Raw genomic sequence first — 57,671 nt, 5'->3', positions numbered from 1 at the left:
TTCGTGAAGGACTACCCCTTAAAGCCAGGGATCATCAGAACTATTTGGACTGGGCAGTAAAGGCGTTTCGTATTTCTACTAACCACGTTAAAGACACAACACAAATCCATACGCATATGTGCTATGCCGAATTCAATGACATGATTGATTCAATCTCTGCCATGGATGCAGATGTCATCTCGATTGAAACTTCCCGCAGCCATGGGGAATTAATCGTAAGCTTCGAAGAGCAGGCGTATGATAAAGGCATCGGTCTGGGTGTGTATGATATTCACAGTCCCCGGATACCAACCGTTGAGGAAATGACCTCTAATATTGACCGAGCGCTTCTCGCACTCAAGCCGGAGCAGTTCTGGATTAATCCGGATTGCGGACTTAAGACTCGCGGCTGGGAGGAGACGGAGGGGGCACTCCGTAATATGGTGGAGGCCGCTGCTATAGCAAGAGAAAAGAAAAAGGCGGTTCGTATTTAGTACTTGATAATAGTTCTCACTCTTGATAAGATGGATAAAGATTAGAAGGATTCTTCTTAAAAACAAGTCTTTTGCCATGAGGGTTCACCTCCCTGCAGTGAATGGACAGCATAAATAAATAACCGTTGAACAAGGTGGAGCTTGTTCAATCGAGAATACCCTCATTCATTATGAATCGAGGGTATTTTTCATGTGAGCCAGTGCAACCTTCCAACTACTGGGAACGTCTAATAATCAATGGCCGGAATTAATATAAATAACAGAGATATTCCGGCAGTGTGGAATGGTATTTATTCATGTTGGCTAGTTATTCCAGCTAAGGAGGAAAAGTAATGAAAAAGTGGGGTCTGTATTGTATTTGGTTATTAGTACTGATGATTACATTGACGGGGTGCGGTTCTGGCAACAATAATTCTGCCAATAGTGCATCAAATTCTGCTGCTGCGCCAATGGAAGATTCCAAAGCATCTACGGAAGCAACCGCAGATCAAGCGTCCTCATCCGAAGAAGCTCCTGTAAGTGCTGCTAAAGAAGATTCAGACGGGGGCAGCAGCCAAGATTCAAATACCTCTACGACTACTGCAATTGAGGTAAATGATACAAGTGTAGGCTTTACCGGAAATGACGTAGTCGCAGGGTTGAATAAGAAATTGATTTACCGCGCAAATCTTACAATGGAAGTCAAAGATTATGCTAAGGCGCAAAGTGAAGTGCGAAATATGATCACTTTAGCGCAAGGCTATATTATCGGCTTTACGGAGAATATGTCCAAGGCTGAGCAGGGAGGTACCTTCATTCTAAAGGTTCCAGCTTCCGGCTTCTCCTCCTTTCTGAACAATCTGGAGAAGGTTAAGAACGAATCTCTACAAAGAAATATTGAGGGCCAAGACGTATCGGAAGAGTATGTGGATCTGGGGTCTCGTCTTAAAGCAAAACAGCTTATGGAAGCCCAATATATCGAATTTATGAAAAAAGCTACGAAATCTAACGATCTGGTCGCATTTGCGAATGAACTTGGCTCCATTCAGGAGTCCATCGAACAAATTAAAGGCAGAATGCGTTATATTGATCAGAATGTGTCCTTCTCAACCGTAGAATTACGCCTGTATCAAACAGATGAGGTTATCGCGCTGCAGAAAGAGAAAGAGCAAGGGCCTCTACTCGATCGGGCCTCCGATGCGCTTAACGGCAGTTTGAAAGTCATCTCCACTATGTTTCAGTGGCTTGTAATTATATTGGCGGCAGCCCTGCCGATCTTACTTGCTGGAATTGTAATATTAGCTATAGTGCTCTGGTATCGTAAAACTGGACGAAACCGTCAGCGTCCTTTGAAGGAGCAGAACCGGAACGTTTCTGTGACTAATCGAGTTCAAGCGAAGGAGCAGCCAGATGCAGATGATAAACTGTAAGGGTTAATCGGCTGAACACCAAAATCAGTGCTTGTTAGGTGACGAGAAGGACAGAAATCCGTTACGCCCAATAGAACGTTTTGGCGAACACCTACAAACCACACCCGAGAAACTACTTTCTACTCTCATACACAAACTTCTTGATCCTACCGAAAACTCGGAGGTAGTCAGAGGAATAGATGTATTTTATACACTTATTTCTAGCATTTGGCGCTGTGATGTATGGATAGATGTACTTTGTGCAACTAAAAACACGAATAGGTCGGATAAACCCCGGAATACCCAAAAATAAGTGTATAAAGTGCAATTAAACATCCTAAAGTGTGCTAAGGGAGAAAGATAAGTGTACATTGTGCAACTATATATATATGGAAACCCATGTAGGTAGACGATTTACCTTATTTGTCGGTGATACACTCTATTTCGCCGAAGGACTGGTCTGCAACCCGGATTCGGCTACCTGTAAGGCGTAGTCGCCTCAAACCCGGTGAACCATCAGGCGAAGTTAGATCGAAATCGTTCCCGGCACAGTGATGTAGACGGAATGTCAAGCTCTGATTTCGAGAAAGAGCCGGTTAATCCTCTGAATTAATACTATCGGTAACTAAAAAGGGAATCTAGCAGTCTAATTTAAGACTGCTGGATTCCCTTAATTTATGGGTCTAATCTTTAAACCTACTGGAAGAGAGTACGATACTCTCCATACCCTGCGGTCTCCAGTTCTTCCTTGGAGACAAAACGAAGTGCGGCGGAGTTGATGCAGTAGCGAAGACCATTCTCATCTGGGCCATCATTGAATACATGGCCAAGATGGGAATCCGCTACTTTACTGCGTACCTCCGTGCGGATCATCAAATGGCTGGTGTCGTTTTTTTCTTTGACGGAATAATCACGGATCGGCCGGGTAAAGCTTGGCCAGCCACAGCCGGAATCATATTTATCCAATGAACTGAACAGCGGCTCGCCTGATACAATATCTACATAGATGCCATCCCCGTGATGATCCCAGAAATCGTTACGGAAAGGGGATTCCGTGGCATTGTTCTGTGTGACTTCATATTGCAGCGGAGTGAGTCGCTTTTTCAAGCTTTCCTTGTCTTCTTGATGTGACCAGTGGCTCTCAATAAAGGAATCCCGGCCGGAGCCTTTACGGTATCGTTTGTAATGACCCGGATTTTTATGATGATATCCTTGGTGATATTCCTCTGCACGATAAAACGTTGTCGCCGGCAGAATTGGAGTTACGATTGGTTTATCGAAGCGGCCGCTCTCCTGCAGTTCCGCCTTAGAAGCCAGTGCCTGCTGTTCCTGCTCTTCACTATGTGTGAAAATTGCTGTTCCATAAGAAGTCCCGCGGTCATAGAACTGACCCCCCTCATCCGTAGGATCAATTTGCTGCCAGAAGAGCTCCAACAACTTCTTGTAAGGGAATATTTCACGGTTGAAGGTAATTTGTACCGCCTCCACATGCCCTGTGGTTTCAGAGCATACCTCTTCGTAGGTAGGATTTACTGTATGTCCACCCGTATAACCGGAGACTACCTCTATAATGCCGGGAAGCTCCTCAAACGGGGATACCATGCACCAAAAACATCCACCCGCGAATGTTGCTTTTTCGGTCCGGATTTCTCGTTTATCCGTATGATTATCAATCATTGATATCCCTCCGATAACAAAATGCAATTAAATAGATCACAATTTAATTATAATTCAAATAAATCCAGTACGCAAAACTATCCAGGAAAGTCCGAGAACGGAAATATAGATCACTATAGCAGCTACAGCACTCAGCGGATGTTGAAAAAGATTGTCTCCCAGAAAAGAAAATAACGCGATACCCGGAATTTTGCCTATAGCTGTAGCAAGAAGAAAGCTTCCGAAGGGCAGGCCGGCTGCACCGGCATAAATGTTAACCGCTGCCTGAGGGATTATCGGTATTAGCCGTGCTAATACGACGGAAGCGAAAGGCCGCTTCTCCACAGCTGTAGTAAACTTATCAAGAGCCGGTGTGGAGGTGAGATACCTCTTTGCACTTCCCTTAAATAAATATTTAACACAAACGAACATTAGAGCCGCGGCAAATGTTGTGGCCCCCCAGCAAAGTGCGGCGCCGCCAACACTGCCATATACATATCCAAACAAGCCTATGACTACTTTATATGGGACGACTGGAAACAGAGCCAGCAAAGTAGCTGCCAAAAAAGTTAAGACCAAGCTTTGATCCTGTCTCATCCAGTCAAGTATGGATTCTCTGTAAATAAACGCGGCGCCCATCCCCGACACATACAGGATAGCTAGCAACCATTTTCTCATCTTAATATTGCCCCTTAGGAGTATTTCACTTCATCATACTGAAAAAAAGCGAACAATAGAAGCAAAGATCATTTCTCGACAATGCTTCGACAAGGTATAATATCGAGAAGAGTGAAGACGTGATACATAATCACAGGCTACGAGGTGATGGTTATAATGAAGGATCAACAACGAAAAAGAATTGCCCTGATTGGACTTGGAGACATTGCCCGAAAGGTATACCTGCCGCTGCTGTCGCGTCACAATGAAGCGGAGGTAGTGGGTGTGCTTAGCCATTCACCTGCAACGGTTCAGGGTACAGTGAACTCCTACCGCTTTCCCAAGGGTACCACTAATTTGGACGAGCTGTTGTCCTGGGATTTAGATGCAGTGTTTGTGCATAGCCCAACGCCTACCCATTTTGACATTGTTTCGAAATGCCTGAATCATGGCGTTGCTGTTTATGTTGATAAACCATTGTCCTATCAACTGGACGAATCTAAACGTTTAGCGGAGCTTGCGCAGGAAAAAGAACTTCTTCTGGCAGTTGGATTCAACCGACGTTTTGCCCCTATGTATGCAGCTGCCAAAGCTTGGCTGGAGAAAAACGGCGGAATTAGCCATTGCAGCGCAATTAAACACCGTACCAAGCTGCAAAAGGGTAGCAGTCATGAGACGGTGCATGATGACTTGATCCACATGCTCGATTTGCTCTTATGGTTGTGTGGTGGAGATTACGAGTTGCTTCGGGGCAATCTACGGAGCAATGAAGAGGGACGTCTGCTGCAAGCGTCTGGCATGCTAGGCTGGGAGAATGGTGCCATTGGGATGTACAGCATGATTCGTGAGGCTGGAGCCGATCTGGAGAAGCTGGAGCTGCATGGAAACGGAAGATCAGTTGAGGTAGTCGATATGGAACGCGCTGTATTGTATGAGCAGGGTGCTCTTCCGCGTAATCAGGGCTTTGGCAGCTGGGATACCATTCTAGAGCGAAGAGGATTCAGCGGCGTAGTGGACCATTTTCTAAAAAACATACATACACCGGAGCAATGCGGGATTTCCGCAGCTGAAGTACTGCCTAGTCATATACTTGCTGCGGAGCTTACGGACTGAAGGAGGGGAGACAACATGGACGATTACCATAAATCAATGGAAGAAAAGATTGTAGAAAGCTACAAACGGGATGAGGAAATGATGATTCTTGTTTTTGCGCAGTGGTGCGTAAATAATAGTCTGGATCCGGAAGCATTATATCTACAAGCTTATCCGCAGCAGGCCGGTAACGAGCCACTTCGCAAAGCGTTGGAATTGACGGTTTCCGAGGAAGAGGCAGGATTTATTTCTGATGATACTGTTCTCGGTGTACTTTCGCTTTACAACAATGATGACTTAGCTTATGTGGTTACAGAAGCTATTTCACAGAGGGTCTCGGCACAGGAAAAAGGGGATTGACAGCAAGGATATAATAGATAAGTAGATGAACTTTTTTTTGGTAAACGATGTTCAATAGGTTTAAAATGTGTTAAAATTATATATACTAACTAAATGTAAGTTTTCACTTAGTGAGAGGTGAGAAAAATGGAAGAACATCATGTGAGCACGATGTGTCCCAGATTTGAAACGGCCTTCTCCTTTTTAGGCAAACGATGGAATGGCCTTATTATTCAGACGTTGATGAGCGGACCGAAGCGGTTTAAAGACATTTCCGGTCTAATCCCCACGATGAGTGATAAGATGCTGTCTGAGCGGATGAAGGATTTGGAAAGTGAAGGTATTCTAGTTCGTCATGTGTATCCTGAGACACCGGTACGCATTGAATATGAATTGACAGACAAAGGCCGCGCACTGGAACCTGTTATGAAGCAAATTCAATCCTGGGCAGAATCCTGGGTGAAGTAATTCTCATCAGCAGCAGCTGCAGGTAAACCTCTTCCCCTTCAAGGGAAGAGGCTTTTTTAATATAAGAAAGTATAAGTTTTTAGGGCTCTATCTCAAAATTAGGGGTTGACCTAGAGTCTTGTCGAACCAAAAAGAGAGAACCCGTGCGTAAACCGGACAGAGAAAACCTTATTGGAGCAAAACCGGACGATTTGGAATTTTTACGGACACCAGGGACGCTACCTGAGCAGTTTTCTTTCCAAAAGAGGCTGTTTTTGATTGAATAGCGTCTCCTGAGTCCGCTTGGGATTCGCATGACCTTTTGAGACTTAAATAGCGGCTATACAGTTCGCATAGAGGTGTAGGGTATTTCGTCAACCACTAATTTTGGTTTAGAACCGTTTTTAGTATACTTTCTTATATTTCTACGAGAAACGGATACCTGAAAGCGATACGGAGTATCGCTGCTTCGGAAGCATAGGCTCCCGTTGAGGGCGGTGAAGCTGTTTCTTTTTGAATTTTATTAATTAAAAACTTGCACTTCATCGGCTGGTATGTAATATAATAGAAAAAACCGTCACTCTGCCCGCAGTGGAAGCGCTTACTAATTTGGGTTTTGCCAAGCAAAACTTTCAGGAGGCGAGGAAGATGAGAACGACCCTGTTTTCCCGGGAGATTAAGTATGGAAAAAAGGATGCTGCCGAGTTGGAGGAGGCTTCCGTCAAAGTCCAGTTAATTTACGACAAGGCGCTGCATATGCTTCACAGCCATCTTCCGGATTTTTTATGGGATGCCTGGATTGGAGTTCCTTACGAGTTCATTTCATCCCTATACAAAGGTGATAACGATAGCGGGACTGTATTTCAGAAATGGATACAAGGTCCGTCTGGCTGGAAATGTATCGGCTGTGAGCGGCATTGCTTGGAATCAAACGACTTCTATCAGGATAATGACAAACTACTTAATCAGCGTGCATACAAATTTCATAACGGTAGAAGACAAAGTATGATGCTGCAGGCCACCATATGGTCCATCTTTGAGAAAACGTTGTTGTTTCATCCTTTCCTGGGTGGAGAAACCTTGTTTGATGGTGAAGAATTGGAGACGATTGCATCTTATTTTGTACCCACTTATATTAGCGATGTACGCTTTAGAGAGCTTTCCAAACCGTTTAAAGAGTATAACGGCAACAATATACGCGTGTATCAGGAATGGATCTCCGCTCCACATCTGGTTCTTCAGTGGGAGGGCGGCTTGACTGAAGGAAGATGGATGACAGGTGTATATGTGAACCAAGCCCAATTTTCTGGTTTGGGTCCTTATTTAAAAGATTCTGAGGGTAAGCGGACATATATGGAAGCCTTTGTTCAATAAAGAGATTTAATTTCAGTGATTATAATCACAAGGGGGTATTCCTTTCAGGGGTAAGGTGGAGAGGTAGAAGAAAACCTGATCCAACAACCTAAGGAGGAACCTTAATGGCTACCAAATTACCTTTTTTTAATAATGAAGCAATGGTGAGAGATATCGTACTGCAGTTTCCTAAATCTGCTGATTATTTCAAAGCGAACAAGATTGACTTCTGCTGTGGCGGTGCCAAACCACTAGGCGAAGCAGTTAGTGAGCGCGGATTGGACCCGGAAGCTGTAATTGGCGATTTGTATAAATTGCTGGAAGAATATCCGGTACTTGAAGAAGACATGGTATGGAACTCGGCACCTTCTGATGAGCTTATATCCCATATTGTGAACAAGCATCACCGTTTCCTGCGTGAAGAGTTACCCTTGATCGGGCAAAATGTAACCAAGGTGTTCCGTGTTCATGGTGAGGATTCCCCCCACTTGGCAGAACTGTATACGCTGTTTAACACACTCAAAGAAGAACTCTTTCAACATACAGCCAAAGAAGAAGAGAGTGAATTTCCGAAGATTCTTAGCTATATAGCCAATCCTAATGAAGCAGCGCTGGCAGAACTTCGTGAGGCTCTTCATGATCTAGAAGATGAGCATGATGCAGCGGGGGATATTTTGAAGCAGATGCGTCTAATTACCAATGACTTCACTCCACCGGGCCACGCTTGCACAACCTATCGTTTAACCTATGCACGGCTTGAAGAGTTGGAAGGCATGACTTTTGAACATGTTCATTTAGAAAATAATATATTGTTCCCTAGATACCAATAATTACAGCAATTTAATAGGAGTCCCTGCTAACAGGGGCTCTCTTTTTTGATCCTACGACCGTTTTTTTCAGGTGCCCGCAAGGATTATTTGAGAAGGAGGCTTGCTTGCGTTATCCTTATAGTAGATATTATTCTTTAGACGGGATAAGGCGGTGCGGGTAAATGTCCACGAAGCTTTTGTGGCGCGGATTGCTAGGGTTAATTATTATGATGTCAGCAGGCGGATGCTCAACGATCTTAGACACTAAAGTGGAAGGCAGCTATACAGAGGCAACTGTTAACGGTCCTCTTCTATCCTTCTATGTGGGCGACAGTGAGTTCAACGGAAGTGGAAACAAACAGCTCAGCGGTGCCTACAAGAAAGGCATTACTCTGCGGGAGTTGCTAAGGAATAGCGGGATCGTTGTATTTGCTGAGGATGGGAAGAGTATACTTTCGGTAAGTGATGTCTCCCTAGATCCGCAGTTGAAGTGGGAACTTAAGGTTGGCGATGAACCACTCGGCTATGAGGATTGGGATCATGCTGTAGATCGAACGGATCATATTAAATTAATAGCTATGCCTAAGGGCAATATGGAGTCCGTTGAATCTGTAATTTTGTTTTTAAATGGGGCAAGCGATCACCCGGAGATGACACAATCGTATGTATTACGATTTATAGCGGATTCCTCTGTTAGGAGTTTATTGAAGAACAGCGGCTTGGTGCAGCTCTCCGAAAATAATAAGAATATCCTAATGGTTAATGAATATTCACCTCTATCGGATGAAGTCTGGAGGGTCAAGGTTAATGGCAAGCTGCTAATGGAGAACGGTTTGGATATGAAGCTTCGTCCTCAGGATGAAGTGGAGATTGTTCTAAATTTACGATAATCATTAAAATAATAAATGCCAGATTTCCGAAATTACTGGGGAATCTGGCTATTTGTGTTTTAGAAAATATATAGTATTTTTTGTCACGAAATGATGTGAAAACATTCACAACTATTGTGATTGTAATCACAATGACCCTTCAAATTTTAAACGATAATACCAATATAAGAGTTTACACAGAAGCTTTAAGGAGGCACTTTATAATGGCAGATAAGAGAGAACAGTTAGTATTGGTCGGCAACGGTATGGCAGGTATTGGCACCATTGAGCAGATTTTAAAGCTTGGCGGTACTTATGATATAACCGTCTTCGGAAGTGAGCCACACCCTAACTATAACCGGATCATGCTGTCATACGTTCTTGAAGGTAGTAAAACAGTGGATGATATTATTTTGAATGATTTAAATTGGTATAAGGACAACAACATTACCTTACACACTGGAATGACTGTAACTCACATTGATGAAACCCATAAACAGGTTATAACAGATTCTGGTATGGCGGTTTCTTACGATAAAGTAATTATTGCAACGGGCTCTAACTCCTTTATCCTACCTGTTCCTGGATGTGATAAAGAAGGCGTTGTAGGCTTCCGTGATATCGCAGATTGTGATGCTATGCTGGAAGCGGCCAAGCTGTATAAGAAGGCTGCTGTTATAGGCGGCGGGTTGCTTGGTCTTGAAGCTGCCAAAGGTCTCGTTAACCTGGGAATGGACGTAACGGTTGTTCATTTGATGGAAGATTTGATGGAGCGTCAGCTTGATCGCAACGCATCCTCGATGCTGCAGTCAGAACTTACGCGTCAAGGTGTGAAGTTTGCAATGGGCAAACAAACAGTTGAATTGACAGGGACTCAGCGGGTAAACGGATTGCGTTTCAGTGATGGAAGTGAGCTTGAAGCCGATTTTGTTGTGATGGCTGTTGGAATTAAGCCGAATATAGCGGTAGCTAAAGACAGTAATATTACAGTCAATCGTGGGATTGTTGTTAATGATTATCTGCAAACCTCGATGGACAATGTGTATTCCGTTGGTGAATGTACGGAACACCGCGGAGTATGTTACGGATTGGTTGCTCCGCTTTTTGAGCAGGGAATAGTATTAGCTAAACATCTATGCGGAGTGGACACGAAGCCGTATGAAGGCTCTGTGATGTCCACGAAATTAAAAATATCAGGTGTCGATGTATTCTCAGCCGGTGAGTTCATGGAAACCTCTGAACATACGGTGATCTCGGCCAAGGATGATTGGAAGAAAACGTACAAGAAAGTATTGCTCAAAAATAACATCATCGTCGGAGCGGTCTTGTTCGGGGATGTAACCGAATCAGCCAGTCTGCAAAAGCTTGTTAAGCAAGGATCGGAAATGACGGATGAAATCTATGCAGAAGTTATGGGTACCGGCTGCTGTGGTGGCGGTGAAGCCAAGAAAGGGATGTCCGTAGAAGCCATGTCAGATGAAGAAATCGTCTGCGGCTGCAACGGTGTAACCAAAAAGGCAATTGTAGATGCTGTAACCGAGAATGGTTTTACAACAGTGGACGAAATTAAAGCCTGCACCGGAGCTACACGCTCTTGCGGGGGTTGTAAACCGGTTGTAGAACAAATTCTTCAATTCGTACTTGGTGACAGCTTTCAGCAAGGTGCGAAACAGGGGATTTGCAGTTGTACTTCATTAAGCCGTGATGAGATCGTGGCTGAGATTACAGCAAAAGGATTAAAAACAACCAAAGAAGTGATGAACGTACTGGGCTGGAAACAAGAGGAAGGTTGCTCTAAATGCCGCCCGGCGGTCAACTACTATCTGGGCATGATTTACCCGGACACTCATGAAGATGAGAAGGAATCACGTTTTGTGAATGAGCGCATGGGCGCTAATATTCAGAAAGACGGCACCTTTACGGTTGTACCGCGGATGTATGGCGGTGTAACAACACCTGAAGACTTGATGAAGATTGCTGAAGTATCTCTGAAGTATGATGTAAAGGTTGTTAAGGTTACCGGGGGTCAACGTCTGGATCTGATCGGCGTGAAGAAAGAGGATGTTCCGAAAGTATGGGAAGAGCTGGATATGCCATCTGGTTATGCTTATGCCAAATCCCTTCGTACGGTTAAGACTTGTGTAGGGTCGCAGTTCTGCCGCTTCGGTACTCAAGATTCGATGGGTATGGGTGCTCTTATGGAGCGCAAATATGAGCGTCTTGATTTCCCTGCTAAATTTAAAATGGCTGTTAACGGCTGTCCTCGTAACTGTGCAGAATCTTGCACGAAGGATATCGGTATCGTCGGCAATGACGGCGGTTGGGAAGTATTTATCGGAGGTAACGGCGGAATCAAACCGCGGATCGCGGACTCCTTCTGCAAAGTGAAAACGGATGATGAACTCGTTGAAGTATGCTCCGCTGTGATGCAATACTACCGCGAAACCGGGAATTACCTGGAAAGAACCTCTGAGTGGGTGGAGCGTATGGGGCTGGAGAGCATTCAGACGGCCATTTTGGAAAATGAAGCGAACCGTAAAGAATTGGCTGCGCGGATTGATTTTGCATTAGCTCAGGTTACTGATCCTTGGAAAAAAATGCTGAATGATGAGAATACACGCACGGCATTGTTTGAGGATACCCGAGTTTAACTGAAAGCTACCCAAAAGGAGAGAAAACGATGGAATTGACAAAGCAAAAGTATGCGGTAGGCACTGTGCAGGACTTTCTGATGCAGATCGGGCGTGTAGTGATTGCCGGTAATGTAGAGCTGGCCATATTTCGCACCTCAGACGGAGCTGTCTATGCGTTAGAGAATTCTAGTCCGCACCCTAAAGGCGGCCCTCTGGCAGAGGGAATGGTCTCCGGATACTACTTGTACGATCCGCTGTATGATTGGAAAATTGATCTTCGGACAGGTGAAGTCCAAGCTCCGGATCACGGAAAAGTAGTAACTTACCCTGTTACAATAGATGGGGAATTGGTGACGGTTAGCATATAATTATATAAAGAGATGACGGGGTGGAATATGTTTACTCAAAGTGTAGAGAACATCGTAGAAGCAGCAGTCAGTAAACGGGACAAAATGAACGAAAGCTGGTCCAGGTATTTCCTTGCGGCTCTGCTTGCAGGGGCTTATGTAGGCATTGGTATTATTCTTATCTTCTCATTAGGGGCACCACTGGCAGCTGCCAAATCACCTTTTCAACCGCTTGTAATGGGTACATCCTTCGGTATCGCACTGACCCTTGTAATCTTTGCAGGCTCGGAGCTGTTTACTGGAAATAACATGTTCTTTACCGTAAGTACGCTTTCGGGGAGAACAAGTATCTCGGATACTCTTAAGAACTGGGTCCTTGTGTTCATCGGTAACGTTGGAGGTGCTGTGATTCTTGCCCTTTTAATTCGGGGTACCGGATTGTTCAGTGCGGCGCCACCAGAGCACTTAATCTTTGCAGCATCCGCTAAAAAAATGAGCCTTCCATTCTCGGAGCTGTTCTTCCGCGGCATTCTCTGTAACTGGCTGGTATGCTTGGCGATTTGGATGTCCTCCCGTGCTAAGAGTGAAGCAGCCAAGCTCATATTGATCTGGTGGTGTCTGTTCGCCTTTATCGCCAGCGGATATGAGCATAGCGTAGCTAATATGACACTTCTTAGTGTAGCTCTTGTGCTCCCGAATCATCCAGAAACCATTACGTTTGCAGGGTGGCTGCACAATATGATCCCTGTAACATTAGGTAATATGATTGGCGGCGCAGTGTTCGTGGGTATGGCTTACTGGCTGATCTCACCCGTGCGTGGTATTCAGAAACCTTTAATTTCAGCAAACCATCAAAACAAAAACAAGGTGCTGTCCCATAAGTAGGTATTTTTGACGAATGAGATAACTTTTTGTACTTCAAAGCCTTAAATGCTAAAAAGCGAGCCAGTCTCCGGGTTATTGGAGACTGGCTCGCTTTCGTTTTTGATCTGTAGTGGATTGCTTGAATTAGGCTCTAGATACCGGGTATACGCATGTGATCTTCCTTCATTAGCATGAAGGTGTCATCTGAATCGGACGCGATTGGCATTCGCTTTGGAACGGTTTCCGCTGAAAGTAGCGGAGAGGACGGAACGATTGTGGAAAAGCGGTAGCGTTCGCCCGAAAGTTTTCCAAAGGAAAACTAGCATCGAAAGCATAAGCTGTGTCCGGATTTTCACCGCTAAGGGGAATAATTAAAATCTGGACACAACAGCGATTGTAGCAACGGTCCGTTCGCGGAGCGTCATCGCAAGCACAACCGTCTATCCGACGGATATGAACATAGAAAAGAAGACGCCAGTATCCGGACGCCTTTGACCACTCTATTTTATGAATCGAACAATAACTGGGCCATATATGTTTCAATGAGGAGAATAGAGGGTAATGTTAAAAGGAAATTAAATACGGCAAATTTCGTTCGGACACAATTCGCAATGGCAAATATCTTGAAGCATGCCTAGGTCCTTAATAACAATCATACCGTTCTCATATTCAACCGCATCTTTCTTACGAAGATCGCTAAGCATCCGGTTAACGCTCTCACGGGTAGCCCCGATCATATTGGATAAGTCGGTATGCGTTATTTTTTTGTTAATCAGTATGTTCTCGCCGCTCTTCTCACCATACGTATTGCCCAATCGGATCAATGTAGAGCAGAGAGCTCCCGGCTTACCATACATCATCAAATCACGGAATTTGGTTTGTGTCAGACGGTGGTGGATACCCATCCATTTCATGAAGTCAATGGCAAAGTCGCAATGCTGGCAGATCAGAATCTCCAGATCTTTTTGCTCGATAACACCAACTTCGCTTTCCTCGATTACTTCCGCAGTGAAGCTGTGCTTCGTACTGAAGAACGGGTCAGCTTGGCCTACCATATCGCCGGATTGATACATATACAGAATTAATTCTTTACCTTCGTCTGTTGATTTGGTTAATTTCACACGTCCACGTTTGATATAAAACAATTTATCCGAAAAGTCGCCTTCCCAGAACAGGTGTGAACCTTCCGGTACCATGCGCTCTTTCATTGTGACTAGAAGTCTGTTAAAGTTCTGTTCGGAGAAACAGTTTGTATTTCCGCGGGCTTCGATAACATTATAATGTTCCTTCATAATCGACATCCCCTTTATTCCCTCATTTTTTAGTAAATTTTAAATTAATTATACCTTGGAATTCCTCTTAATGGGTAAAAAATTTGCGTAAAAAGTGTCGAATTTTTAACATTGTGATTATTTTCACTTCAAAGGTGTGAGATTTAATATGATTTCTCGTAAATTAGGTGTAGAGAGAGTTTATCTTCATACATTAACAGCTGGAGACCAACATTCACAGAGAATGGTTTCCAGCTTCTTTTTTTATGTTCAGTTATTGCAACTCCGTATAAATAGACATAAACGGATGATTTCAGCACATTGGCTACTTCTAGCTCTAGAGCTATCCTTGGGAGTGAGCAGAACCCAAGACGAAGGAGAAATCATACATGGCTAAAGTAGCGGACAAATATTTAAAAGTAGATCCGTGGGCAATTATTGAAGAGGGCTTTGATCCGGAACGGAACCGAACCTCAGAATCTATTTTTTCACTTGGAAATGAGTATATGGGTGTACGGGGATATGCTGAAGAAGGGTATAGCGGTGATATGCTGCTCGGCAGTTATTTCAATGGTCTTAATGAACAATTGGATATCGGCAAACATTATAAAGGCATTATTACTTCGCTTCGTTACATGGTGAATTCTGTAGATTGGCTATACACGCGAATTTCATTAGAGGGGGAAACGTTGGATCTGGCCCGCAGTAAGATTTCGGATTATACCCGGCGGCTTGATTTCCAGAAGGGGACGTATCAGAGGGAACTGGTCTGGCATCTAGAAAGTGGTAAAAGCCTTCATGTTACCTTTACTCGACTGGTCAGTATGACCATGACCCATTTAGGTCTACAGCAGGTAACGTTCAAGCCGCTTAACTTCTCAGGAAATATCGAAGTGTGCTCCGGTCTGGATTTTGGAATTATTCACGAGGAGCGGGGCGAGAATATGTGGAATGGCCTCCGCAGCAGTGAATCCGATGAAGTAACAGCCATTATGGCAAGCACAGTGAACACAGGAAACAAGCTGTTCTCCGCCTTCACCCTGCAAGCTCCTCAGACATTGAATACCACTCGGGTAGAAAGGGATAAATTTATCGGACAAAGCTTCAGCATGGAGCTGACCCAAGGCGAGTCGACACACTTTACTAAACTTGCTGTCAATTGTTCCGATACGGATTCCTCCAAGTCGGCAGACGAGCTGTGGCAGGAAGGGATGAAGTTGGCCTCAACAACCGGGAAGCTGGAGGCATCCGTTGTTTTTGCGGATCAGGCATCCTATTGGAGGAGCATATGGGAGACCAGCGATATTCACATCGAAGGAGATCCTGAGAACCAGCAGGGCATCCGTTTTTGTATCTTTCAGCTCTATCAGACCTACCACGGAGATCATCCGGGTTTCAACATTAGCGCTAAAGGGCTGACAGGTGAAGTGTACCGCGGTTTGGCCTTTTGGGATACGGAATCCTATTGCCTTCCCTTCTATATGTTCAACAATCCCAAAGCGGCGAAAAGCCTATTAGAGTTCCGGTACAAAACTCTTTCCCAAGCTATGCAGCGTGCGATAGAGGTGGATTGCGAAGGTGCTTGTTATCCTATCGCTACTATAGATGGAACCGAAAGCTGTGATCTATGGCAGCACTCCAACTTACAGCTGCACGTAGGCACGGCTGTCTCCTACGGAATATGGCACTATGTTAACATCACTGGAGATCGGGACTTCTTGTTCAGTAAAGGTGTGGAAATGTTGATCCAGATCAGCCGTTTCTATGCTACACGCGGTCAATGGGGTCAACGGAGCGGGGAGTACGGCTACTACGGTGTTATGGGCCCGGATGAGTTCCAATTGATGGTTAATAACAATTGCTATATCAATCTGATGGCCAAAAAGTCATTTGAATATACGCTGGATAGTATTCGGGAGATGAAGCTAGCAGCACCAGAAGCCTTTGCCGAGCTTACAACTAAAACCGGCCTAGAAGAACAAGAATTGGAAGACTGGAGTGATAAAGCAGCACGAATGCGCATACCGCAGGATCCGGAAAGCGGTGTATATGAAGAACATGATGGATTTTTTGATATGCCGCATATGGACATTCACTCTATTCCGGTTACGGAATTCCCGCTGTACTCGAATTGGTCCTATGACCGATTGTATCGTTACGACATGATCAAGCAACCGGATGTATTAATGTTCATGTTCTTATACAGCGGACAGTTCTCTAAGGAATCCAAGCTTGCCAACTATGAATATTACGAGCCGAGATGCATCCATGAGTCCTCTTTATCGCCTTCTATTCATTCGATACTGGCAGCGGAAATCGGCAAGCCTGATGAAGCTTATAAGTTCTTTGAGTTCGCAACCCGGCTGGATCTGGATAATTACAACCGCAACACGCGTGAAGGCCTTCATACCACATCGATTGCAGCCGCTTGGATGAATATTGTGTATGGCTTTGGAGGCATGCGCTCGGACGGTTCAGTACTTTCGTTCCAGCCCTCTCTGCCGGAGCAATGGACATCTTACAGCTTCCAAGTCCTATACGAGGGAGTATTACTGCAAGTGGAAGTAGCTCAGAACCAAGTATGTCTTAAAGCTGTATCAGGCGGAAGTACAGAAGTCTTAGTATATGGACAAAAGGTTCTTGTTAATGCTGCCGGAGCGGAACTTGTATTGGGTGAGGGGATGGCAGTCTATTGAACTGGACAGTGGAGGAGTCGGGGTTCGATCTTGCACGTGTAACGACGAACGGTAACAAGTTTATGATCGGGAACGGATATATGGGCTATCGCGGCACACTTGAGGAATTTGGTAAGGAGGAGCTGGTTGCCGTCACCTTGGCAGGTTTGTATGACAAAGCCGGTCAACAGTGGCGTGAGCCTGTCAATGCCCCAAATGGGTTATTCACAACCTTACTATGCGATGGAGAACCTCTGACTGTGATTGAACAGGAGGTGGTGTCGCACAGACAGGAGCTTGATATACGCAGTGCCATTCACCGCCGGGAGACGGTTTACAAAAGGCTTGACGGAGGCACAGTTACGTATACGGCAGATCGTTTTGCCAGCATGGATAATCTTCATCTATTGGTGAGCAAATTAACTTTGTGTGCAACCCGTGATTGTGCCGTAGTTATTCGAACAGGAATTGACGATGACGTCTGGGATATTAACGGGCCCCATCTGAATGACCAGCAGGGAAATTTAATGGATAATGTTCTGATATCCACAGCTATAACGGGGGAACTTAAGGTTCCGGTGGCTGTAGCGGAACTGGCCGTGTTCGGTTTTGGGGAACAGAGCTTCGATGTGTCTTCTCTCCTTCGTCATCTCACTTTTAATGCACAGGCGGGAGTCACTTATACTTGGTATAAGTATGTGTCCGTTTTTAGCGGTTTGGACGGTACAGAGCCTCCCGTTAATGAGGCGATAACAACGGTTAACGCTGCTGTAAATATAGGTTATGAAGTCCTACTCGGGGCCCACCAACGGAAATGGGAAGACAAGTGGTCTCGATCCGATGTCATTATTGAAGGGGATCAGGAAGCCCAGTTCGCTTTAAGATACAGTATTTATCAGTTGTTGATTATAGCCCCTACTCATTCGGAAAAGGTGTCCATTCCGGCAAGGGGATTGTCCGGGCAAGTCTATAAGGGTGCAGTGTTCTGGGATACGGAGATGTTCATACTTCCTTTTTTCCTGCACAGTGACCCTGCTACTGCCCGGAATTTGATGATGTACCGGGTTCATACCTTGGAAGGTGCAAAGCGTAAAGCTGCCGAATATGGATTTTTGGGTGCTTTTTACGCTTGGGAAAGCCAGGATACAGGTGATGATGCCTGCACCTTGTTTAATGTTAATGATGTCTTCACCGGACGACCCATGCGTACTTACTTTCGTGACAAACAGGTTCATATCAGCGCCGATGTGGTGCATGGTATATGGCAGTATGTACAATTCACAGGTGACTACAGTCTTTTGACGGACGGCGGGGCAGAAGTGATATGGGAATGTGCTAGATTCTTTTATTCCTATGCGTATTACAATCCTGTAAAAGGCCGCTATGAGATCTTGGATGTGACCGGGCCTGACGAATACCATGAGCGGGTGAATAATAATGCCTTTACGAACGCTTTGGTAAAAGAAACGCTCGAGATTGCTTTACAAGCAGCCGATTATCTCAGAACAAATCACCTGTCAGCGTTTGAAACTTTGAATGATACCTTCAAAGAGGGACCATTCCTGCCGGAATTTCAGGAGATGCTGGAGCATTTCTATGTTCCGCAGCCTAACGCTGAGAGCCTTGTGATTGAGCAGTTTGACCGCTATTTTACTCTGGAAGAGGTTGATCTGACTAATCTGAAATCTCGCGTCCTGAACAAACATGAGTATTGGGGCGGCGGGAATGGACTCGCTACGACCACAACGATTCTGAAGCAAGCTGACGTCGTGCTCATGCTGAACCTCTTCAAACATTCCTTCACGCAAGAAGTTAAAAAAGCGAATTGGGAATTTTATGAGCCTCGTACCGAGCATGGCTCCAGCCTTAGTCCATGTATATATGCATTGGTTGCCGCAGATATTGGGGCTCCCGATTGGGGCTACCCTTATTTTATGCGAACAGCCACGGTGGACTTAACAGGGGAGTCCAAGCAGTATGTAGGCGACCTATATATCGGAGGCACTCATCCGGCGGCGAATGGAGGGGCTTGGATGGCCGCTGTTCTGGGTTTTGCAGGACTGTATTTTAATGGGGAGGATGTTCACCTGAATCCCTCAATGCCTAAGCAATGGGAGTCCGTGGAGTTGCCTGTTGTTCTGCGGGGTGGAACCTACCGTCTACATGTCGGGCGTGATGAGATCACTATTCAGGCTTCCGCTGATAATCAGTCAGCCTTAAATTTTGTTGTATCTGGCGGACAAGGAGAAGTATGTCATCCAGGCGCACAGTTGCAGATCCGATATTCATAAACAGAGAGGAAATAAACATAATGTTGGAACATATGAAAGGCGCTATCTTCGATCTGGACGGTGTCATCGTGGATACCGCGAAATACCACTTTCTAGCTTGGCGCTCACTTGCTGAGGAACTTGGCTTCGAGTTTACAGAAGAGCACAATGAACGGCTAAAGGGCGTGAGCCGGATGAGGTCGCTGGATATTTTGCTGGAGATCGGTGGTGTTGAAATCTCCGAAGAGCAGAAGATTGCGATGGCAGAGAAGAAAAATCGTCGGTATATAGAATACATTTCGACACTTGACGAGTCAGAGCTACTGCCTGGTGTAAGAAAATACTTAACCGATCTTAGGGAGAATGGGATAGGTATAGCACTTGGGTCTGCGAGTAAAAATGCAGAATTCATACTTGATAAACTTAACATTACAGATTTATTTGATGTTGTTATTGATGGAAATAAGGTGTCTCTAGCCAAGCCGGATCCTGAGGTATTTCTTATGGCCTGTGCAGGGCTGAAGCTGCAACCGGAAGACTGTGTTGTGTTCGAGGATGCTGAAGCCGGTGTTCAAGCAGGAAAAGCTGCCGGAATGAAGGTTGTCGGCATTGGAAGTTCTGAGGTTCTAAAAGAGGCGGACAACGTTATTGCTGGGTTGCATGTATTGGGGTGAATTTGAATAACTATTTACTTCAGGTGACGGCCGTTAGGCCGTTGCCTTTTTTAAATATATGAAAGTATAAGTTTAAAGTATACTTTTCTTATATTTCTTCTTGTATGAATTGTTTTGTAGCCGAGTTAGGTGAATCTCTTGAAATACGGATTTCTTATGATGTAAGATTGCTTTGATCTACCAATTCTGCAGACTATCTATTGAAGGGAAGTTTGAGAGATGATGAAGAACATGCTGCTATTATGGCCCGAGGGGGCTCCGGGTGCGGAGGGTATTGGCGATGAGGATTGTCCGGCTATTGAACCGTTTTTGGTAGAAGGAGACAGTAATGCTGCTGTAGTCATATGTCCGGGCGGCGGTTATGGGATGCGGGCAGATCATGAAGGTGAACCGATAGCGAGATGGTTGAACACGCTTGGCATTTCTGCATTCGTACTCCGTTACCGTGTAGCTCCATACCGGTATCCCCGTGCCTTGCAGGATGCGCAGCGGGCGATTCGGACGGTTCGACATCAAGCCGAACAATTCCGGGTGGATAAAGGACGAATAGGGATTTTGGGATTCTCTGCAGGGGGACATCTAGCCTCGACAGCCGGTATGTTATTTGATATGGGGAACACTGAAGCAAACGATCCGATAGAGCGCCAATCCAGCCGCCCTGACTTGATGATTCTTTGCTACCCTGTAATCTCGATGCAGGATGAATACGGACACCAGGGTTCAAAAGAAAACCTGCTGGGCATTTCTCCCGAAGCAGAGTTGGTAAATCTTCTAAGCAGTGAGCTTCAGGTGGGAGCAGATACTCCCCCGGTCTTTTTGTGGCATACCTCTGATGATGATGATGTCCCAGTTGAGAACAGTCTTATCTTTGCAACTGCATTAAGGCGTCATGGTGTTCCATTCGACCTTCACGTTTATGCGCATGGTTATCACGGGCTTGGATTGGCAGATCAGGATCATCATGTTAAGGGCTGGACCGATGCTTGCGCTTCATGGCTTCGAATGAACCTATATACCAGAGAATAACACTGTGACATTTGTCACAAATGTTTGTTTTTAATGTGACTAGGATCACTAATTGTAAACCTGCTTCTTTTATACTTAAACACAGGTTAAGGATAATAGAAGTGGAGGGATTCGTATGTTAAGTGAAAAAACAATCAACACGATCAAATCAACCGTACCTGTTCTAGAGGTCCATGGTACAGCTATCACAACACAATTCTATCAAATGCTGTTTACGAATCATCCGGAGCTTTTGAACATTTTTAATCACGCGAACCAAAAGCAGGGCAGGCAGCAGGCTGCATTGGCTAATGCGGTTTATGCCGCAGCCAAATATATTGACCGTCTAGAGGAAATTCTACCGGTGGTGAAGCAGATTGCCCATAAGCATCGGAGTCTCGGCATTCAGGCAGAGCATTATCCAATCGTAGGGAAATATCTTCTGGCAGCGATAAAAGAAGTGCTCGGGGATGCAGCAACCGATGAGATCCTTGAAGCATGGGCTGAAGCCTATGGAATGATCGCGGGGGCTTTTATCGGCGTTGAAGATCAAATGTATAAGCAAGCTGAAAATCAAACAGGCGGGTGGGCTGATTTCAGAGCTTTCCGTGTAGAACGCAAGATCCAAGAGAGCGATGTAATTACCTCTTTTTATCTGGTTCCCGAGGATGGTCAAGCGATTGCCTCCTTCGAACCAGGACAGTATATCAGTGTAAAGCTCGATATCCCTGGAGAAAGCAATACACATATCCGTCAATATAGCCTTTCCGAAGCACCCGGCAAATCCTATTATCGTATTTCTGTGAAGCGTGAAGATGCGTTTGAAGATCAGCCGGCAGGAAAAGTATCTCAATATCTGCATGAGCATGTGAAGGAAGGCGGGACCTTGTTGTTATCCGCTCCAGCGGGCGAATTTGTATTGAACCGCGAAGATAAGAGACCCGTTGTACTTATAAGCGGTGGGGTAGGATTAACACCTATGGTTAGTATGCTGAACACTTTGGCTGAGACTGAACCGGATCAGCAAGTTACTTTTATTCATGCGGCTCGGAACGGCTTGTCTCATGCACTTCGGAAAGAGGTCGAACTGCTGGCGCGTAAGAACCCTCAGATCTCAGCCTCCTGGTGCTACGAAGCTCCAACGGCGGAAGATCAAGAGGGGGATGCCTATCATAAAGCGGGCTTCATTGACCTTCCTTGGCTGCAAAGCAAGATTCCATCCAAAGATGCTGCGTTCTACTTCTGCGGACCTTTGCCATTTATGAAGGCTGTGAACAGCGCGTTAAAAGAGTGGGAAGTTCCTGCAAGTGATATTCATTTTGAATTCTTTGGCCCGGCTGCGGCTTTAGAGGGCTAAGTTTGGATTACTAAGATATTCTGTGTAGCCGCTCCGCGAACGGACCGTTGCTCCAATCGCTGTGCTCTCCAGATTTTTTTCATTCCCCTTAACGGTAAAAATCCGGAGAGTACTTATGCTTTCGAAGCTAGTTTTCCTTTGGAAAACTTTTGGGCGACCGCTGCCGCTTTTCCACAATCGTTCCGTGCTCTCCGCTAATTTCAGAGGGAGCCAAACATAAAAATCTTTCTCAAATATAGTAAAAATAAATCGCTCATTGGAAAATGGAGTTCCACCTAACCATTTCACAAGGAGCGATTTCTTTGTTCATTCAGGAACTATGGCTCACCTTTACCTCTAGCTGAGGTGAAGAGTAGGGTGAAAAGTTATTTGTACTGACCTTCTTATCATCTGGCTCTTAACAAACCAAATGATAAGAGTCACGAAGTGGAGGACTTAGCAACGCCCGCCATAATCCTGTAAGTCATAGCTTGCTATATAGACTGAACTTTTGATTTACAGGTGAATTCAAAGCCCATCATTAACTTCCAACAGGTTCGTATTGATGCTTCTCATAAACGTAGTAACGTTAATTCGGATACAAGGCGCTTGCTACCGCTCCTATGGTTTTCATATTACCTTTCGTTCCTTCTCGCTCTTTGAATTTTTTTTCTTCAGCTTCTTTAGAAGGAATTTTTCCTGCTAATTTAAGGATTAAAACCCTTTGGTTTTATTTAGAGGGAATCTTCCCCTCTAATATCAGGTTTTAGTACAATATAGATAATTTTGTTGAATTTATAGGGATTTTTTCCCTCTATATGTTGATTAAACGGTTTTATTTATGATTTACAGGGAAGCTTTCCCTCTAAACTTTATTTATGACAGGTACAGAGTCCTCGTAGCAAACTGGTTCTAAAACAAACTTGTAATTATCATTATCAGTTACTAGAGAACAAACAAATCTGTGAGTGGTTCTCACCGCTTGGTCCTATATGAACTCCTAAACATCTTCGTAAGGCCTCTCACGGTTGGAAACTCAAAGTCTAAACATACTCCATAGTTACTATTACATTCCCAATTCCCAAGGAGTAAATCTTTAGTACAATTTATATAGTTCTAATAATGGGTACCATGTGAAACATGGACCGATAATCCTTTTCCCCAGTCTTTTGTATTTGGGAGGTTTGGAACTGTAGTGGCGTTAGCGCCCGCCTTTGTTCCAAAAATCTCTTGTTTTAGCATTAGTGAGGTCTCATGTGAAATCACATGGACCGAACCACCTGCCCCAAATCTTTTTTCTGTTTGCGGCTTTATAGAAGCCAGGTGATAGGAGTCACGAAGTGGAGGTTTGGAACTGTAGGAGCGGCAGCGTCCGCCTTTGTCTCCGGATTTTATCCGCTAAAAGCGGTCAAAATCAAAAAAAATCCGGAGACAACAGCGGCCGAAAGTCCAAACACTCTACGTAGTGACGACCTGATCACCTGCCATATAACACCCCGCCAACAGAAAAATACTACATACAAATAAACATAATAAACTTTAAAATAAACATAGGTAAGCGCTTTACGCTTTGTTATAGTATTGAAGCCGGAGGTGGATAGGATGTTGGCTGGGCTGATAAAGCCGCTTGTGAAGTTGAACGTAAAGCAGCAGCTTATATTGCTGTTTCTGATTATGATTTCGCCAATATTGATACTGAATAGCTACGGAAATATGAAGGCCGAGCAAATTCTCAAGCGTCATGTAACCAATGCTTATGTGGAGTTGAACAAGCAGAATTTTACTATAATTAACAGGGATATTGAGACCGTCAACAAAATCACATCGACAGTTATCCAGAATCCTATTTTGCAGCAGATTAATATGACCGGAAATGATCCGGTTCTAGAACGGGTAAAGCGATATGAGACCATGGAAAAGCTCTTGGCCAGCTACTCGCAGGAAGTGGAGCGGAAGGACGGCATTTATTATTCCCTCTATATCTATGATCCACAGGAGTATTACTTTTTCGCGCCGAATTTCCCTCAACTCAAAAAGTCAGGGGTTTATTTCTTTACCAAAGGAGAAGAGCCGTACTGGTTCAAACATGCAGTGGAGCAAAAAGGGCGCGGCTACCTGATGTTCGTGGAAAAACTGAGTCCGCAGGCCGAGAACCTGAAGACTCTTACGTATGTTAGAGCGGTGAACAACATTTATAAGGGTACCGGAACGATCGGGGTGCTGGTTGTAACCAAAATGGAATCCAAAATCGGAGAATCGCTCAAAAACATCTCCTTGCCGGATGGAGAAATCTATCTGACGGACTCGAATAACCGCGTACTGGCTTCTACTTCAGACGTTACAGGTGAGGTCATTACTTTACCGGAGGACATCAAGACGGGAGATCCTGAGGGCACCTTGGATGTGATTACCTCTGACTTTATATACGTCGTCAATAATAATCATGCTCTTGGACAGAAGCTCATCTATAAAATACCCGTCAAAGCACTATTGCAACAGCAGAACGAAATGAAACGGGTTATTCAATACATAACCGTTGCTTATGCCTTGTTCGGACTTATTATTATCACCTATTTCTGGCGTTCACTTATGACACCGCTGCAAAAGCTTGCTTTTTTCGTCCGCAAATACGAACCAGGCAATCGGGTTCCTGAGACACCGCGGCGGGGGAGCAATGATGAAGTAAGTGTGCTGATTGGATCTACTTATGATATGGCCCGAAGACTAAACGGTTTGATTACTTATAAATATCAAATGGAATTGAAGCAGAAGGAATCACAACTGCAGCTTCTCTATCAGCAGATCAACCCCCATTTACTGTATAACACGCTGGAAAGCATCTATTGGAAAAGCTCACTCGAAGGTAATGTCGAATCTGCCGAGATGATCAAGGAGCTTTCTAAGTTGATGAAAATCAGTCTGAGTCGTGGACGAGAGCTCATTACACTAGAGGAAGAGCTGGAACATGCCTCTGCGTATATCAAGCTGCAGCAGCTTCGTTACGATTATGTCTTTGAGGTAGTCTGGAATATCGAGGCTGACACCAAGCTTCATCTCATTCCAAAGATCACCTTGCAACCCCTTATAGAGAATGCAATTATCCACGGTGTTAAAAATATGGCGGAAGACGGGGTAATCATCATCAGCGCTTCCCGGCGGGACGGGAGCATTATCATTACCATTGAAGATAACGGATATAAACCAGTGGATTATGAATCTATAGGTAAATTGTTGAGCGATGAGGAGCCCAATCCGCTCAGCGGATACGGCATCCGCAATATAAATCAGCGTATTCAGCTGCATTTTGGGCCTGATTATGGAATCAGCTATGATCAACGTGACACGGGAGGTACTATTGTAACCGTTAAGCTCCCGACATCGGAAATTTAGAGTAAAGGAGAAACACCTATGTATAACATTTTGGTTGTGGATGACGAACCGCTAATTTGCAAAGGACTGAGCAGCTTATTAGCTTCTTCCGGATTGGATATCGGTCATATCTATACCGCGCTTAGCGGGTTTGAGGCATTGGATTGTATTCGGATGGAAGACATCGATCTGCTGGTCACCGATATCCAGATGGGGGCGATGAGTGGAATTGAGTTGATGCAGCATGCGAAGCTGGCGAAGCCGTGGGTCCAGACGATTGTCATCTCCGCTCACGAAACCTTTCAATATGCCCAGATGGCCGTACGCCTTGGAGCCAAGGATTATTTAATCAAGCCGCTTAACAGCGAGCAATTTTTGGATTCCGTACGTAATGTTCTGCTTAAAATGGGTAAACCGTCACCGGAGCTAGCTACTTTCACACCTGGCATGGGAGAGTATTTCCACCTGGAGGAGCCGCTTCCTGAATATAGTGAGCTGTTGAACTTGCTGCTCCTTGACAGTACCTCTGTGCTTAGCAACCAAAGTTCTTTGGAGAAATTGGATGCATTGGGCTTGCAGGGCCCTTTTTTCTCGATTATCAAGATTAAAGCTCCGCTGACTGCGGACGCTGCGAACAAAAAATACAGTGCACGGGACGGGCTTCTCCTGCGCTACGCCGCGCTGAATATTGCCAAGGAGCTTTTGGATCAGGAATGGAAATCCATCGCCTTTTATTCACCGGATGAAGAAATATCGGTCATCATTCAGTGGGATGAACAGAGTTATGCGGAAACAGCGGCAGGTCAAATTAACAGGCTGGATATTCTGGGCCGCAGCCTTCATTTTAATATACATAAATATTTGCATGTCAATTGTGTCGTGGGCATAAGTCAGATTCTAAAAGGGATTTCATTCATGGATGTTCTAAACCGCCAAGCCTCCAAAGCGATTCTATGGAACGAGGAGCACAGCGACCACTATGTGTTTTACTATGGAGATTTTAACTGGAACAACTATACCGCGGACCCCTCCGCAGAGGAACTGCATACCCGCAGCAACCTTATTGTGCAGAAGGCCAAGGAATACATCGAGGAGAATTATACGCAAAAGGGATTGACTATCCACGAGGTGGCTAAGAAAAATCATGTAAGCCCCAACTATCTCAGCTACCTTTTCAAGAAAAATACCGGCTTCAACTTGTGGGAATACGTAATCAAGCTCCGGATGGAAGAGAGCCGTGAGATGATTTTGAATACAGATTTACGGCGGTACGAGATTGCGGAGAAGGTGGGCTATGAATCGCCGGAGCATTTTAGCAAAATATTCAAAAAATATTACGGGATCAGCCCCAGTGATTTGAAGAAGTAAGAACACTCATCATTGCGGTAGATTTAGACATGTTCAGTACAACCCTCTTTTTCTACAATTTAGGTAGGAAGGCATTTTGTACAAAGATGCTGAAAGAAAAAGGAAAGAGGGAGCCTGATGAACCAAACTGCATCAATGATTGAGCAGCATCCAGCTATACCGGAAAGCAAGCCCTATAAGCAAAACCGTTGGAAGAAAAACTTTTGGGGATATATGTTCCTCGTGCCCGCGATTATTATCTTTATCATGTTTATGTGGGTTCCTATTTTCAAGGGCTTTCTTTACAGCTTCTATTATGTGGACTTCGTCAAAGGAAACCATTTTGTCGGTTTGGATAATTACTCCAGGGCTTTGAGCGATCCTGATGTTTTGAAGGCTGTTAAGAACACTTTGTATTATATGGTCCTCTGTCTGATCATTGGTTTCTGGGTTCCGATTGCCTTCGCCATAGCCATTTCAGAACTGCGCAAATTCGGAGGTTTTGTACGGGTCGCGGCTTATCTGCCTTTTGTTGTGCCGGGTGTCGTGTTATATGGTCTGTGGAGATGGCTGTATGATCCGGTTGGGCCCATTAACGCGTTGCTAACGACGCTCGGATTAGATCAGATTTCTTTTCTTACAGAACCCAAATGGTCGATGATCTCGCTTGTCTTTATGGAAACCTGGCAGCAGTTCGGATCAGGGATGCTGATATATCTGGCCGCTGTGCTCAGTATACCGAGAGACTGGTATGAAGCAGCGGAGATAGACGGTGCAGGAGTGTGGGCCCGGATTCGTCATATTACATTGCCTTCGATGCGTAATCTGATCATTTTGATGCTGATATTGCAGATTATCGCTACTTCTCAGGGTTATCAATCCCAGATGGCACTCTTGGACGGTGGTCCTAACAATACAACGCTGACCTACGCTCTGCTGATTGTGAAATACGCATTTACAAGGTTAGATTATGGAACAGCTACGGCGCTTGGCATGCTGATGTTCATTGTCCTCGGCGGTTTGGGCATTTTACAGTTCAAGCTTAACAAGGAGGATAACTAGGATGAAGAGCGCAGATAGAGGTATTCTTTCAGAGCATGATTTGAAAAAAACAAGCAATAAAATCGTCTATGGCATTATGGTTCTCGTCATTATCATTATGGTATTCACAATGCTGTACCCGATCAGTATGACGATGTTCAACGGGTTAAAGTCCAATCAGGAAGTGAATTCCTTCCCGCCGCACCTTATTCCGCAGGAATGGCATTTCGAGAATTTATCCAAAGCGATGGAGTATATTGATCTGCCGATGTTCCTGCGGAATACACTTTATATTTTTGCAGGCAACATGATAGTTACGCTTGTAGTGCTGGGAATGGCTTCATTTAGCATCTCCCGTATGAATGTCCCTTATAAAAAAGCTTTCTATTTCTTCTTCTTGATGACTTTGTTTATTCCGGCAACCAGCTACATGATTCCGAACTTCGTCAACTTAAAGGAACTGGGACTGCTGAATCAGTATGCGGCGTTCTGGCTGCCGGCGGGTGCGAACACCTTTTACTTCCTACTGCTGAAAAATTTCTTTGACGGCATTCACCCCGAGATATTTGAAGCTGCGCGGATCGATGGCGCCTCGGAGCCAAGAAGCTTTTTCACCATCGCTGTACCCTTGTCGATCCCGATCTTTGCAACACTGGCCATATTCATTTTCTCAACAGCTTGGAATGACTGGTTCTGGCCATCGCTGGTTATGCACTCTGAGGAAAAGTACACACTCGCAACAGCTGTATATAAATACGTAATTAATGTGAGAGCACTCAATACGAATATCAAGTTTGCCATTTTGTTTATCGTCACCTTACCTCCGGTTATCGTATTCCTGATCTTCCAGAAATTCATTATGCGCGGGGTTGCTTTGTCGGCGGTTAAGGGATAATCAGAGGATGTCAGATTGACATGCGAATCGTAAACCTGCACATGAAAGGAATATAAATACACCTCGTTTGGAAACGTTTTCTCTTTTATGATGAAGTTGTAAGATAATTATGAATTGAAAAGGGGAGTTTCAATGCGTAAATTTTCCAGCATGCTGCTATGCTTTCTTGTGACAGGCTCGCTCTTGTCGGCTTGCGGCGGGAACAACAATGCAGCGGAGAATAAGGAAGGTAATAATGCACCGGCGGTGACTAACACGGCTACCGATGCACCTACAAATGCTCCGGCAGAGGATGATATCACGAAGAGGAAAGTGACGATCAAGATTCACTATCCTACACCTGACCTGACTGAAATGAGAACACAGGAAGACGACAAGATCAAACGATTCCAAGCAGAATATCCGAACGTTGAGATTGTTAAAGATGACTGGCAGTACAATGTAAGCGAAATCGGTGTGAAGATGGCTGCAAACGAAGCGCCTACTTTCTTCAATACTTATGCAACAGAAGCCAAATTCCTCGTAGAAAAAGGCTGGGTTGCCGATGTAACTGATCTGTGGAATAACTATGAATTCAAAAATCAAATCAATCCGGTTCTGCAAAATCAATTCATCGTTGACGGTAAGGTTTTCGGTGTGACACAAAAGGGTTACGTTACGACCACGATGATTAATAAGAAAATGCTTGATGACAAAGGTGTAGCTGTTCCTTCCATGGACTGGACTTGGGAAGATATGCTGAATACAGCCAAAGGAGTAGCTGATCCCAAGAAAGGGATTTCGGGTATCGCTCCTATGGGTAAAGGGAACGAAGCCGGCTGGAACTGGACTAACTTCCTGTTTGAAGCAGGCGGAGAAATCCAGAAGATTGAAGGAGGCAAGGTGGTTGCAACCTTCAACTCTGATGCAGGTGTTAAAGCTTTAGATTTCTACAAAAAGCTGAGATGGGAAGCCAATGCTATTCCTCAGGACTGGGCACTTGGTTGGGGCGACGCGGTTGGCGCCTTCCAGCAAGGACGTACCGCAATGGTTATAGCTGGTTCTGACGGCGTTATTGAGCAAGCCTTGAATCAAGGTGGATTGAAGCCTGAGGATGTGCTGACTTATCCGATGCCTGCGGCTGAAAAGGGCGGCAAGCATACAGGTGTACTCGGTGGGGACTATCTTGTTATCAATCCAAATGCAACCAAAGACGAACAAGAGATGGCTTTCCGTTATATTACTTTCGATTATTTCTCTGATAAAGGTCTGGAAGCTCTTGAAGCTATTCTCCAACAACGTACAACGGACGGCAAATACTTCATACCGCCGCTTCTTGACTACTACTCAGCGGATTCCGAGTTTGGCAAGAAAACCAAAGCGGTTTATGACAAGTTCGATAATGTATACCAATATAGTCCTGACATTATGGCTCTGCTCGACGGTAAGCCTGAAGCCCAATATAACACTCAGGACTACTATGCTACGATGTCTAATGAAATTCAGGAGCTGTTCTCCAAAAAAGGTACAGATTCCAAAACACAGTTGGATAATGCCGCTAAAATTGTACAAGAGAAATTCTTTGATACCATTAAAGTTCAGTAGCTGACTAGAGCATGATGAATACCAAAAACCGACTCCTTATCAGAGTCGGTTTTTGGTATGTTCTGGGCTGATAATAGAAAGCCCTAATATTATGATAGGCAAAAACCCAAGGAATAATAGAAGGAGTTTTTTCTTAAGAATAACTTAAGCTTACTAAATCAGTGGGAATATACGGATATCATATTTTCCCGAAAAAGCAACAATAAATGACAGGGCTCACTTCACAAAGTGAAGTTTGATGGCAAATTTATTCATAAAAAATGTAAATAAATCCTTATTATGATCGAATGTAAGCGCTTTGAAAACAAATCAAAAAAAATTTATAGTATGTGAAAGATTTCACTATGCATATTCGAAAGGATGTGTTAAGATAAATCCGTAGAGAAAAACAACTTTAAAAATTGATAGGAGGACGAGGGAGATGGCAGTTAAAAACGAAGTCGCCGCCCAAGTTAAACAACCTACCGCTGAAGAATATATTCAAACGGTAGTTGACAAAGCTAAGAAAGCATTAGAAGAGTTCATGTTGCTCGACCAAGAGCAAGTGAACAAGATCGTGCAAGCCATGGCATTGGCTGGGCTCGATAAACACATGTACTTGGCAAAAATGGCTGTCGAAGAAACTGGTCGTGGTGTTTATGAAGACAAGATCATCAAGAACATCTTCGCAACAGAGTATATCTACAACAACATCAAAAATGATAAAACAGTAGGTATTGTTGAAGATAACAAATATGATAACTTCCAAAAGATCGCAGAACCTGTCGGAATCGTAATGGGTATTACTCCAGTAACTAACCCTACGTCAACTACAATGTTTAAAGCGTTGATTTCCATTAAGACACGTAATCCTATTATATTCGGTTTCCACCCTTCAGCGCAAGAGTGCAGCCGTGAAGCTGCAAGAATTCTTGCAGAAGCTGCTGTAAAAGCAGGCGCTCCAGAGAACTGTATCCAATGGATCGAAGCTCCAACTATGGACAAAACAAATGCATTGATGAACAACAATGATGTTGCTTTGATTTTGGCAACTGGTGGTTCTGCAATGGTTAAAGCGGCTTACAGCTGCGGTAAACCAGCACTTGGCGTTGGCCCTGGTAACGTTCCTTGCTTCATTGAGAAGAGTGCTGATCTGGATCAAGCGGTTAATGACCTTATTCTTTCCAAATCTTTCGATAACGGTATGATTTGTGCATCGGAACAAGCAGTTATTATTGAAGAGCCAATCTTTGACCAAGTTAAGAAGAAAATGATCGCTAATGGTTGTTACTTCGTAAACAAAGAAGAAGCTGCTAAACTGACTGCAGGCGCAATGAATGTTGAAAAATGTGCAGTTAACCCTGCTATCGTTGGACAATCCGCAATCAAGATTGCTGAAATGTGCGGAATTCAAGTACCTGCTGGAACTAAAATTCTGGTTGCTGAACTTGAAGGTGTTGGAACTAAATTCCCACTGTCTGCTGAGAAACTTAGCCCAGTACTTGCTTGCTACAAAGTTAAAAATGCTGATCAAGGGATTGCACGTGCAGCTGAAATCGTTGAATTCGGCGGCATGGGACACAGTTCCGCGATTCATTCCTATAATGAAGAAGTTATTCTTAAATTCTCGAACCGTCTGCAAACTGGACGTATTATCGTAAACTCCCCTTCTACACATGGTGCAATTGGAGATCTTTACAACACTAACATCCCTTCATTGACTCTGGGTTGTGGATCTTATGGACGTAACTCGGTTTCGCAAAACGTTACCGCCGTTAACTTGATTAATATTAAGAGGGTGAACCGTCGTACCGTGAATATGCAATGGTTTAAAGTGCCTAACAAGATTTACTTCGAAAAAGGTTGTACACAATACCTGGCAAAAATGCCTGATATCACTCGTGTAGCAATCATCACTGACCCTATGATGGTAAAACTGGGCTATGTTGAAAGAGTAGAGCACTACCTACGTCAACGCCAAACGCCTGTAGCTATTGAAGTTTTCTCGGAAGTTGAACCGGATCCATCAACTACTACAGTTGATAAAGGTACAGCAATGATGGCTAGATTCCAACCAGACTGCATTATCGCACTGGGCGGCGGTTCCCCAATGGACGCTGCAAAAGCTATGTGGTTGTTCTATGAATACCCAGATACTGATTTCCACAACTTGAAACAAAAGTTCATGGATATCCGTAAACGGATTTACAAATACCCACGTTTGGGTCAAAAAGCTAAGTTCGTAGCGATCCCAACAACTTCGGGTACAGGTTCAGAAGTAACTTCCTTTGCAGTTATCACTGACAAAACTACTGATGTTCACACTAAATATCCATTGGCTGATTACGAGCTGACTCCAGACGTAGCAATTGTGGATCCTGAGTTTGTATATTCCCTGCCTAAGGCTGCTGTAGCAGATACTGGTATGGACGTACTGACACATGCTATTGAAGCTTATGTTTCCGTAATGGCTAGTGATTATTCCGATGGTCTTGCTATCAAAGCAATCCAACTGGTAGTTCAATACCTTGAAAAATCAGCACTTGAAGCAGATCCGCTTGCCCGTGAGAAAATGCACAATGCATCTACACTTGCTGGTATGGCCTTTGCTAATGCCTTCTTGGGTATTAACCACAGCTTGGCGCACAAATGGGGCGGTCAATATCACACGGCTCACGGTCGTACTAACGCGATCCTTATGCCGCACGTTATCCGCTACAATGCTAAAAAACCTACGAAGTTCGCTGCGTTCCCTAAATACTCGCACTTCATCGCTGACGAGCGTTATGCTGAAATTGCCCGCATTCTGGGATTGCCAGCTCGTACAACTGAAGAAGGCGTGAACAGCTTGATCAACAAAATTCGCGAAATGAACAAGAACCTTGGCATTCCAGTGTCCTTCCAAGAACTGGGCTTTGATGCTAAAGACTTCGAATCCCGCGTAGATTACCTGGCTGACCGTGCATTTGAAGACCAATGTACAACAGCTAATCCGAAGTTGCCACTGGTTACTGAGCTTGCTGACGTATACCGGAACGCATTCTACGGAAAATTCGAAAACTAAGTTAAAACCGGAAATATCATAACTGCGACGAGAGTGACAAATATCACCGAAAAGCTTGAAAAGGTGATATTTGTCACAGTCCGTTGTGGGATTATAAACTAAACTGTTTATATAAGATCCCCGGTAAACAAACGGGATTGTGAAATTTCGAACAGCTTTCCATGGGATCATGAGACACGGGATTAACCTTCAAGCCCGCGATCTCCACAAATATGATAAAGATAAATGGAGGGATTTAGCATGTCGGTGATCGAAAAAGATGTACAAGAAGTTAAGTCTGGATGGCGTTCTTTTACAAAAGGTAAATGGTCCAGAAAAGTAAATGTGAATGATTTCATTGAGAAAAACATCAAGCCTTATCTTGGAAAAGAAGATTTCCTTGCAGGCGCAACTCACAACACCAACGAACTTTGGAAACTTGTTTCCGAAATGACCAAACAAGAAATTGCCAACGGCGGAGTACTTGATGTGGATGTTAATACTGTATCCACAATCGTATCCCATAACCCTGGTTATATCGACAAAGACAAGGAACAAATCGTAGGCGTTCAAACCGATGCTCCTTTCAAACGTTCCGTGCAACCTTTTGGCGGTATCAAAATGATGATCGATGCTTGTAACGCATATGGATTTGAACTTCCACAAGGCATTGTCGACATGTTTACGAACATCCGCAAAACGCATAACCAAGGCGTATTTGATGCATATACAAACGATATGAGAGCAGCTCGTAAATCCGGCGTTATTACTGGTCTTCCTGATGCTTACGGCCGCGGTCGTATTATCGGTGACTACCGTCGTGTAGCCCTTTACGGTGTGGACTTCCTCATTAAAGAAAAGAAACAAGACCTTCTGAACCTTGAAGTAGATTCCATGAGCGATCATGTAATTCGTCTTCGTGAAGAAGTGTCCGAACAAATTCGCGCTTTGGGCGAATTGAAGAAAATGGCTCAAATGCATGGCTTCGATATTTCCAAGCCGGCTAACACAGCTAAAGAAGCTTTCCAATGGGTATACTTCGGTTACCTGGCAGCGATTAAAGAACAAAACGGTGCGGCAATGTCCCTTGGACGCGTATCCTCGTTCCTTGATATTTATGTACAACGTGATCTTGAAGAAGGCGTTCTGAACGAAGAACAAGCACAAGAACTGGTTGACCATTTTGTCATGAAGCTGCGCATTGTTAAGTTCTTGCGTACACCTGATTATAATGAACTGTTCAGTGGCGACCCTACTTGGGTTACTGAGTCCATTGGTGGTATGTCTGTAGATGGTACAACACGCGTTACGAAGAGCAGCTTCCGTTTCCTTCACACGCTGTACAACCTGGGTCCTGCCCCTGAACCGAACTTGACAGTACTTTGGTCCGAACAATTGCCTGAAGGCTTCAAGAATTACTGTGCGAAGGTTTCCATCGAAACCAGCTCCATCCAATATGAGAACGACGATTTGATGCGTCCGATCTACGGAGATGACTACGGTATCGCTTGTTGCGTATCCGCAATGCGTATCGGTAAACAAATGCAATTCTTTGGAGCTCGCGCTAACTTGGCAAAAGCATTGCTGTATGCAATCAACGGTGGTGTAGATGAGAAGTCCGGCGTTCAAGTTGGACCTGAACTGCCACGTATTACTTCTGAATATCTTGATTATGATGAAGTAATGAAACGGTTCCACCCTATGATGGATTGGCTTGCTAAGCTCTACATGAACACATTGAATGTTATTCACTATATGCATGATAAATATTCCTACGAGCGTATTGAAATGGCTCTGCATGACCGCGATATTCTGCGGACAATGGCTTGTGGTATCGCTGGTCTATCTGTTACAGCTGACTCCCTGAGTGCTATCAAATTCGCTAAAGTTAAAGTAATTCGCAACGAACAAGGTATCGCGGTTGACTTCGAAACCGAAGGTGAATTCCCTTGCTACGGTAACAACGACGACGCTGTTGATAACATCGCTGTAGAATTGGTTGAAGCGTTCATGACTAAGATTCGTAAGAACCATGCTTACCGTGATGCATTGCCGACACAATCCGTGTTGACAATTACTTCAAATGTAGTATACGGTAAGAAGACTGGTACTACTCCTGATGGTCGTAAAAAAGGTGAACCGTTCGCACCGGGCGCTAACCCAATGCACGGCCGTGATAAGAAAGGCGCTTTGGCTTCCCTGAGTTCCGTTGCTAAATTGCCATACGAAGATAGCTTGGATGGAATCTCCAACACCTTCTCTATCGTGCCTAAAGCACTTGGTAAAGAAGAAGAAGGACGTAAATCCAACCTTGTATCGATGCTTGACGGATACTTTGGCAGCAAAGGTCACCACTTGAATGTTAACGTATTTGCCCGCGAACAATTGATGGATGCTATGGAGCACCCAGAGAACTATCCACAATTGACAATCCGCGTATCCGGCTATGCAGTTAACTTCATCAAGCTGACTCGCGAACAACAATTGGATGTAATTAACCGTACTTTCCACGGTTCGATGTAATAATAAATTAACCAATTAATCTATACATTGACATCTATATCTCAATACGGAAAACCGTCCCTGAAAAGGGGCGGTTCAATCCGTTTTTAGAGGGATAAACGGTGGCGAAAGGGTGGCATCATATGGTAAACGGACGCATACATTCCTTAGAAACCTTTGGGACCGTGGATGGACCAGGTATTCGCTTTGTTTTGTTCATGCAGGGCTGCTTGTTGAAATGCCAATACTGTCATAATCCAGATACTTGGACACTCAACGATGGCAAAGAGATGAGCTTAGAAGAAGTCTTGTCAGAGATTGAGCCTTACCTGCAATACTACCGGACATCCGGAGGCGGTTTAACCGTTTCGGGTGGAGAACCAACGCTGCAAGCTCATTTTGTGAAGCAATTGTTCACTGAAGTGAAGAAACGCTGGAATCTTCATACCACACTGGACAGCAATGGCTATAACGAAGGTGACAGGATTAATGATTTATTAGAGGTTACGGATCTAGTACTGCTCGATCTGAAGCACATTGATGATGAGGCTCATATTAAGCTCACTGGCAAATCTAATGATCGTACCTTGAAGCTGGCTCGCTGGTTGTCAGACCATGATCGTAAGATGTGGGTTCGTCACGTCTACGTTCCAGGTATTCATGACAAAGAAGAGGACTTGCTCAACCTTGGACGCTTCATCGGGACGTTGAATGGCGTAGAGAAATTCGAAATTCTACCCTACCATCAAATGGGTATATATAAATGGGAAATGCTTGGCAAACCTTACGAATTGGAAGGTGTACCTTCTCCTACTGAGGAAGAAGTTGCACGGGCCTACCGTTTGGTTGAAGAAGGACGTAAGCAGACAGCATTGGTACTATAATTTAGTGTATATAAGAGCTGTTCCAAAGGTAGTTTTCTACTGGAGGAACGGCTTTTTTTGTTTTACCGACACCGTACAGTCCGTGACAAAAGACTCGCTCTTAGCTTTATGATGTAGAGGTTTCCTAACATTAATTACTGATTTTCAAAGCGAATTAGAGTGGTTATCTTTCAGTTGTCATTTTAAATAACATCACAATGTGATGAAATTGAAATGATTTCGCTTACATAAGAGTATTTTATCCCTATTGTAGATGAATCTTGACCTTACGGTAACCGAGAACGTTTTTTATAATGAGAAGTGTAAAGGAAATCAATATATAGGGAGGGTCACAAAAAATGAAAAAAAGTTTGACTATGCTATTGTCCTTGATTTTCGTCACCTCTGCTTTAATGACTGGTTGTGGAGGCAACAACAATAATAAGACTACCAACGCTGGGGAGGCTACAAACGCTCCGGACGCAACCAATGCTGCTGCCACAGAAGAACCTGTAAGCAGTGAACCGTTCGAGATGACTATCCGTCATACTCAAGTAGGTGCGGACAAACAGAAACGTTTGGCCATTCTGGAAGATGTAGTAGGGAAAGTTCAAGGAGAAGTTCCCGGATTGACCTTCAAGCTAGATGGAGTGGATTCCGATGTGAACCGTAAAGAGAAGCTGCGCGGTGAAATGGCGGCGGGAAATCCGCCGGAGATCTTCGATCTCTTCGGTAGTCCTGACTCCAAAATATATGCTAAAGAAAGCAAGCTGCTCGATCTGACACCGATCCTTGAAGAACTGGGCATTAAAGATAAGTTTTCTAACCTTGATCCATTCACGTATGAGGGTAAAATTTACGGATTGCCAATCGGCGGTTCCGGTGAAGGCTTCTTTTACAATAAAGGATACTACACAGAAAAAGGATGGAAAGCTCCTACTACGTTTGCTGAGTTAGAACAACAATTAGCAGATATTAAAGCAGATGGCAAAGTGCCATTAGCTGGAGCTTCCAAAGCAGGCTGGGTGCCTCTGATGCTCGCTAACCACCTGTGGTCACGTTATGCAGGTCCGGATGTGACTGCCAAGTTCCCAACGGGCGAAGCCAAGTGGTCTGATGCTAATGTGGTTAAGGGCTTCTCGAAATATAAAGAATGGATCGATAAAGGTTATTTCAAAAAAGGCGAGCTTGGCTTTGAGTATGCAGAATATACCACTCAATTTACAAGCGGTGAAGCCATCCTAATGTATGACGGAACTTGGAAGTCCTCTGTATTCAAAGCAGGTCAATCCGGTGAAGGCATGATTGGTAAAGTCGGTTTCTTCAATATTCCTCCTGTAGAAGGTGGAGTAGGCGACCAAACAGCGTTGATGCGGGATGTTAACAATGGTTATGGCTTCTCGGCTTCGGTAGCGGATGATGAGCGCCAGCTGGCTGCTGTTAAATCGTTTATCAAGAACCTGTTCAATGAAGAAATGCAGCTGCGCGGACTTGTGGAAGACGGTGTTCTACCTGCTATGAAAATTGATCAAGCCAAACTGAACTCCAGTATTACGGATGATCTGATGAGCGAGATTGTAGCGGTCCTCAACAGTTCCCAATCTTCATTCCCTGCCTTTGACTCCCTGGTTCAGGCTGACGTTACAACTGAAATCAGTAACATTCAAATTCAAAGTCTAATCGGAGGTCAGACAACTCCGGAAAAAATGGGTGCAGCCCTGCAAAAGGTACAAGAAGAAGCGAACGCAGCAGTAGAGTAAGGAGCAGTAAACTAAATGTACCCTGGCGATTGGTCCAGGGTACATTTTTTAAAATACAGGAAGTAAGATCTCTAACGATTATCGCTGAGGTCACAGTAACTGGAGGTAGTCATGAATAAAGCGCTGAAAAATCCTTTGGTCTTTACACTTTTCGTTCTGCCGGCGTTATTTTTGTTTCTGATGTTCTTTGTTTACCCAATATTCAGCTCCATTTATTATAGCTTAACCAGCTGGAACGGGGTTTCAGACACGGTTAAGTATACCGGCCTAACCAATTTCAAGAAAGCATTAGGTGATGAACGTTTCTGGATTTCGGCTAAAAATAACGGTTGGTTCATCATATTCTCTTGTTTTGTACAGGTGCCTTTAATTGTCTTGTTCTCCCTTTTAATAGCCAATGTGAAAAAGCTGAAAGGCCTATATAAAACAGCAGTGTTTATGCCTGCCATCATGTCTACAGCAGTCATCGGAATCCTCTGGGGCTTCATTTATGAGCCGAACATTGGTCTAATCAATAAAATTATTGGATTGTTTGGTGTTGATCCCATCTATTGGCTGTCGGATGAAAGATTTGCTATGTTATCCATTCTGATCACGAACGCCTGGCAGTGGACCGGATTTTACATTGTAATGGTGTTAGCTGCGATTCTTTCGATCCCAGGGGAATTGGATGAAGCAGCGAAGATTGACGGCGCTACAGGAGTCCAGCGGGCCTTACGCATTACATTACCACTCATCATGCCGATCATTTCCATCGTAATTATGCTCTCCATTGCAGGGGCGATGAAAGCAGCAGATATAGTTATCGTTATGACGAAGGGCGGACCTGCAGGCTCTACCGAGGTTATGGCGACTTATATGATTAAATATGCGATCACGAACTTTAAATATGGCTACGGCAATGCGATCGCCGTTCTGATCTTTATGTTTACGCTGGTGGTTACAGCATTTTATCAGCTGGTGATAGCCCGGCGTAACGAAAGGATTGAATACTGATGCTTCGTAACCTGAAAAAGAGTCTCCCACATGTTGTGTTATTATCGTACTTACTCGTAATCCTGTTTCCTTTCCTTTTCGTTCTATTCTCGTCCGTGAAGAAGGATAATAATGAAATTGCCTTGAATCCTTTTGGGATTCCCAAAGAATTTGTCTTCAATAACTATGTTGAAGCCTGGGTAAATGCCAAAATAAGCACTTATTTCTTCAACAGTTTGTATATCTCCATCTTTGCTTCGGTAGTAACCATCCTGTTAGGTGCTATGTTCGCGTTTGCGGTCACCCGGATGCGGCAGGGCAAATGGAATGGAATTCTCTTTTCCCTGGTACTAATAGGGATGTTAATTCCTAATAATGCGCTAATGTTACCGATATATACGATTGTCCGCAAGCTTGGAATCCTGAATACACACTGGGCTCTGATCATCCCTTATATTGCTAACGCTATCCCGTTTACCATTATTATTTTGGCGGCATTTATGCGCTCTCTACCAAGAGAAATAGAAGAGGCGGCAGTCATGGATGGCTTGAAGGCTCAGGGTATCTTTGCTAGAATTATTGTACCTCTGACGATTCCTGCCATGGTCACGGTCTTCATTGTTAATTTCCTGGGAAATTGGAATGAGTTCCTGCTCGCGAACTATTTTCTGTCTAATGATGAGCTGCGTACACTTCCGGTGGGAATGGTCCAGTTCCGCGATCAATATCAGATGAATTATGCGCAAATGTCTGCGGGTATTGTCTACAGTGTGGTGCCCGTAATTATTATTTACGCGATTTTACAGGAAAAGATCATCGAAGGCGTAACAGCGGGGGGCGTAAAAGGATAAGTTACTTCACAGTCAGGAGCATTAGCCCATGAATCTGCGTTATAAATTATTTACGGCATTTTTGGGCCTGATTATCATTCCGTTATTTATACTTAGTATGATCATGTTTTTTGTTACTTATAATTCAATTGAAAAGAAATACAGCCAGCAGTCGGAGTATTCACTTAAAGCGATTAGCTACAGTATTTCAAGTGTGTTTAAAGATATGAACAACGTGACAGACAACGGAATTGCTACCTCGGTATTTCATATGGCCCTTAGTGCAGAGGATTCCTCCAAGCAGGATTTAACTGATGCTGAGCAGTTAAGCCTGAATGCCAGTCAACGCAATTTCCGCAGCCTGCTCTATAATCATCCTTCGATCAGCTACGCTTTTTTGTACAACTTCAACGGGAAAGGCAGCTCGGAAATTGTATCGCTTTTTAACAAGGAAAATTTCCGTACCCTCCCCTATGATAAGTTCAAAGAAAGCGAGCTGTATCAGGAGGTGATGTCTCTGAATGGTGTGCCTAAATGGGTGGCGCCGCATGAGAACCCGGAACTGACCGGAACGGACCCTGTTTTTACACAAATCCGACTTGTGAAGGAGCTAAGCTTCTTTCAGAACATTGGTATTCTCGTTGTTCAAATTAAAAATTGGGAATTCGAATCGATTTTTCGCAACTTGAAGATTGGGGATAGCAATCAAAAAGTCTCTTTTATGCTTGTTAGTGACAAAGGGATGATTCTATTTGATCCAGATCGTAAGCTGGACGGACGAATGTTCCAAGACTTTACCACGAAAGAAGTTTCCTATAAAAAGGGATTTCAGAGCTTCAAAACTCAGTTTGACGGCAATAGAAGCATTGTCTCCATGTACCATCTGAAGGATTATCCCTGGAGTCTTGTATCCGTGACGTCATGGGATTCGTTATCTCGTGAGGTTACGGTTTTTGCCAGATGGTTTGTTTTTGTTATTTTCATCTGCTTTTTGGCAGCTCTAACCTTTAATTTGTTCTTCATGAATCGGATTACCGGCGGTATTGCAGTTATTGTGCGGTTCATGCGGCGTGTGGAGGACGGGGATTTAAGCAGTCGGGTAGAGGAGAAGGGCAATGATGAACTGACCCTGCTGGCAAAAGGGTTTAATGATCTCATGGATAAAATAAATCACTTGTTCAATCGAATTCACCTGGAACAACGGCGTAAAAATCAAGCGGAAATGCGGGTGCTGCAGGCTCAGATTAAACCGCATTTTTTGTTCAATACGCTGGAATCGATCAATGTATTGGCTGTGCAGAACGAGGGGCGTAAAGTTAGTGAGATGGTATACAGGCTTGCCAGTATTTTGCGCATCAGCATTCAGGACAGGGACGAAATCACCTTGGAGGATGAAATCAAACATCTTCGTAATTATCTTGATATTCAAAAATTCCGCTTCGAGGATTTATTTGACTACGAAATTGATATCCCGGAGGAGCTGAACGGCTGCGGTATATTAAAGCTCACCCTTCAACCGCTTGTGGAGAACAGTATTCAGCATGGCTTTGAGGGTATTGACTATAAAGGTAAGCTGCTGATTAGAGGCTGGGAGGACCAAGGCAACCTGATTCTGAGAATAGAGGATAACGGAATCGGAATGACCTCTTCACAACTATCCATATTTCAGTATATGGTCAGTGACAATGCCCACCCCGACGAGATGAATGAGCTGGAAGATCCGCATGGTAGCCGTGTTCACCTGGAACGCAGAGGCCTTGGAGTGCGAAGTGTGGCTGATCGCATCCGCATTGAGTATGGCTTCAGATATGGGATATTCATATGCTCCAGTCAAGGGAGCGGGACAATTATTCAATGCGTCATACCTAAATACGGGCAGGGGGAAGACCACAATGCTAAAAGTATTACTGGTTGACGATGAAGCGCCCATTCTTAATAATCTGAACAGAGTCCTGCCTTGGCAGGACATGGGCATGGTAGTTGCCGGAATGGCCCGCAGCGGTATGGATGCCCTACGCATTGCGGAGGAGGAACATCCTGATCTAGTGCTCTGCGATATTCGAATGCCTGTGATGGATGGGCTAACATTCGTTGGAAAGCTGCGTGAATTGGGCTTGAACAGCGAAGTGCTGCTGATTACAGGCTACCAGGAATTTGATTATGCACGAGAAGCTATTCGGCTCGGGGTAAAAGAGTACATTTGCAAGCCCATTCATTACGAGGAATTGGGGAATAAGCTCAGGGATATCGGTGTGCAAATTCGCAGCAGACAGTATAAAGATAAATTGTATAACAGTATCCCCATGTTCCAAGTGATCCCCGCAGCAGAAAGTGAGCATAACAAGAAAACGACAGAACAGCTGATGAATACGGCGGTTCAATATATAACCGAGCACCTGAATTTAGACATTGGTATAGATGAAGTGGCCCATAAGCTGGGGATTAGCGGGAGTTATTTTTGCTTGTTATTCAAGAATCGGTTTGCGATGACTTTTGTGGAATATGTAACGCTACAACGAATGGAAGCTGCCAAATTCATGCTGGTGCATAGCGATAAAAGTATCACCACGATCGGATCCGGAGTAGGTTATCATGAACGGCGTTATTTCACAAAGGTATTTCAGAAGCAAAACGGCATGTCACCTAAGGAATACCGGGATCTAAAACGGGCAGAAGCACGCTGAGCACAGCGGTATAACGCACGTAATTATCAATTGTTTTACATGGAGCAGACGATTATCCCGGATTTTCAGGGTGAAATCGTCTATTTTTATGGCAAGTTCCCTGTATTTACTAGTATTTTTACATAATATGAAACTTTTTCGGATTAGGCGCGTCTAATACTGTGTTTGTTAAAAAGAGAAAATGGCAATAATGATCTGCCGCCTTTTTATAGCGGCTTCATTTTTGCTTGGGATATAAGAGATGTACGGCCGGGAACCTTGCATGATCTTATATTTACAAAAGGAGCAGAAGGAGTCATACAATGGATTTTAAAAAACTAACTTTAATTGCTGTACTTGCGGTATCACAGGCCGCTACGGCGATCCCTGTCTTTGCGCAGGCTGACACCACAACAACAAATGTTGCAACGGCCACTTCAACAGAATCTACACCGCCGCCAGGAGTCGTGGTGGATACACCAGGAACTACACCTCTTCCTAGTGCAACGCCTGTTCCAGGTACAACAGCTGGACCGACAGTAGCTCCAACAACAGTGCCTACAACCGTACCGACACCATCACCAAATCCTGTAATTCCCCCTACGGTTACCACGGGTGGGACGCAGCTTATCTTAATGATGAACAGCAATAAAATGTATATGAATGGTACCGAATATATCGCGAATCAACCCATGACTGTCAAAAATGGTGTTTCCAATGTCTCCATACGTGCGATGGTTGAGCGTGTGGGTCTCCAGTATATGTACGATTTCAAAACCAAAGAAACAATTATTACGAGTGGCAGTAATATATTGCGCTTTAAGACAAATAGCAAGATTTATACGGTAAATGGCAAGCCGGTTACAATGAAGGGCCCAGCATATCAATTTAACAATACTTTTATGGTTCCTTTGACTTCGATTACAGCGGCTTTGGGAATTCCTTATACCGTTGATAATGTACTGAAGAGAGTGATTTTAACACTATCTACTAAACCAGTTGCTTCGTTTACTGTTCAGCCTACGGAGATTTTCGCAGGTCAAACCACTGTAAATTATATTACCAAAAGCTCATCACCATCCGGTGCGGCCATCGTGAATGAACGCTGGGAAGGCCGTCAGGACATCTTCGAGCAACCGGGCAGCTACGTAGTTTCCTATTATGTAATGGATGCTAACGGTCAATGGAGTGCGCCGTATTTTCAGACAATCACTGTATTGAAGCCTAATGAAGCTCCTGTAGCTAACTTTGTGACAGACAAAGAAACATATAAGATTGGTGAATTGGTCAACATCACGAATCTGAGTACCGATGATGGAACTGCCCCTTTAACCACGGAATGGAACGGAAATGCTTTGGCTTATTTTTACCCAGGTCCTGTTACTATTTACTTAACAGTTACTGATAAACAAGGCCTTAACAGTACTGTCCAAAAGACCATTACCATCACGGATGAGGTACTCTACAATCAAGATGACTTCAATAAGCTCTTTATGCCGGTAGGGGCTACTTATTCAATGGACGGAAGTAAGATTCCGACTTGGAGCAAGGTGCAATATACCGCCGGTTCCGAGGCTACTACATTGATCCGCAGTAACAGCCCTGAGACCGTGTACAGCGACGGAATTGTATATCGCGAGACAGCCTTCGGTGATACACGTTTTATGGTTCATCATAAGAATATGACCGGAAAAAATGTAAAGATGTACGTGATTGCTACCAATACAGGGTTATGGCCGACCACATTGACCCTCAAGAATTCAGGTTTTGGCGGTCCACTTGATATTCCTACGGCAACAGGCAAAAAGTCGGTAGAAAACTACTACCAATCCTTGCTTTTGAACAGACCCTTTAACAATATCATCCTGAAGCCAGGTGAAAGTATCCCGATTCTTACGGAAATCAGTAACGTTACAATGAAGCCGGGTCAGGTGGTATCCCTGTTGTCTGATGTATTCAGCGACTATGCCCTGCAATATGATATCGTGATGATTGATGCTAACAAAAATGTGCTGCAAAGCTTGCCTTTCTTGAACTTCCTGGATCGGGACGGTGTGCATAACCGAGGCACTTACCCTAATGCTACTCGATTAATTGAGGTACAGGATGTTCTGGGTCTAACGCCATCCAGATTGCTGCTTGGGGATAAAACGGATGATCCCAATTTGATTGGTATGGACGCTTTAACTGGTACTGAAGCGTCCAACTCCGGTAATTTCGGAGTCGTCTACAAAATCAAGTTAAATCATGTAGCCCCTAACACACTTATTACCTTCAATCCGCGTGGAGGGAAATATCAAGGTCCTATGCTGGTCAACGGACAAATTGTTCAGGCACCGACAACAGGAACTATCGATGCTCCTAATCAGAGCAGTGTAGTATATCGAACTGGAGATTTTGAGCAAACCGTCGAGATTGTGTTCAGCGCAGCCTCAGGCAGTAACCTGCCGGTAAACCTTCTGTTTATGCCGCTACCACCTAAAAAGTAAGGTAATACAATCCCGGACTTATTCCGCTTAATTATCTAGCCCATGTTGACAGCTGTAATAGCTGTTAATGTGGGCTTTTTACATTGAGATTGATTGACGGGGCTTTTTTTTTCGGGCATTATAAAGGAAGTGTTAACAAATGTATGGGAGATGAGCGTATGCTGTCGACAGAACAAATTCTTGAAGTCATGTCGGGGCAGGGACTGCGAATCACCGACCAGCGCAAAACGCTTGCCAAGTTATTCGGGGAAAACTCAGGATATTTGTCTGCAAAGGATGTATATGAACATATGGGCCGTAAATACAGCGGGCTTAGCTTTGATACTGTGTACCGGAACCTGCGGGTCATGGAGGAGCTAGGGGTGCTTGAACAGATCGTTTTTGAAGACGGTGTCAAGTTCAAGGGAAGCTGCAATGAGAACCACCACCATCATCATATGATTTGTCTCCAATGTCTGAAAACCTATCCCATTTCCTTCTGTCCGATGAATATGACGGAAACTCCGGACCAGTTCCGGGTAGTCAAGCATAAATTTGAGGTGTTCGGTTACTGCAGAGAATGTGAAGAGAGCCGGGAAGATGAGGCAGTTGCGGCAGCACCTTCCAGAGAGGGTCAATAAAATGGGGATCGGAAGCAGAACAGTTCAGGTTCCTATTCGGGTGTACCGTAAGTACATCTCCCCTTTGAAGCCGGCTACCTGCCGATTTTATCCTACCTGCTCCGCCTATGCACTTGAAGCGGTGGAAATACACGGTCCGATCAAGGGTTCCTGGCTTGCCGCCAAGCGAATCGCAAGATGTCATCCCTTTAATCTGGGAGGACTTGACCCTGTACCCCCTCTCGAAGAAAAGTCACCCAAGAACGGTTCTTCACCCATCACTTGACATGATGGGTCCCCATTGGGTATATTTTCACTAATAGCTATATTCCAACGAACGGATGAGTAAATCGGGATGACCTTTTCAGAGAGCCGGTGAGAGCTGAAAGCCGGTAAGGACACCTTGTTGAAGATGGTCCGGGAGGAACTGTATTCGAGCCATAGACTATAAGTTAGTAGTCTTGTGTAAGATAACGGCGTGTTCCAGCGTTAATGGGCAGTTCGTTTGAACTGGTGAAGCCTGATCTCTGCGAAGAGACAGGGAATTTTGGGTGGTAACGCGTGAGTTTACTCTCGCCCCATATAAGGGGGCGGGAGTTTTTTGTCTTTTTAAAGAAGAAAGGATGACAATAATGAGTCAGAAGAAGACCTTTTATTTAACAACACCTATCTATTATCCGAGTGACAAGCTGCATATAGGGCATGCATATTCTACAGTAGCTGGTGATGCAATGGCCCGATATAAGCGCCTGCGCGGCTACGAAGTGCGTTATTTGACTGGAACAGATGAACATGGACAAAAGATTGAACGAAAGGCAGAGGAAGCAGGGAAGACCCCGCAGCAGTTCGTGGACGATATTGTTGTTGGAATTAAAGAACTGTGGCGCAAGCTGGATATCTCTAACGATGACTTTATTCGGACTACAGAAGAACGGCACAAGACAGTGGTTCAAGAAATCTTTGACCGGTTGTTGAAGCAAGGGGATATCTATAAGGGTGAATACGAAGGCTGGTACAGTATTCCTGACGAGACCTTCTATACAGAAACTCAGCTAGTCGATATTGTACGTAATGATGAAGGAGCTATTATTGGCGGGAAAAGCCCGGATAGCGGTCATCCTGTTGAATTGGTAAAGGAAGCAAGCTACTTTTTCCGGATGAGCAAGTATGCGGATCGCCTGTTGAAATATTACGAGGATAATCCTGACTTTATTTTGCCGGAATCCCGCAAGAACGAGATGATTAATAACTTTATTAAGCCAGGTCTGGAGGACCTTGCGGTATCCCGGACAACGTTCGACTGGGGTGTAAAAGTTAAAGGTGATGAGAAGCATGTTGTCTACGTGTGGATTGATGCTCTAACCAACTATATTACCGCTTTGGGTTACGGTTCTGAGGATCGCAGTTTGTATGACAACTTCTGGCCTGCAGACGTACATATTGTGGGCAAGGAAATCGTACGCTTCCATACCATCTACTGGCCGATCATCCTGATGGCATTGGGCGAACCTCTACCGAAAAAGGTTTTCGCACACGGCTGGTTATTGATGAAGGATGGCAAAATGTCCAAGTCAAAGGGCAATGTAGTAGATCCGGTAACTCTGATTGATCGTTATGGTCTCGATGCTCTTCGTTATTATTTGTTGCGTGAGGTTCCCTTTGGTTCAGACGGAACATTTACACCGGAAAGTTTTGTTGACCGCATTAACTATGACCTGGCTAACGACCTTGGAAATCTGCTGAATCGTACAGGCGCTATGGTTGAAAAATATTTTGGCGGAGTGCTCCCTGCTTATGAAGGAAATGTTACAGCGTTCGACAATGAACTGGTAACAGCTGCTCAGAATACTTATGCCAAGGTGGAAGAAGCCATGGAGACCATGGAGTTTTCCGTGGCGCTCACGGCTATTGGAAGCTTCATTAGTCGGACGAACAAGTACATTGATGAGACACAGCCATGGATACTTGCCAAGGATGAGAGTCGAATTGCTGAACTTGCGTCTGTGATGAGACATCTCGTGGAAGGATTGCGGACGGCCTCCATTCTGCTCCAGCCGTTCTTGACAGAAGCGCCGGCTAAGATTTGGGAACAGCTTGGAATTGTTAAGGGTGAGATGACTACTTGGGACAGCGGCAGAACGTTCGGTCAGATTCCTGCAGGAACACAGCTGGTCAAAGGCAGCCCGATTTTCCCTCGTCTGGATGTAGAGCAGGAGGTAGCCTTTATCGCCGAAGCGATGGGTGCCGGTAAACCGGCTGTTGTAGAGACTCCAACAGATGCTGTTAGTGCTCCAGCCTCAGCAGCGGAAGGGTCCGAGACCGAAGAAGAACACAAAGATGAAATTGGCATCGATGATTTTGCGAAGGCGGAACTGCGTGTAGCTCAAGTCATTTCAGCTGAGCCGGTGAAAAAAGCCGATAAGCTGCTGAAGCTTCAGCTTGATCTCGGCTATGAGCAGCGTCAAGTAGTTTCGGGTATTGCCAAGTTCTACACTCCTGAAGAGTTGGTTGGACAAAAAGTAATTTGTATCGTCAACCTGAAGCCGGTGAAACTGCGCGGTGAATTGTCGCAAGGGATGATTCTAGCAGCATCCAAAGGGGATCAACTTACGATTGCTACGGTTCCTGACAGCATGCCTAACGGAGCCATTGTGAAGTAATAGGTCACTCAGTAAAAGCGGTTCGGTCTATTGACTGAATCGTTTTTCTACGTTATAAATACGGGGGACAATTTTTGGACGGTTGACTTATCGTAACGATTACTATTATACTACTAATAGTAAATATTACGATTTAAGGAGTCGATAGTGATTATGAATTCAACTGTAACGCGTAGGGGGTTGCTCTTATTTGCGCTAATGCTAGTATTAATTGCTACTGGTTGCGGGGCAAAAAGCAGCGGAAGTATCATAGAAGGCAAAGTGAATGTGGTTACTAGCTTTTATCCTATATATGAATTTGCTAAGGAAATTGGCGGAGAAGACGTTAATGCGATTAATCTGCTGCCAGTTGGGGTGGAGCCGCATGATTGGACTCCGCGCAGTCAGGATATTGTGAACACGTCTAAAGCGCAGCTGTTTTTATATAATGGAGCCGGGCTTGAGGGTTGGGTTCCGAACTTCCTGAAGGGTCTTGATAGCGGATCAGGAGTTCAGGCCGTTGAAGTCAGCAAAGGCATTGATTTAATTATGACGGATGAAGAAGATGAACATGGGCATGAGGCAAACGAAGCTGTCGATGAGCATGACAGCGAAGAAGTTACAAATGAGGATCACGCTGATGCGGGAGACAGCCTTCATACCGATCCCCACACCTGGGTAAGTCCGAAATCAGCGCTTGTAATGGCTGAAAATATTAAAAACAGTCTGCAAAACGCGGACCCTGCTCACAAAGAAGGTTATGAAGAACGGTATACTGTACTTGCAGATCGTTTGAAGAAACTCGACAGTAAATTTGTAGAGGAACTTGGTAAGCTTCCAAACAAGGAAATCGTTGTTTCTCACCAGGCTTTCGCTTATCTGTGCCGTGATTATGGTCTGACACAACATGCGATTATGGGACTGTCCCCGGATGCGGAGCCGCGGAGCCAGGATATTGTGGATTTGGCGAATACGGTCAAAGAAGAAGGCATTCGTTATATCTTTTTTGAAGAATTAGTATCAGACAAATTGGCGAAGACGCTGGCTAATGAAGCTGGAGTGTCAACGATGGTGCTTAATCCTGTAGAAGGATTGACAGAGGATCAGGCGAAAGCAAATGATGATTACTTCACACTGATGGAGAAAAATTTGCAAAATCTGATTCTGGCCTTAAAATAAAAGGAAAGCTATGAAGAAAGGCGGAAAATGTATGCAACCGGTATCCTTGGACTGCCATCAACATATGATTGAAGTACAGGATCTGTCCTTTTCCTATGGAGAGCAGAAGGTCATTTCCGGTCTGAATTATACGGTGAAGGAGCGCGACTTCGTTGGAATTATCGGTTCTAACGGAGCCGGGAAAACAACGCTGCTCAAAATGATCGTCGGTTTGCTTCCGGCAACCACCGGTGAAATCAGGCTCTTCGGAGAACCTGCGCGTAAATTTAAAGACTGGGAGCGGATCGGTTACGTTCCGCAAAAGAATGCTTTTAACCCGTTATTTCCCGCAACCGTACGTGAAGTAGTCCAATCGGGTCTATACAATAACAAGAATTTGATCCGCCGGGTGTCACGGGCTCAGCAGCAGCAATGTAATGATGCACTTGAGGTGATGCGGATTCAAGATCTTGCGGAGAAAAGAGTCGGGCAATTGTCGGGTGGACAGCAGCAGCGGGTATTTTTGGCCAGAGCCCTGATTAACCATCCTGATTTGCTGATCTTGGATGAACCCACCGTTGGGATTGACGCCGAGACCCAAGCCGGATTCTTCGATCTGATCACCCATATGCACGCCCATCACCACATGACTTTTCTTATGGTGTCGCATGATATCGAGATGATCCGTAATTACCTCGGCCAAGAGCCTGTACAGTGTAACGGTAAAATAAACTTCTACTCCCGCCACTCGCATGAGATTCAGGACTGCGTCGAGGAGAATCTGCAGCACACCTTGTCTTAGAGTAAAATATAGCTTTTTCACGAGGCGTTGTGATTGTTTGCCAACGAATTGGCTTATGCTTGAGGTAGGAGTAAGCGGACTCCAAAGCCCTTATTCTCAGACTTTGAGTCATATGGATCGGCATGCGGACACAGGTGCCGCTATTTCATGATTTAAGGCTCTATTCAACGTGATTTCTACTCAATAGCGGATTCTGAGTCCGCATAAGTAGAAAATTGCGATATTTCGAGTAAATAGTGTCTTCTGTGTCCGTAACGTTATATGTTTAAGATACCCGTAGGATTTAGTCTTTGACCTAGGAGTTCCCTTGCGTTTGATTGTTTCAGGTTATCCATAGTACAACATAGGATGACTTTTGGGTTTTAGTCTTTTGGTCTTAATCTTTTGGTCTTAATCTTTTGGTCTTAATACGTATGTAGATCCCGCAGTAGTTAAGCGTGTCCCTTCGGGGACGAAAAGCGATCCTCGCTCTAACTCATCCAGAAACAAGAAACCGTTCATCTCACGCCAGTTGCCCTTAGCGGGTGTCCAGAGGGTGCAACCCTTGGGGCCCTCCCTTAGAAGGGAGGGTTTGGGAGGGATGAAGAATGGAGAATTTGAATTGGAAATCCTATTTAGCGATTTTTTTCAGCGGGCGCTTGCGGGCGGCCTGCTGATTGGTATTACAGCGCCGCTCATAGGCGTTTTTCTTGTGCTTAGACGCCTGTCAATGATTGGGGATACCCTTGCCCATGTAACCATAGCCGGGGTGGCGCTGGGATTTTTGACAGGATTTTATCCTCTAGGCGCAGGACTAATCTTTGCAGTATTAGCTTCTTTTGCTATCGAGAAGCTTCGCAGAGCTTATAAAAGCTATGCCGAGCTTTCCATAGCCATAATCATGTCAGGCGGTGTAGCCCTAGCTTCACTCTTTTTTACATTAGGGAAGGGTTATAATGCGGATGTCATGAGCTACCTGTTCGGCAGTATTTATACGTTGAATAATACGGACTTGGTAATCGTAGGAATCGTAGCTGTTACTGTTGTGCTTGTGGTCACGCTGTTTTTCAAAGAATTCTTCTTACTCAGCTTTGAAGAAGATGCCGCCAGTGTTAGCGGACTGCCCGTCAAAATGCTCAATATGCTCATTACAATTCTAACGGCGCTTGTAATAAGTACTGCTATCAAAATCGTGGGTTCACTGCTAGTATCAGCATTATTGACGATCCCCGTAGCTATAAGTTTGCTGCTCTCTCGCAGCTTTAAATCGTCGGTCATTCTCTCCATTATTATTGCGGAGATCGCCGTTGTTGGCGGGTTGGTCGTGGCAGGAATATGGAACCTGGCCCCAGGTGCAACGATTGTACTGCTGCTGATTGCTATCTTAGCACTTACACTCATTGGCAAAAAGGGCCTGCCCTCTTAACCTAAACATAGCATTCGAAATGGAGAAAGGAGAGCTGCCACTTTGTCAAATATTAACGCAGGAATAGCCTTTGCTGCTGGATTAGCGTCTTTTATTTCACCTTGTTGTCTGCCGCTCTATCCTTCTTATTTATCCTATATTACGGGATTATCTGTACAGCAGCTAAAAACTGGAGGCAACACAAAAGAGGTCCGTTTCCGGACACTCACTCATACGTTGGCCTTTATTCTTGGCTTTTCGGTTGTCTTTTACACGCTTGGTTTTGGAGCAGGTCTGTTCGGACAATTCTTTAATGAACAACGTGATCTAATTCGCCAATTGTCAGCGATACTCATTATCGTGATGGGGTTATTTCTGCTTGGCATATTCCAACCGCAATTTTTACTGCGCGAACGAAAGTTGGATTTGAAATGGAAACCCGCAGGATACATAGGTTCCTTTGTATTTGGTATTGGCTTCTCTGCAGGGTGGTCGCCTTGTATTGGGCCAATCCTGACCGCGATTATCGCTCTTTCGGCAAGTGAACCTGGTACCTGGTTTACACTTATTACAGCCTACAGCCTTGGATTTGCCATACCCTTCTTCGCACTGGCCTTTTTCCTTGGCGGAGCAAGACGTATTCTCAAATACTCGGGCCTGTTAATGAAGATTGGTGGAACTTTAATGATTGTGATGGGAGTCCTGCTGTTCACGGATCAGATGTTTAAAATAACCATTTGGCTGCAGGGAATCACCCCGACTTGGATGAAATTCTAAATGATGCTGCCGTCTCAACTACTTAAGTGAAATAATCGATTCCCGCTTCCGGGAAATGTTCAAAAATCCGCTCTGTGATAAATTCACGCAGGGCGGTTTGTTGTTCATCCGGGTATACATACTTGTTTTGGCCCCAGCGGCCCCATTTTTTCTTGCGCTTCTCAATGTCCATTTCCAGCTTGGATTTAGGATAGCGTTTCTCTATAACAGTCTTAGCTGTTTTAGTGAACCGGTGCTGAATCATTTCAAAGGTTAGGCTTTTTCCGGCTTCAGGGGGCAGTGTTTCAGCTAACTTGTGCAGCAGCTCAGCGTAGCCCTTCTCCCAGCCCTCATGCCAAATAATCGGGGCAATGATGAAGCCCAGAGGATAACCCGCTCTAGCAACCTTACCGGCAGCCTCTATTCGTTCCTCAAAGCTAGAGGTAGCAGGTTCGAAATTCTTAATCACGTAGTCAGCATTTACACTAAAGCGGATGCGGGTATGATCATTGTGCTTCAAGATTAGTAATGGCTCAACATGCTGATATTTGGTGACAAAACGAAGGCGTCCGAGCGGCTCGTTAGCCATAAAGGTAATCAGTTCTTCGAGAGAACCGGTGATATGTTCGAGCCCTAACGGGTCCGAAGTACAGGCTGCTTCAAACGTCGTAATTTCTGGCGTTCGCTCTTCGATGTACTTTTTGGCGGCATCCATTACATCACCTGTATTTACGTAAACCCGAATATAAGGTTTTGCTCCTAATGTGGTTTGCAGGTAGCAATAATGGCAGTGACCCATACAACCCGTTGCAATCGGAATCGCATAATCGGCAGACGGCTTGGACTGATCGAAGGTCAGAGTTTTTCGGAGGCCAACTACAAGCGTTCTTTTGGCAATTTTATATTGCTCAGCTTCGGTTTCACCTGGGAAATTTAAAATTCGATTATGTGACGTCGTCATGCGGTACTCGATATTATGGGCCTTGACCCATTCCATAATACGTTCACCTTTAGGATATTGGAGCGAATCCGGCTCGAAAAAAACTAATTCGGGAATAAAGAGGCCGGTGGGCTTTCTTTTACGTTTAGCAGGAGGGAGCTCAGGCGTCACCACAGTCATACGTTCACGCTCCTTAAGTGGAATAACATTAATCTGCGCTTTTCGGCAGCGTTGAAACCATGGCAATGATGTGCAGAAGCAAGTGTTAAGCCCTCAGGACTTGCCAAGGTGCGGTGGGAACATGTATCATTGTTAGAGCAAGGTTTGGCCCTCGCGCCATGCTTATTTATAGAAAAGAGGTAAAATTTGATGCCAACACCCAGCATGGAGGATTATTTGGAACGCATATACAAGCTCATAGACGAGAAAGGTTATGCGCGGGTCTCGGATATTGCCGAGGGACTAGAAGTACACCCCTCCTCTGTGACCAAGATGATCCAAAAACTGGATAAGGACGAATATCTCATCTATGAGAAATATCGTGGGCTTGTCCTAACCACCAAAGGTAAAAAAGTAGGGAAACGTCTTGTTGACCGTCATCAACTGTTGGAGGAATTCCTTGGTCTGATCGGGGTACAACAGGAGAATATTTATAGAGATGTAGAAGGAATCGAGCATCACTTGAGCTGGGATTCCATTACACGCATAGAAACCCTGGTAGAATATTTCCGCCGTGACGAGGCGCGTCTCCAGACTTTATATGATATTCATCTTGAATTGGTCAGCGATACTTAAATCTGGGGTTCAGCGCAACCTTTTACCATTTTTTACGTCAAAACGGTATTGTCCTTTCTAAGGATGATGCCGTTTTTTTGTTATATTTTTTGATTTGGGGAGGAAATAATGAATTACCGTAAATGGATAGTAGGACTACTGCTGATCGTATTGTGCTTGCCCCTTTTATCGTCTGGTGCCCGTGCAGCTACTGCCGTAATAACGATTGAATTAGATGGAAGAGCATTAACTGGTGATGTGAACCCATATATAACTACTACTAATGTTACTATGGTTCCGTTGGGAATTATTAGTCAGGGTCTAGGTGCTGGTGTTAGCTGGGATCAAGCAACCAAGACCGTAACTATTACTCAAGATCAAACCGTTCTTAAGTTAGTGAATGGAAAAAAAACCGCGCTAGTTAATGGTTCATCAGTCGTTCTAGAAACTTCTGTACAGATTAAGCAAGGGCGGATCATGGTGCCACTACGCTTCGTAGGGGAGCAGCTAGGGCTGCAGGTAGTATGGAACCAGGCTGCGAAGCACATCTCTTTATTCTCTAATGCAGAACCGCCACAGGTTCAAGATCCGGTCACACCTACTCAGCCCACATTACCGACAGTGCCTACTCCATCCAAACCAACCCTTCCGACCCTACCAGGAACGAAAACTGGAAAAGCTATGAAGGGAGCTTGGGTATCTACAGTGTATAATCTGGACTGGCCTTCGGTGTCCTCGGCAGGGAAGATAGATAAGCAGAAGGCAGAGTTTGACAGCTTACTGGATAAGCTGAAGTCTGTAGGATTTAATGCTGTATTCGTGCAGGTTCGACCTTCTGGTGACAGTCTCTATCCTTCAACGATTGTACCTTGGTCTAAAGTGCTGGCGGGTACACAGGGGAAAGATCCCGGATATGATCCGCTTGAATATATGGTTGGAGCAGCACATGAGCGAGGCATGCAAATTCACGCCTGGTTCAACCCTTTTCGGGCAACAACAGATTCTTCTACAACTACTTTGGCAAGCAATCACGTCGCAAAAGCCCATCCGGAATGGATTGTGAATGCGGGTGGTAAGTTATATATTAATCCCGGGATTCCGGAAGCACGCCAGCAAATTATAGATACAGTAATGGAAGTTGTTGAAGGCTACAAAATAGACGGGGTACATCTGGATGATTATTTTTATCCTTCCGGTGTAGCGTTTGCAGACGATGAGGCCTACAGAACGTATAACTCAACTACTTTAACCACTAAAGACAACTGGCGCCGAGATAACATAAATGATTTTGTCCGTCAGTTGGGGGAACAGATACATGCCGTTAAGCCATCCTTGTCGTATGGCATCAGTCCGTTTGGAGTATGGAGAAACATAAAAATGGACAGTACGGGTTCCGATACGAAAGCAGGAGTAACCGCGTATGACAGCATGTATGCCGACGTTAGGACTTGGATTTCTCAAGGCTGGATCGATTATGTCGCCCCACAAATCTACTGGAGCTTGTCTTTCGAGACCGCACGTTATGATAAATTGGTGGATTGGTGGGTAAATGAGGTCCGCAACAGCGGTGTGAAGCTATATATTGGTATGGCCTCTTATAAGGTAGGGACTGATAAAAGCCCTGAGTGGCAAAGCGGGCTGCAAATTATCAATCAATTAGAATATAACGATTTGTATAAAGAAGTTGAAGGTAGCATTATGTTTAGAGCGAATGATATTACGGTGAGAGATCCATTTGGACTTGCCAGCTTATTAAGCTTTTATTTTCAATCTTAATTTCACCTATAAGAAGTCATTAATTACCCTCCGTGTTCATAGATAAGCAGTAGAATCTATGGGAACGGGGGATTTCTGCATGGAGATCAATGCTGTATTTGAGGGTGGTGGGGTAAAGGGGATTTCTTTAGCAGGAGCGGTGCAGGCAGCCGAACATGCCGGAGTCTCTTTCCAAAGAGTAGCGGGCACTTCCTCCGGGTCAATAGTCTCCGCAATGCTTGCAGCCGGTTACACCGGGAAAGAGATGAGTGACATTATTCGCGGAACCTCTTTTACCTCTTTTCTAAAGAGGGCACCTCTGTACAATACACCGATTGTAGGTCCTGCGCTGCGTGTGATGCTGAAAAAGGGATTGTACTCCGGCGAGGCCTTGGAATCGTGGATACGCGGTATTCTGCGCCAACGTGGGATTGTTACCTTTCGTGATCTGCCTTCAGGCAAACTGTCTATTATCGCTTCGGATATTACAAATGGTAGAATTGTGGTATTGCCCGAAGGGCTGAAGGATTACGGGATATCACCTGACCAATTTGAAGTTGCCAAAGCCGTTAGAATGAGCTGCAGTATCCCTTATTTTTTTGATCCCGTGTTGCTGCGTTTAAATGGAGAATTTGCAAAGGGTAAATCTTTTCCTGAACAATTTGTATACACAGTGGATGGAGGTTTGCTAAGCAATTTTCCGATGTGGTTGTTTGATGAACACGAGAATCGTAAGAAGATCCCCGTCCCCACGGTAGGATTTCAAATGATCGGCAAAACAGATCCGCAGCCTCATCGGATAACCGGCCCGGTCACTATGCTTCAGGCAATGGTCGGAACCATGCTGTCCGCTCACGATGAACGGTATATCGAGCAGGAGAAATTTGTACGAACAGTGAAAATCCCCACGTTAGGCGTCGGTACTACCCAATTTGAAGTTACAAAGCTACAAAGTGATGAGCTGTATGCGTCCGGATTCAAGGCGGGGAAAACATTTTTCCGTGAGTGGAGAACTAAAAGGTGAGATGTTATTTAGAAACCAGACGGCTCATTTAGGCTTAATCGTTTTTCAACACCATGGGGTGCAATGGTTCACCCCGGGGAAATCCATCACCTTCGTACCTTGGAATAAGGTGCATATGGTAATGGGTAAGGTCGTTAAATTTCCCGCCATCTTGACAAATTCTTATGCCGTCAGGTTTAAGTATTGGACTGAAAAATAAAGTTGTAGACTAGGAAAATAAGTGTTAGACTGCCGAAGCCTCATTAAGCTAACGGGCAGCATTCCTATTATGAAGAAATATTGGGTTTGAGAAACAAAAAGACTCCTTGGTAAGATGTAAGAGGATCTCAGTTGCTGGCCAGC

The 57,671-nt window shown here is 44.6% G+C and carries 44 protein-coding genes and 1 pseudogene (1 of these 45 running past the window's edge); 40 read left to right on the top strand and 5 right to left on the bottom strand.

Annotated elements, in window-relative coordinates; genetic code table 11:
* Together metE and J2T20_RS21890 are read left to right on the top strand one after the other, a co-directional pair.
* Positions 1-473: the final stretch of a 5-methyltetrahydropteroyltriglutamate--homocysteine S-methyltransferase gene (gene metE / locus J2T20_RS21895; RefSeq protein WP_307591531.1), read on the top strand. The gene continues 1,831 nt to the left of window position 1, outside the view; 473 of the gene's 2,304 nt are visible here — the last part of the coding sequence; the start codon falls outside the window, past its left edge; it ends in the stop codon at positions 471-473.
* A 332-nt stretch (positions 474-805) separates the two neighbouring features.
* Complete coding sequence (locus J2T20_RS21890; protein WP_307591529.1) at positions 806-1,882, top strand: DUF4349 domain-containing protein; 1,077 nt, start codon at positions 806-808, stop codon at positions 1,880-1,882.
* A gap of 675 nt (positions 1,883-2,557) precedes the next feature.
* Here J2T20_RS21890 and msrA read toward each other — a convergent pair.
* Positions 2,558-3,538, bottom strand: a complete 981-nt coding sequence (msrA, locus tag J2T20_RS21885; RefSeq protein WP_307591527.1) for a peptide-methionine (S)-S-oxide reductase MsrA — start codon at positions 3,536-3,538, stop codon at positions 2,558-2,560.
* A gap of 54 nt (positions 3,539-3,592) precedes the next feature.
* Positions 3,593-4,195, bottom strand: coding sequence for a TVP38/TMEM64 family protein (locus tag J2T20_RS21880; protein WP_307591525.1), 603 nt, complete (start codon positions 4,193-4,195; stop codon positions 3,593-3,595).
* Positions 4,196-4,351: 156 nt separating this feature from the next.
* On the opposite strand from J2T20_RS21880, the gene J2T20_RS21875 reads away from it, so the two are divergent.
* From J2T20_RS21875 to J2T20_RS21835, 9 genes are all read left to right on the top strand, one after another.
* Complete coding sequence (locus J2T20_RS21875; RefSeq protein ID WP_307591523.1) at positions 4,352-5,287, top strand: Gfo/Idh/MocA family protein; 936 nt, start codon at positions 4,352-4,354, stop codon at positions 5,285-5,287.
* Positions 5,288-5,302: 15 nt separating this feature from the next.
* On the top strand, positions 5,303-5,626 hold the full coding sequence (locus tag J2T20_RS21870) for a hypothetical protein (RefSeq protein WP_307591521.1): 324 nt from the start codon (positions 5,303-5,305) through the stop codon (positions 5,624-5,626).
* A 126-nt stretch (positions 5,627-5,752) separates the two neighbouring features.
* Positions 5,753-6,073: a winged helix-turn-helix transcriptional regulator gene (locus tag J2T20_RS21865; RefSeq protein WP_036657719.1), complete on the top strand. Its 321-nt coding sequence runs from the start codon at positions 5,753-5,755 to the stop codon at positions 6,071-6,073.
* A gap of 627 nt (positions 6,074-6,700) precedes the next feature.
* Entirely contained in the window at positions 6,701-7,426 is a 726-nt protein-coding gene (locus J2T20_RS21860) for a hypothetical protein (RefSeq protein ID WP_307591519.1), read from the top strand.
* 104 nt (positions 7,427-7,530) lie between these two features.
* Entirely contained in the window at positions 7,531-8,235 is a 705-nt protein-coding gene (gene ric, locus J2T20_RS21855; protein ID WP_307591517.1) for an iron-sulfur cluster repair di-iron protein, read from the top strand.
* Positions 8,236-8,396: 161 nt separating this feature from the next.
* Positions 8,397-9,104 (top strand): hypothetical protein, encoded by a 708-nt coding sequence (locus tag J2T20_RS21850; RefSeq protein WP_307591515.1) that lies wholly within the window; start codon positions 8,397-8,399, stop codon positions 9,102-9,104.
* A gap of 203 nt (positions 9,105-9,307) precedes the next feature.
* Positions 9,308-11,734, top strand: coding sequence for a nitrite reductase large subunit NirB (gene nirB, locus J2T20_RS21845; RefSeq protein WP_307591513.1), 2,427 nt, complete (start codon positions 9,308-9,310; stop codon positions 11,732-11,734).
* Between the two features lie 29 nt (positions 11,735-11,763).
* Positions 11,764-12,084 (top strand): nitrite reductase small subunit NirD, encoded by a 321-nt coding sequence (gene nirD / locus J2T20_RS21840; protein ID WP_307591511.1) that lies wholly within the window; start codon positions 11,764-11,766, stop codon positions 12,082-12,084.
* 27 nt (positions 12,085-12,111) lie between these two features.
* Positions 12,112-12,948, top strand: coding sequence for a formate/nitrite transporter family protein (locus J2T20_RS21835; RefSeq protein ID WP_307591509.1), 837 nt, complete (start codon positions 12,112-12,114; stop codon positions 12,946-12,948).
* A 554-nt stretch (positions 12,949-13,502) separates the two neighbouring features.
* Here the strand turns inward: J2T20_RS21835 and J2T20_RS21830 are convergent.
* On the bottom strand, positions 13,503-14,219 hold the full coding sequence (locus tag J2T20_RS21830; RefSeq protein WP_307591507.1) for a Crp/Fnr family transcriptional regulator: 717 nt from the start codon (positions 14,217-14,219) through the stop codon (positions 13,503-13,505).
* A 368-nt stretch (positions 14,220-14,587) separates the two neighbouring features.
* Here J2T20_RS21830 and J2T20_RS21825 point away from each other — a divergent pair, with 368 nt between their 5' ends.
* From J2T20_RS21825 to J2T20_RS21700, 26 genes are all read left to right on the top strand, one after another.
* Entirely contained in the window at positions 14,588-16,894 is a 2,307-nt protein-coding gene (locus J2T20_RS21825) for a glycoside hydrolase family 65 protein (RefSeq protein ID WP_307591505.1), read from the top strand.
* The gene (locus J2T20_RS21820; RefSeq protein ID WP_307591503.1) at positions 16,891-19,164 is read left to right on the top strand and encodes a glycosyl hydrolase family 65 protein; all 2,274 of its coding nucleotides are present in this window, start codon (positions 16,891-16,893) and stop codon (positions 19,162-19,164) included. Before J2T20_RS21825 ends, J2T20_RS21820 begins: the two co-directional genes overlap by 4 nt.
* Positions 19,165-19,184: 20 nt before the next feature.
* A complete protein-coding gene (pgmB, locus tag J2T20_RS21815; RefSeq protein ID WP_307591501.1) occupies positions 19,185-19,817 on the top strand; it encodes a beta-phosphoglucomutase in 633 nt (210 codons plus the stop codon).
* Positions 19,818-20,039: 222 nt separating this feature from the next.
* The gene (locus J2T20_RS21810) at positions 20,040-20,843 is read left to right on the top strand and encodes an alpha/beta hydrolase (RefSeq protein ID WP_307591541.1); all 804 of its coding nucleotides are present in this window, start codon (positions 20,040-20,042) and stop codon (positions 20,841-20,843) included.
* A gap of 115 nt (positions 20,844-20,958) precedes the next feature.
* On the top strand, positions 20,959-22,179 hold the full coding sequence (gene hmpA, locus J2T20_RS21805; protein WP_307591498.1) for an NO-inducible flavohemoprotein: 1,221 nt from the start codon (positions 20,959-20,961) through the stop codon (positions 22,177-22,179).
* Between the two features lie 1,581 nt (positions 22,180-23,760).
* On the top strand, positions 23,761-25,548 hold the full coding sequence (locus J2T20_RS21800; protein ID WP_307591496.1) for a cache domain-containing sensor histidine kinase: 1,788 nt from the start codon (positions 23,761-23,763) through the stop codon (positions 25,546-25,548).
* Positions 25,549-25,566: 18 nt separating this feature from the next.
* Positions 25,567-26,895 carry a response regulator transcription factor gene (locus J2T20_RS21795; RefSeq protein WP_307591494.1) on the top strand — a complete coding sequence of 443 codons (1,329 nt, stop codon included), beginning with the start codon at positions 25,567-25,569 and terminating at the stop codon, positions 26,893-26,895.
* A 135-nt stretch (positions 26,896-27,030) separates the two neighbouring features.
* Positions 27,031-27,936, top strand: a complete 906-nt coding sequence (locus J2T20_RS21790; protein ID WP_373457842.1) for a carbohydrate ABC transporter permease — start codon at positions 27,031-27,033, stop codon at positions 27,934-27,936.
* 1 nt (position 27,937) lies between these two features.
* The gene (locus J2T20_RS21785; RefSeq protein ID WP_307591490.1) at positions 27,938-28,810 is read left to right on the top strand and encodes a carbohydrate ABC transporter permease; all 873 of its coding nucleotides are present in this window, start codon (positions 27,938-27,940) and stop codon (positions 28,808-28,810) included.
* Between the two features lie 132 nt (positions 28,811-28,942).
* Positions 28,943-30,394: an ABC transporter substrate-binding protein gene (locus J2T20_RS21780; RefSeq protein WP_307591488.1), complete on the top strand. Its 1,452-nt coding sequence runs from the start codon at positions 28,943-28,945 to the stop codon at positions 30,392-30,394.
* Between the two features lie 421 nt (positions 30,395-30,815).
* The gene (gene adhE, locus J2T20_RS21775; protein ID WP_307591487.1) at positions 30,816-33,437 is read left to right on the top strand and encodes a bifunctional acetaldehyde-CoA/alcohol dehydrogenase; all 2,622 of its coding nucleotides are present in this window, start codon (positions 30,816-30,818) and stop codon (positions 33,435-33,437) included.
* Positions 33,438-33,677: 240 nt separating this feature from the next.
* Positions 33,678-35,939, top strand: a complete 2,262-nt coding sequence (gene pflB, locus J2T20_RS21770) for a formate C-acetyltransferase (RefSeq protein ID WP_307591485.1) — start codon at positions 33,678-33,680, stop codon at positions 35,937-35,939.
* Positions 35,940-36,061: 122 nt separating this feature from the next.
* A complete protein-coding gene (gene pflA, locus J2T20_RS21765; protein ID WP_307591539.1) occupies positions 36,062-36,802 on the top strand; it encodes a pyruvate formate-lyase-activating protein in 741 nt (246 codons plus the stop codon).
* A 338-nt stretch (positions 36,803-37,140) separates the two neighbouring features.
* Positions 37,141-38,541, top strand: a complete 1,401-nt coding sequence (locus J2T20_RS21760) for an extracellular solute-binding protein (RefSeq protein WP_307591483.1) — start codon at positions 37,141-37,143, stop codon at positions 38,539-38,541.
* A gap of 111 nt (positions 38,542-38,652) precedes the next feature.
* Positions 38,653-39,537, top strand: a complete 885-nt coding sequence (locus J2T20_RS21755) for a carbohydrate ABC transporter permease (RefSeq protein WP_307591481.1) — start codon at positions 38,653-38,655, stop codon at positions 39,535-39,537.
* The gene (locus tag J2T20_RS21750) at positions 39,537-40,367 is read left to right on the top strand and encodes a carbohydrate ABC transporter permease (RefSeq protein ID WP_307591479.1); all 831 of its coding nucleotides are present in this window, start codon (positions 39,537-39,539) and stop codon (positions 40,365-40,367) included. Before J2T20_RS21755 ends, J2T20_RS21750 begins: the two co-directional genes overlap by 1 nt.
* A gap of 28 nt (positions 40,368-40,395) precedes the next feature.
* Complete coding sequence (locus tag J2T20_RS21745; RefSeq protein ID WP_307591476.1) at positions 40,396-42,261, top strand: cache domain-containing sensor histidine kinase; 1,866 nt, start codon at positions 40,396-40,398, stop codon at positions 42,259-42,261.
* Positions 42,239-43,030 (top strand): response regulator transcription factor, encoded by a 792-nt coding sequence (locus J2T20_RS21740; protein WP_307591474.1) that lies wholly within the window; start codon positions 42,239-42,241, stop codon positions 43,028-43,030. Before J2T20_RS21745 ends, J2T20_RS21740 begins: the two co-directional genes overlap by 23 nt.
* A 302-nt stretch (positions 43,031-43,332) precedes the next feature.
* Positions 43,333-45,498 (top strand): stalk domain-containing protein, encoded by a 2,166-nt coding sequence (locus tag J2T20_RS21735; RefSeq protein WP_307591472.1) that lies wholly within the window; start codon positions 43,333-43,335, stop codon positions 45,496-45,498.
* 158 nt (positions 45,499-45,656) lie between these two features.
* The gene (locus tag J2T20_RS21730) at positions 45,657-46,118 is read left to right on the top strand and encodes a Fur family transcriptional regulator (protein ID WP_307591470.1); all 462 of its coding nucleotides are present in this window, start codon (positions 45,657-45,659) and stop codon (positions 46,116-46,118) included.
* 1 nt (position 46,119) lies between these two features.
* Complete coding sequence (gene yidD, locus J2T20_RS21725; RefSeq protein ID WP_307591468.1) at positions 46,120-46,383, top strand: membrane protein insertion efficiency factor YidD; 264 nt, start codon at positions 46,120-46,122, stop codon at positions 46,381-46,383.
* 346 nt (positions 46,384-46,729) lie between these two features.
* Positions 46,730-48,757 carry a methionine--tRNA ligase gene (gene metG, locus J2T20_RS21720; RefSeq protein ID WP_373457841.1) on the top strand — a complete coding sequence of 676 codons (2,028 nt, stop codon included), beginning with the start codon at positions 46,730-46,732 and terminating at the stop codon, positions 48,755-48,757.
* A 153-nt stretch (positions 48,758-48,910) separates the two neighbouring features.
* Positions 48,911-49,915 (top strand): metal ABC transporter solute-binding protein, Zn/Mn family, encoded by a 1,005-nt coding sequence (locus tag J2T20_RS21715; protein WP_307591464.1) that lies wholly within the window; start codon positions 48,911-48,913, stop codon positions 49,913-49,915.
* Positions 49,916-49,946: 31 nt separating this feature from the next.
* Positions 49,947-50,696 carry a metal ABC transporter ATP-binding protein gene (locus J2T20_RS21710; protein ID WP_307591462.1) on the top strand — a complete coding sequence of 250 codons (750 nt, stop codon included), beginning with the start codon at positions 49,947-49,949 and terminating at the stop codon, positions 50,694-50,696.
* Between the two features lie 601 nt (positions 50,697-51,297).
* On the top strand, positions 51,298-52,101 hold the full coding sequence (locus J2T20_RS21705; RefSeq protein ID WP_307591537.1) for a metal ABC transporter permease: 804 nt from the start codon (positions 51,298-51,300) through the stop codon (positions 52,099-52,101).
* Positions 52,102-52,143: 42 nt separating this feature from the next.
* Positions 52,144-52,857 (top strand): cytochrome c biogenesis CcdA family protein, encoded by a 714-nt coding sequence (locus tag J2T20_RS21700; RefSeq protein ID WP_307591460.1) that lies wholly within the window; start codon positions 52,144-52,146, stop codon positions 52,855-52,857.
* 22 nt (positions 52,858-52,879) lie between these two features.
* Here J2T20_RS21700 and splB read toward each other — a convergent pair whose 3' ends face one another.
* Complete coding sequence (gene splB, locus J2T20_RS21695; RefSeq protein ID WP_307591457.1) at positions 52,880-53,956, bottom strand: spore photoproduct lyase; 1,077 nt, start codon at positions 53,954-53,956, stop codon at positions 52,880-52,882.
* 189 nt (positions 53,957-54,145) lie between these two features.
* On the opposite strand from splB, the gene mntR reads away from it, so the two are divergent.
* The 3 genes from mntR (at position 54,146) to J2T20_RS21680 (ending at position 57,329) form a co-directional block, all read left to right on the top strand.
* Positions 54,146-54,571 carry a transcriptional regulator MntR gene (gene mntR / locus J2T20_RS21690; protein ID WP_036657610.1) on the top strand — a complete coding sequence of 142 codons (426 nt, stop codon included), beginning with the start codon at positions 54,146-54,148 and terminating at the stop codon, positions 54,569-54,571.
* 108 nt (positions 54,572-54,679) lie between these two features.
* Positions 54,680-56,326, top strand: coding sequence for a family 10 glycosylhydrolase (locus J2T20_RS21685; RefSeq protein WP_307591455.1), 1,647 nt, complete (start codon positions 54,680-54,682; stop codon positions 56,324-56,326).
* 79 nt (positions 56,327-56,405) lie between these two features.
* A complete protein-coding gene (locus J2T20_RS21680) occupies positions 56,406-57,329 on the top strand; it encodes a patatin-like phospholipase family protein (protein ID WP_307591453.1) in 924 nt (307 codons plus the stop codon).
* 8 nt (positions 57,330-57,337) lie between these two features.
* Here J2T20_RS21680 and J2T20_RS25850 read toward each other — a convergent pair.
* Positions 57,338-57,513 (bottom strand): annotated as a pseudogene (locus J2T20_RS25850) (HIT family protein); the annotation flags it as partial.
* Positions 57,514-57,671: the final 158 nt, after the last annotated feature.

This window comes from Paenibacillus wynnii (assembly GCF_030812855.1).
Classification (GTDB): Bacteria; Bacillota; Bacilli; order Paenibacillales; family Paenibacillaceae; genus Paenibacillus_AQ; species Paenibacillus_AQ wynnii_A.
This window is presented reverse-complemented; position numbering and strand designations above follow the sequence as displayed.

Bases quoted from the DNA above. Each gene is read 5' to 3' on its own strand.
- J2T20_RS21890 (WP_307591529.1), top strand. From the start codon at position 806: ATGAAAAAGTGGGGTCTGTATTGTATTTGGTTATTAGTACTGATGATT.
- msrA (WP_307591527.1), bottom strand. From the start codon at position 3,538: ATGATTGATAATCATACGGATAAACGAGAAATCCGGACCGAAAAAGCA.
- J2T20_RS21880 (WP_307591525.1), bottom strand. From the start codon at position 4,195: ATGAGAAAATGGTTGCTAGCTATCCTGTATGTGTCGGGGATGGGCGCC.
- J2T20_RS21875 (WP_307591523.1), top strand. From the start codon at position 4,352: ATGAAGGATCAACAACGAAAAAGAATTGCCCTGATTGGACTTGGAGAC.
- J2T20_RS21870 (WP_307591521.1), top strand. From the start codon at position 5,303: ATGGACGATTACCATAAATCAATGGAAGAAAAGATTGTAGAAAGCTAC.
- J2T20_RS21865 (WP_036657719.1), top strand. From the start codon at position 5,753: ATGGAAGAACATCATGTGAGCACGATGTGTCCCAGATTTGAAACGGCC.
- J2T20_RS21860 (WP_307591519.1), top strand. From the start codon at position 6,701: ATGAGAACGACCCTGTTTTCCCGGGAGATTAAGTATGGAAAAAAGGAT.
- ric (WP_307591517.1), top strand. From the start codon at position 7,531: ATGGCTACCAAATTACCTTTTTTTAATAATGAAGCAATGGTGAGAGAT.
- J2T20_RS21850 (WP_307591515.1), top strand. From the start codon at position 8,397: ATGTCCACGAAGCTTTTGTGGCGCGGATTGCTAGGGTTAATTATTATG.
- nirB (WP_307591513.1), top strand. From the start codon at position 9,308: ATGGCAGATAAGAGAGAACAGTTAGTATTGGTCGGCAACGGTATGGCA.
- nirD (WP_307591511.1), top strand. From the start codon at position 11,764: ATGGAATTGACAAAGCAAAAGTATGCGGTAGGCACTGTGCAGGACTTT.
- J2T20_RS21835 (WP_307591509.1), top strand. From the start codon at position 12,112: ATGTTTACTCAAAGTGTAGAGAACATCGTAGAAGCAGCAGTCAGTAAA.
- J2T20_RS21830 (WP_307591507.1), bottom strand. From the start codon at position 14,219: ATGAAGGAACATTATAATGTTATCGAAGCCCGCGGAAATACAAACTGT.
- J2T20_RS21825 (WP_307591505.1), top strand. From the start codon at position 14,588: ATGGCTAAAGTAGCGGACAAATATTTAAAAGTAGATCCGTGGGCAATT.
- pgmB (WP_307591501.1), top strand. From the start codon at position 19,185: ATGTTGGAACATATGAAAGGCGCTATCTTCGATCTGGACGGTGTCATC.
- J2T20_RS21810 (WP_307591541.1), top strand. From the start codon at position 20,040: ATGAAGAACATGCTGCTATTATGGCCCGAGGGGGCTCCGGGTGCGGAG.
- hmpA (WP_307591498.1), top strand. From the start codon at position 20,959: ATGTTAAGTGAAAAAACAATCAACACGATCAAATCAACCGTACCTGTT.
- J2T20_RS21800 (WP_307591496.1), top strand. From the start codon at position 23,761: ATGTTGGCTGGGCTGATAAAGCCGCTTGTGAAGTTGAACGTAAAGCAG.
- J2T20_RS21795 (WP_307591494.1), top strand. From the start codon at position 25,567: ATGTATAACATTTTGGTTGTGGATGACGAACCGCTAATTTGCAAAGGA.
- J2T20_RS21790 (WP_373457842.1), top strand. From the start codon at position 27,031: ATGATTGAGCAGCATCCAGCTATACCGGAAAGCAAGCCCTATAAGCAA.
- J2T20_RS21785 (WP_307591490.1), top strand. From the start codon at position 27,938: ATGAAGAGCGCAGATAGAGGTATTCTTTCAGAGCATGATTTGAAAAAA.
- J2T20_RS21780 (WP_307591488.1), top strand. From the start codon at position 28,943: ATGCGTAAATTTTCCAGCATGCTGCTATGCTTTCTTGTGACAGGCTCG.
- adhE (WP_307591487.1), top strand. From the start codon at position 30,816: ATGGCAGTTAAAAACGAAGTCGCCGCCCAAGTTAAACAACCTACCGCT.
- pflB (WP_307591485.1), top strand. From the start codon at position 33,678: ATGTCGGTGATCGAAAAAGATGTACAAGAAGTTAAGTCTGGATGGCGT.
- pflA (WP_307591539.1), top strand. From the start codon at position 36,062: ATGGTAAACGGACGCATACATTCCTTAGAAACCTTTGGGACCGTGGAT.
- J2T20_RS21760 (WP_307591483.1), top strand. From the start codon at position 37,141: ATGAAAAAAAGTTTGACTATGCTATTGTCCTTGATTTTCGTCACCTCT.
- J2T20_RS21755 (WP_307591481.1), top strand. From the start codon at position 38,653: ATGAATAAAGCGCTGAAAAATCCTTTGGTCTTTACACTTTTCGTTCTG.
- J2T20_RS21750 (WP_307591479.1), top strand. From the start codon at position 39,537: ATGCTTCGTAACCTGAAAAAGAGTCTCCCACATGTTGTGTTATTATCG.
- J2T20_RS21745 (WP_307591476.1), top strand. From the start codon at position 40,396: ATGAATCTGCGTTATAAATTATTTACGGCATTTTTGGGCCTGATTATC.
- J2T20_RS21740 (WP_307591474.1), top strand. From the start codon at position 42,239: ATGCTAAAAGTATTACTGGTTGACGATGAAGCGCCCATTCTTAATAAT.
- J2T20_RS21735 (WP_307591472.1), top strand. From the start codon at position 43,333: ATGGATTTTAAAAAACTAACTTTAATTGCTGTACTTGCGGTATCACAG.
- J2T20_RS21730 (WP_307591470.1), top strand. From the start codon at position 45,657: ATGCTGTCGACAGAACAAATTCTTGAAGTCATGTCGGGGCAGGGACTG.
- yidD (WP_307591468.1), top strand. From the start codon at position 46,120: ATGGGGATCGGAAGCAGAACAGTTCAGGTTCCTATTCGGGTGTACCGT.
- metG (WP_373457841.1), top strand. From the start codon at position 46,730: ATGAGTCAGAAGAAGACCTTTTATTTAACAACACCTATCTATTATCCG.
- J2T20_RS21715 (WP_307591464.1), top strand. From the start codon at position 48,911: ATGAATTCAACTGTAACGCGTAGGGGGTTGCTCTTATTTGCGCTAATG.
- J2T20_RS21710 (WP_307591462.1), top strand. From the start codon at position 49,947: ATGCAACCGGTATCCTTGGACTGCCATCAACATATGATTGAAGTACAG.
- splB (WP_307591457.1), bottom strand. From the start codon at position 53,956: ATGACTGTGGTGACGCCTGAGCTCCCTCCTGCTAAACGTAAAAGAAAG.
- mntR (WP_036657610.1), top strand. From the start codon at position 54,146: ATGCCAACACCCAGCATGGAGGATTATTTGGAACGCATATACAAGCTC.
- J2T20_RS21685 (WP_307591455.1), top strand. From the start codon at position 54,680: ATGAATTACCGTAAATGGATAGTAGGACTACTGCTGATCGTATTGTGC.
- J2T20_RS21680 (WP_307591453.1), top strand. From the start codon at position 56,406: ATGGAGATCAATGCTGTATTTGAGGGTGGTGGGGTAAAGGGGATTTCT.